Source organism: Salinicola acroporae (genome assembly GCF_003206615.1).
Lineage (GTDB): Bacteria > Pseudomonadota > Gammaproteobacteria > Pseudomonadales > Halomonadaceae > Salinicola > Salinicola acroporae.
In genome coordinates this window covers 230,687-278,683 of sequence record NZ_PZJW01000001.1, presented here as the reverse complement: position 1 = coordinate 278,683, position 47,997 = coordinate 230,687, and the positions used below count along the sequence as shown (strand labels likewise).

General features: G+C 63.3%; 47 protein-coding genes (1 of these 47 running past the window's edge). 24 read left to right on the top strand and 23 right to left on the bottom strand.

From position 1 onward, the window contains the following. The first annotated feature begins 184 nt into the window (after positions 1-184). A complete protein-coding gene (locus tag DOM54_RS01205) occupies positions 185-796 on the top strand; it encodes a hypothetical protein (protein ID WP_110714602.1) in 612 nt (203 codons plus the stop codon). A gap of 34 nt (positions 797-830) precedes the next feature. Here the strand turns inward: DOM54_RS01205 and DOM54_RS19935 are convergent, their stop codons facing one another. After that, a complete protein-coding gene (locus DOM54_RS19935) occupies positions 831-1,037 on the bottom strand; it encodes a hypothetical protein (RefSeq protein WP_162619737.1) in 207 nt (68 codons plus the stop codon). Between the two features lie 316 nt (positions 1,038-1,353). On the opposite strand from DOM54_RS19935, the gene DOM54_RS01195 reads away from it, so the two are divergent. Beyond that, the gene (locus DOM54_RS01195; protein WP_110714600.1) at positions 1,354-2,082 is read left to right on the top strand and encodes a Crp/Fnr family transcriptional regulator; all 729 of its coding nucleotides are present in this window, start codon (positions 1,354-1,356) and stop codon (positions 2,080-2,082) included. Positions 2,083-2,250: 168 nt separating this feature from the next. On the opposite strand, the gene DOM54_RS01190 is transcribed toward DOM54_RS01195, so the two are convergent. Beyond that, positions 2,251-2,661 (bottom strand): carboxymuconolactone decarboxylase family protein, encoded by a 411-nt coding sequence (locus tag DOM54_RS01190; RefSeq protein WP_110598453.1) that lies wholly within the window; start codon positions 2,659-2,661, stop codon positions 2,251-2,253. Between the two features lie 157 nt (positions 2,662-2,818). Continuing rightward, complete coding sequence (locus DOM54_RS01185; RefSeq protein ID WP_110714599.1) at positions 2,819-3,142, bottom strand: ElaB/YgaM/YqjD family protein; 324 nt, start codon at positions 3,140-3,142, stop codon at positions 2,819-2,821. Positions 3,143-3,315: 173 nt separating this feature from the next. Between DOM54_RS01185 and DOM54_RS01180 the strand changes: the two genes are divergently transcribed. After that, entirely contained in the window at positions 3,316-3,924 is a 609-nt protein-coding gene (locus DOM54_RS01180) for a LysE family translocator (RefSeq protein ID WP_110714598.1), read from the top strand. A gap of 21 nt (positions 3,925-3,945) precedes the next feature. On the opposite strand, the gene DOM54_RS01175 is transcribed toward DOM54_RS01180, so the two are convergent. After that, positions 3,946-5,604 carry an acyl-CoA dehydrogenase family protein gene (locus tag DOM54_RS01175; protein ID WP_110714597.1) on the bottom strand — a complete coding sequence of 553 codons (1,659 nt, stop codon included), beginning with the start codon at positions 5,602-5,604 and terminating at the stop codon, positions 3,946-3,948. 170 nt (positions 5,605-5,774) lie between these two features. Between DOM54_RS01175 and DOM54_RS01170 the strand changes: the two genes are divergently transcribed. Continuing rightward, positions 5,775-6,281 carry an NUDIX hydrolase gene (locus DOM54_RS01170; RefSeq protein WP_110714596.1) on the top strand — a complete coding sequence of 169 codons (507 nt, stop codon included), beginning with the start codon at positions 5,775-5,777 and terminating at the stop codon, positions 6,279-6,281. A gap of 102 nt (positions 6,282-6,383) precedes the next feature. Beyond that, the gene (locus tag DOM54_RS01165; RefSeq protein WP_110714595.1) at positions 6,384-6,878 is read left to right on the top strand and encodes a glutathione peroxidase; all 495 of its coding nucleotides are present in this window, start codon (positions 6,384-6,386) and stop codon (positions 6,876-6,878) included. Between the two features lie 9 nt (positions 6,879-6,887). Here DOM54_RS01165 and DOM54_RS01160 read toward each other — a convergent pair whose 3' ends face one another. After that, entirely contained in the window at positions 6,888-7,292 is a 405-nt protein-coding gene (locus DOM54_RS01160; RefSeq protein WP_110708365.1) for a DUF7079 family protein, read from the bottom strand. Positions 7,293-7,558: 266 nt separating this feature from the next. Here DOM54_RS01160 and fabV point away from each other — a divergent pair, with 266 nt between their 5' ends. From fabV to DOM54_RS01115, 9 genes are all read left to right on the top strand, one after another. Beyond that, positions 7,559-8,758 carry an enoyl-ACP reductase FabV gene (gene fabV, locus DOM54_RS01155; RefSeq protein ID WP_110714594.1) on the top strand — a complete coding sequence of 400 codons (1,200 nt, stop codon included), beginning with the start codon at positions 7,559-7,561 and terminating at the stop codon, positions 8,756-8,758. A gap of 31 nt (positions 8,759-8,789) precedes the next feature. Then, positions 8,790-9,776 carry a GlxA family transcriptional regulator gene (locus DOM54_RS01150; RefSeq protein ID WP_206018972.1) on the top strand — a complete coding sequence of 329 codons (987 nt, stop codon included), beginning with the start codon at positions 8,790-8,792 and terminating at the stop codon, positions 9,774-9,776. Between the two features lie 19 nt (positions 9,777-9,795). Further along, positions 9,796-10,356, top strand: a complete 561-nt coding sequence (gene ampD, locus DOM54_RS01145) for a 1,6-anhydro-N-acetylmuramyl-L-alanine amidase AmpD (RefSeq protein WP_110714593.1) — start codon at positions 9,796-9,798, stop codon at positions 10,354-10,356. A gap of 348 nt (positions 10,357-10,704) precedes the next feature. Next, positions 10,705-13,395, top strand: a complete 2,691-nt coding sequence (aceE, locus tag DOM54_RS01140) for a pyruvate dehydrogenase (acetyl-transferring), homodimeric type (protein ID WP_110714592.1) — start codon at positions 10,705-10,707, stop codon at positions 13,393-13,395. Between the two features lie 112 nt (positions 13,396-13,507). After that, entirely contained in the window at positions 13,508-15,604 is a 2,097-nt protein-coding gene (aceF, locus tag DOM54_RS01135) for a pyruvate dehydrogenase complex dihydrolipoyllysine-residue acetyltransferase (RefSeq protein ID WP_110714591.1), read from the top strand. Between the two features lie 233 nt (positions 15,605-15,837). Next, the gene (gene adk / locus DOM54_RS01130; protein ID WP_110714590.1) at positions 15,838-16,494 is read left to right on the top strand and encodes an adenylate kinase; all 657 of its coding nucleotides are present in this window, start codon (positions 15,838-15,840) and stop codon (positions 16,492-16,494) included. A 119-nt stretch (positions 16,495-16,613) separates the two neighbouring features. Continuing rightward, complete coding sequence (tsaB, locus tag DOM54_RS01125) at positions 16,614-17,303, top strand: tRNA (adenosine(37)-N6)-threonylcarbamoyltransferase complex dimerization subunit type 1 TsaB (RefSeq protein WP_110714589.1); 690 nt, start codon at positions 16,614-16,616, stop codon at positions 17,301-17,303. A gap of 51 nt (positions 17,304-17,354) precedes the next feature. Beyond that, positions 17,355-18,152 carry an undecaprenyl-diphosphate phosphatase gene (locus tag DOM54_RS01120; RefSeq protein ID WP_110714588.1) on the top strand — a complete coding sequence of 266 codons (798 nt, stop codon included), beginning with the start codon at positions 17,355-17,357 and terminating at the stop codon, positions 18,150-18,152. After that, positions 18,149-18,922 (top strand): class I SAM-dependent methyltransferase, encoded by a 774-nt coding sequence (locus tag DOM54_RS01115; RefSeq protein WP_110714616.1) that lies wholly within the window; start codon positions 18,149-18,151, stop codon positions 18,920-18,922. The genes DOM54_RS01120 and DOM54_RS01115 overlap by 4 nt, the downstream gene beginning before the upstream one ends. A gap of 56 nt (positions 18,923-18,978) precedes the next feature. Here DOM54_RS01115 and DOM54_RS01110 read toward each other — a convergent pair whose 3' ends face one another. Both DOM54_RS01110 and DOM54_RS01105 read right to left on the bottom strand, forming a co-directional pair. Beyond that, positions 18,979-19,404, bottom strand: coding sequence for a copper resistance protein NlpE (locus DOM54_RS01110; protein WP_110714587.1), 426 nt, complete (start codon positions 19,402-19,404; stop codon positions 18,979-18,981). A 70-nt stretch (positions 19,405-19,474) separates the two neighbouring features. After that, complete coding sequence (locus DOM54_RS01105) at positions 19,475-20,392, bottom strand: DMT family transporter (protein WP_110714586.1); 918 nt, start codon at positions 20,390-20,392, stop codon at positions 19,475-19,477. Positions 20,393-20,556: 164 nt separating this feature from the next. On the opposite strand from DOM54_RS01105, the gene DOM54_RS01100 reads away from it, so the two are divergent. The 4 genes from DOM54_RS01100 to nspC all read left to right on the top strand — a co-directional run bounded on the left by DOM54_RS01100 (position 20,557) and on the right by nspC (position 23,955). Further along, positions 20,557-20,808, top strand: coding sequence for a CsbD family protein (locus DOM54_RS01100; RefSeq protein WP_157958188.1), 252 nt, complete (start codon positions 20,557-20,559; stop codon positions 20,806-20,808). Positions 20,809-20,979: 171 nt separating this feature from the next. Further along, a complete protein-coding gene (locus DOM54_RS01095) occupies positions 20,980-21,303 on the top strand; it encodes a YnfA family protein (RefSeq protein WP_110714585.1) in 324 nt (107 codons plus the stop codon). Between the two features lie 274 nt (positions 21,304-21,577). After that, positions 21,578-22,777 (top strand): saccharopine dehydrogenase family protein, encoded by a 1,200-nt coding sequence (locus DOM54_RS01090; RefSeq protein ID WP_110714584.1) that lies wholly within the window; start codon positions 21,578-21,580, stop codon positions 22,775-22,777. Continuing rightward, entirely contained in the window at positions 22,777-23,955 is a 1,179-nt protein-coding gene (gene nspC / locus DOM54_RS01085) for a carboxynorspermidine decarboxylase (RefSeq protein ID WP_110714583.1), read from the top strand. Before DOM54_RS01090 ends, nspC begins: the two co-directional genes overlap by 1 nt. Positions 23,956-24,005: 50 nt before the next feature. On the opposite strand, the gene DOM54_RS01080 is transcribed toward nspC, so the two are convergent. Beyond that, positions 24,006-24,947, bottom strand: a complete 942-nt coding sequence (locus DOM54_RS01080) for a LysR family transcriptional regulator (RefSeq protein WP_110714582.1) — start codon at positions 24,945-24,947, stop codon at positions 24,006-24,008. Between the two features lie 679 nt (positions 24,948-25,626). Continuing rightward, complete coding sequence (locus DOM54_RS01075; RefSeq protein ID WP_206018971.1) at positions 25,627-26,148, bottom strand: hypothetical protein; 522 nt, start codon at positions 26,146-26,148, stop codon at positions 25,627-25,629. A 444-nt stretch (positions 26,149-26,592) separates the two neighbouring features. On the opposite strand from DOM54_RS01075, the gene DOM54_RS01070 reads away from it, so the two are divergent. Continuing rightward, complete coding sequence (locus DOM54_RS01070) at positions 26,593-27,630, top strand: hypothetical protein (protein ID WP_110714581.1); 1,038 nt, start codon at positions 26,593-26,595, stop codon at positions 27,628-27,630. Positions 27,631-27,644: 14 nt separating this feature from the next. Here DOM54_RS01070 and DOM54_RS01065 read toward each other — a convergent pair whose 3' ends face one another. The 4 genes from DOM54_RS01065 to DOM54_RS01050 all read right to left on the bottom strand — a co-directional run bounded on the left by DOM54_RS01065 (position 27,645) and on the right by DOM54_RS01050 (position 30,712). Continuing rightward, positions 27,645-27,914, bottom strand: coding sequence for a DksA/TraR family C4-type zinc finger protein (locus DOM54_RS01065; RefSeq protein ID WP_110714580.1), 270 nt, complete (start codon positions 27,912-27,914; stop codon positions 27,645-27,647). A 108-nt stretch (positions 27,915-28,022) separates the two neighbouring features. Beyond that, complete coding sequence (locus DOM54_RS01060) at positions 28,023-28,526, bottom strand: universal stress protein (RefSeq protein ID WP_110714579.1); 504 nt, start codon at positions 28,524-28,526, stop codon at positions 28,023-28,025. Between the two features lie 199 nt (positions 28,527-28,725). Next, positions 28,726-29,841 carry a L,D-transpeptidase gene (locus DOM54_RS01055; RefSeq protein WP_110714578.1) on the bottom strand — a complete coding sequence of 372 codons (1,116 nt, stop codon included), beginning with the start codon at positions 29,839-29,841 and terminating at the stop codon, positions 28,726-28,728. 118 nt (positions 29,842-29,959) lie between these two features. Beyond that, a complete protein-coding gene (locus DOM54_RS01050; RefSeq protein WP_240613720.1) occupies positions 29,960-30,712 on the bottom strand; it encodes a murein L,D-transpeptidase catalytic domain family protein in 753 nt (250 codons plus the stop codon). 229 nt (positions 30,713-30,941) lie between these two features. Here DOM54_RS01050 and DOM54_RS01045 point away from each other — a divergent pair, with 229 nt between their 5' ends. Then, positions 30,942-32,414, top strand: coding sequence for a carbon starvation CstA family protein (locus DOM54_RS01045; protein WP_110714576.1), 1,473 nt, complete (start codon positions 30,942-30,944; stop codon positions 32,412-32,414). 124 nt (positions 32,415-32,538) lie between these two features. Here the strand turns inward: DOM54_RS01045 and DOM54_RS01040 are convergent, their stop codons facing one another. The 3 genes from DOM54_RS01040 to DOM54_RS01030 all read right to left on the bottom strand — a co-directional run bounded on the left by DOM54_RS01040 (position 32,539) and on the right by DOM54_RS01030 (position 37,344). Next, entirely contained in the window at positions 32,539-34,776 is a 2,238-nt protein-coding gene (locus DOM54_RS01040; RefSeq protein ID WP_110714575.1) for an NADP-dependent isocitrate dehydrogenase, read from the bottom strand. Between the two features lie 321 nt (positions 34,777-35,097). Further along, a complete protein-coding gene (locus DOM54_RS01035; RefSeq protein ID WP_162619736.1) occupies positions 35,098-36,177 on the bottom strand; it encodes a lactonase family protein in 1,080 nt (359 codons plus the stop codon). Positions 36,178-36,333: 156 nt separating this feature from the next. Beyond that, on the bottom strand, positions 36,334-37,344 hold the full coding sequence (locus tag DOM54_RS01030; protein WP_110714614.1) for a DNA topoisomerase IB: 1,011 nt from the start codon (positions 37,342-37,344) through the stop codon (positions 36,334-36,336). Between the two features lie 156 nt (positions 37,345-37,500). Between DOM54_RS01030 and DOM54_RS01025 the strand changes: the two genes are divergently transcribed. Continuing rightward, positions 37,501-38,745, top strand: coding sequence for a DUF2254 domain-containing protein (locus tag DOM54_RS01025; RefSeq protein WP_110714573.1), 1,245 nt, complete (start codon positions 37,501-37,503; stop codon positions 38,743-38,745). A 13-nt stretch (positions 38,746-38,758) separates the two neighbouring features. Here the strand turns inward: DOM54_RS01025 and efeO (DOM54_RS01020) are convergent, their stop codons facing one another. The 4 genes from efeO (DOM54_RS01020) to efeU form a co-directional block, all read right to left on the bottom strand. Beyond that, the gene (gene efeO, locus DOM54_RS01020) at positions 38,759-39,622 is read right to left on the bottom strand and encodes an iron uptake system protein EfeO (protein WP_110714572.1); all 864 of its coding nucleotides are present in this window, start codon (positions 39,620-39,622) and stop codon (positions 38,759-38,761) included. Positions 39,623-39,749: 127 nt separating this feature from the next. Beyond that, entirely contained in the window at positions 39,750-41,141 is a 1,392-nt protein-coding gene (efeB, locus tag DOM54_RS01015; RefSeq protein ID WP_110714571.1) for an iron uptake transporter deferrochelatase/peroxidase subunit, read from the bottom strand. A gap of 19 nt (positions 41,142-41,160) precedes the next feature. Then, a complete protein-coding gene (efeO, locus tag DOM54_RS01010) occupies positions 41,161-42,312 on the bottom strand; it encodes an iron uptake system protein EfeO (protein WP_110714570.1) in 1,152 nt (383 codons plus the stop codon). Positions 42,313-42,315: 3 nt separating this feature from the next. Beyond that, entirely contained in the window at positions 42,316-43,164 is an 849-nt protein-coding gene (efeU, locus tag DOM54_RS01005; protein WP_110714569.1) for an iron uptake transporter permease EfeU, read from the bottom strand. Positions 43,165-43,559: 395 nt separating this feature from the next. On the opposite strand from efeU, the gene gbdR reads away from it, so the two are divergent. Then, positions 43,560-44,681, top strand: a complete 1,122-nt coding sequence (gene gbdR / locus DOM54_RS01000) for a choline metabolism transcriptional regulator GbdR (RefSeq protein WP_110714568.1) — start codon at positions 43,560-43,562, stop codon at positions 44,679-44,681. A gap of 103 nt (positions 44,682-44,784) precedes the next feature. On the opposite strand, the gene DOM54_RS00995 is transcribed toward gbdR, so the two are convergent. The 3 genes from DOM54_RS00995 to DOM54_RS00985 are packed head-to-tail and all read right to left on the bottom strand — an operon-like array spanning position 44,785 to position 46,404. Beyond that, positions 44,785-45,132, bottom strand: coding sequence for an AzlD domain-containing protein (locus DOM54_RS00995; protein WP_110714567.1), 348 nt, complete (start codon positions 45,130-45,132; stop codon positions 44,785-44,787). Next, a complete protein-coding gene (locus DOM54_RS00990; protein WP_110714566.1) occupies positions 45,129-45,866 on the bottom strand; it encodes an AzlC family ABC transporter permease in 738 nt (245 codons plus the stop codon). Before DOM54_RS00990 ends, DOM54_RS00995 begins: the two co-directional genes overlap by 4 nt. Further along, on the bottom strand, positions 45,859-46,404 hold the full coding sequence (locus tag DOM54_RS00985) for a helix-turn-helix domain-containing protein (RefSeq protein WP_110714565.1): 546 nt from the start codon (positions 46,402-46,404) through the stop codon (positions 45,859-45,861). Before DOM54_RS00985 ends, DOM54_RS00990 begins: the two co-directional genes overlap by 8 nt. 285 nt (positions 46,405-46,689) lie before the next feature. On the opposite strand from DOM54_RS00985, the gene DOM54_RS00980 reads away from it, so the two are divergent. Together DOM54_RS00980 and DOM54_RS00975 are read left to right on the top strand one after the other, a co-directional pair. Then, complete coding sequence (locus DOM54_RS00980) at positions 46,690-47,667, top strand: dipeptidase (protein ID WP_110714564.1); 978 nt, start codon at positions 46,690-46,692, stop codon at positions 47,665-47,667. Positions 47,668-47,895: 228 nt separating this feature from the next. Beyond that, a protein-coding gene (locus tag DOM54_RS00975) for a DUF5943 domain-containing protein (RefSeq protein WP_110714563.1) crosses the window boundary here: on the top strand, positions 47,896-47,997 show its 5' portion. It continues 429 nt past the right edge of the window; the window shows 102 of its 531 coding nt (coding positions 1-102); it begins with the start codon at positions 47,896-47,898; the stop codon falls past the right edge of the window.

The following is a 47,997-nucleotide window of genomic DNA, read 5'->3' as shown; positions in this document are numbered from 1 at the left end:
GCTGCTGGGCAAGATCATAGTGCGGGTATCGAGTCACGATTCCGTGACGCTCACCGGCGCTCTGGGATAGCCGCCGCTGCTCACTGAGACTTTAGCCGGTGGCTAAATGACGCACGCCATCTGCGTAGCCTGGCTAATTACGAGGTTGCTATGATGCGAGGTCACGAAACAGGGAGTGAAGAGCATGCTGAGCGTATTGACGTTCTTTCTGATTTTCTTGGGCGTTGCCGTTTCCGTCTATCAGGTCTACGACATCTATTACGCTCAGAACTTTGAAGACGATGAACGTCAGGCGAGCCGCGAAACGCCGCTTGGCCAGCTTTCGCGACACGCCGAGCGATATGCAGCCACTGGCGAATCCCAACGATTGCTGGACACTGCGAGCCGATTTTTCGGCGCGCACCTCAACCCGCATCTAGTCCTCTCCGCGGCGAAGCTGCCCAACGCGCCTCGATATCTGGGCGCGTTGCTTCGCCGTCGCCGGCGTATTCTCGCCAATGGCCAGCCCCGAGTACGCCATTTCCTTGCATGGAAGACCGATCTTCCGCGCAAGGATAGTCGTCCGTTATTGCTGAGTCTGGTGCTGGTCAACTGCCTTGTGGTCATGTTTCTAGGCGGGCTGAGTCTCTATACCGTCGTTTACCGCGTGTCCCTCGATTCGCTGGCCTGGGCGAACAGTGATTGGATACTGATGCTGCTCATCTACCTCGTGATCGTCATGACCCATGGTATCTCCCGGCTCGACGGCTACCTGCACGATCTCTACCTGATCGGTGCGCTGAATCGAACCGTGTGACGGCGGTTCCCGGCGGCAGATCCTGGGTCGGCCGCTAGCCCGACTCTGCTTCTTGCTCGAGAGGGTTCCAGATGCCGGGGCCGCTGGTTTCCTGGCTATTGAGGAACTCCATGTGCTGTCTTGCCTTGGCCTCATGGTGGTGCACGCTGACGGTCTGGCTGCTGTTGTGGGTATCGGTGACGGTGAAGTGCTGATGTAGCGTACCGGCCTGTTTGATTTTTACGATATAGCGCCTGAACATCTCGCCCCCCCCCGTGCATGCCTTAATTAATAAAATTCTAATATTACATCCCGGATGTTCAAGCTGGATTTCGGCATCTCGGGTTCGGCGACTCACGAGCCAGCCGATGTCGAGTCGCGGCTGGCTCGCGGCAGGCGCTTCGTTGCCAACGGAAGCGGTGTCGTTGCTATCTGTCGGTACGACCGGCACTGGGCTTGCAGAAGCGGTTCGTCGACTGGCTTCCTTGCTCGCGTTTTACCTCGGCTATCTAACCGGTGTTATGTAACTTGCCTGCCTAACATGCTGTCATGCTTGAAAAATTCATGAAGGCGAAGGCATGGGTCAGCAGGAAGGCTGTATTGCCCGACATTTTGGTCACTATGGAAAACTCTCGGAAAATGATCGGCGTCAGCTCGATGCCCTGGAAGGATCCGGTGCGAGCGTCGTCAAAGGACAAGTTCTCTGGCACGAAGGCGACAACGCGCGGGATTTCCATATCTTGCGAGATGGATGGGCGTACTCGTTTCGCCATCTAGAGGGCGGTACCCGCCATATCCTGGAGATATACCTGCCCGGCGACGTCATCGGGCTATACGAATTCCCATTCAAGCAGCGGCTCTCCAGCGTGGCCATGCTCGAAGACGGCGAGATTCTATCGGTAGCCAACCGGCAGCTTCTCAAGCTGTTTCGTGAATCCACTCGACTCACCTCGGCATGCTTCGCGGTCTGCTCATATCAGCAGGCGGTGCTGAGCCAAAGGTTGGTCCATCTTTCTCGCCGGAGTGCTCGCCAGCGGGTGGCGTATCTGTTGCTCGAGATAGGCTGTCGGCTGCGGCGCAACGATGAAAGCGCGCAGGAACACTTTCGCTTGCCGCTATCCCAGCAGCATCTCGCGGATGCGCTGGGGCTATCCCCGGTGCATGTCAGTCGCACGTTGACGGCGTTTCGTCAGGAAGGGCTGCTCAGGCTGGCTCGCGGCTGGGTACATATGCTCGATATGCCGGCGTTGGCCAGCGAAGGTGGTGTCGTCGGCTGTCTGCACGATCAGGTCGTGCCCACGATTTGAGCGCAGGGTGTCGATCCGCCGATGACTCGGTTCGCAGGCTGCCAAGCGAGTCCGGTGGTCCGAAAGACGAGCCGTGGACAAGCACGCCCGATGACTGCAGGACGTAAAAAAGCCGCTCTCATCGATGAAGAGAGCGAGCCGAGATGAAGCCAAGTATCTCGAGACGGACTAGACCGCGGCGCGGCGCGAGGCGCGGCTCAAAGCGCTGGTCATCTCGATCGCCATGGTCAGGTCCGCCAGTTCCCTGGGGGAAAAGGCATTCAATGCCAGCTTGCGAGTCGTCGGATTGGCGGGGCGGAAATGGGTGAAGGATTCACACCACGCCAGCGCTGCTTTCTCCCGCTCGTCGAACTCGTCGGATTCAGCCCAGGCAGTCAGCGCCTTGAGCTTGCTGGGGGAGATGCCCAGAGCTTCGGCTTGCTCGCGACGGAAATGGGTGCAACTGAGGCAGCCGTTGATCTGCGAAGCACGCAACTCTGCCAAGCAGCGGATGGAAGGATCCAGTGAGCAGGCGTGCAGTGACCTAGCGGATTTGTCGATGTTTTCGACATCGATCGTTTGCCACTTGTCAGCGTTCATCTCGGTCTCCTGAGTTCAGGTATCGTGCGATTAAACGACTATCGTTCTCAATTTTCCACAGCTTCGATTATAAAGTTCAATGGCGGTTAAAGAGTGAAACTATGGTTTGGTTGGAGACGCTCACGGAACGCCCCGCCTAGCGAGGCGTTTCCGAGATTTAACGCCGGCTGATCAGTAATCCGAGCATGGCGCCAGCCAACGTGGCAACGCCGATGCTCGACCATGGATGCTCGCGTACATAGCGGTCGCAGTCATCCAGAGACTGGTTGGCGGAGCGCTTGAAGCGGCGGTTGCGGCGGCGTGCGTCGGCCGCCATGCGAGCGTACTGCTCCTCGCTTTTCATTCGCGCTTCCTCGATCGCATCCCGTGCGTCATCTCGCAGGTCGTGCCCCAACGCCTGGCCCTGCTCGCCGATATCGTGCAGATCGTCGCGGATGCGGTCCGCCCGGGCCTGCCGGTCTTCGCGCTTGAATAGGCTCATGTTTCACCTCCCTGATGTATGGGCCTGAGTGCGTATGACAGCGTAGCCGTTATGAAGTGCCTGCGCCGGTCGAATTATCCGGGGCCCGAGATAGTCACATGACGGACGGTCCTTGTCTGGCACGTACGGTATAGTCGGCGAGCGGATATCAATGGTGGAAATGGGAAGACGACGTGTCATTGCAACTCTGGTTATCTCTGCTGGCGATCTGTGCCCTCGGTGCCATGTCCCCCGGTCCCAGCCTGGCCATGGTGATGCAGAATACGCTGGGCGGCGGGCGCAGCTGCGGCGTGATCGCTGGGATCACCCATGCGGCGGGAGTCGGTCTCTACGCGGGGTTGACGGTGCTGGGGTTGGCGGCGGTTATCGTTCATCAGCCTTGGCTCTACCGGCTGGTGACCTGGAGCGGGGCTTGCTATCTGGCGTGGATGGGCGTCCAGGCGCTGCGGGCCGGCGGCAGCGATGGCTTCGGCGTGACCTTTCACAGCAGCGATTGGCGACGCGCCATGCGCGACGGCATGTTGGTGGCGCTGGGCAATCCCAAGTTGATCGTGTTCTTCGTCGCGTTGTTGAGCCAGTTCGTCAGCGCCGACCTGAGCGTGGCGGGACGCTGGCTGATCGTCGCCACCGCGACCCTGGTGGATGGCGGTTGGTACGTGCTGGTGGCACTTCTGCTGTCGAATTCCCGCGTGCTGCCGTGGTTGCAGCGGCGCGCGGCTTGGATTCATCGGTTGACGGGACTCGTCCTGCTGGGACTGGCAGCTCGCGTGGCGCTGGGTTGAGCGCTATCGCCTTCAGCCCGGTCATGCCTCCAGGCGCTCGAGAATCGCCGCCACAGGGGCGCCAATGGGGAGAACGCCGAAGATCGGCGACGCACTGGCCAGTCTGGTGGCACAAAACGTGTCGGCGATGGCCTGGGGCGCGTATCGAATCAGCATCGCGGCCTGCAGCGCCTGGGCCATGGCCTGGGCTAGCCAGCGTGCCTCGGCCTGCAGCTGTTCGGGGCCTGCCGTCAGCCGCTCGTCGAGCGAATCGATGGCGGCGTCGAAAGCCGCATGGTGGCCTCGGGCCAGGCTCAGCTCTCGCCGCAACGCCTCGATGCTGGCCGGATGGCGATCCAGGATGCGCAGGACGTCCAGACAGATCACATTGCCGGAGCCTTCCCAGACCGAGTTGACCGGGGCCTCACGATAGAGCCTTGCCAGCGGGGTCTCCTCGACATAACCGATGCCGCCGAGACACTCCATCGCCTCGGCCATGAAGGCGGGGCCGCGCTTGTTGTGCCAGAACTTGGCCAGCGCCGGTAGCAGTCTCGCCAGCGCAGCTTCATGTTCGTCGCTCCGGGATCGGTCCATGGCGCACGCGCCCCGCATCGCCAGCATCAGGCTGGCCTCGGTTTCGATCTCGAGGTCGGCGACGACGCGCTGCATCAGCGGCTGATCAGCCAGGCGCCGGTCAAAGGCTCGGCGCGCCTTGACGTGGTGCCAGACTTCACTCACGGCCTGACGCATCATGCCTGCTGGGGCGGTAGCGGCATCGAGCCGTGTCTGCTGCACCATTTCCAATATCGCCGGTATGCCTCGGCCAGGCTCGCCGACGAGCTGCGCCCAGGCACCGGCGTATTCGATCTCCGCCGAGGCGTTGGCGCGATTGCCGCACTTGTCCTTGAGTCGTTGGATCTCGATGGCGTTTCTCCGGGCATCCGGGGTAAAGCGTGGCGCCAGAAAGCAGGACAGGCCGTCGTCTGTCTGGGCCAGGGTGAGGAAAGCGTCCGACATCGGCGCGCTGCAGAACCACTTGTGGCCGTCGAGCCGGTACCACTCGCCGGTACCGGGCGAGGTCACCGGCGACGCCCGAGTACTGTTGCGGCGCACGTCGCTGCCTCCCTGCTTTTCGGTCATCGCCATGCCGAAGGTGTTGGTCCGCTTCCGCTCGGCCGGGATGGCGGCGGCGTCATACGCTCGGCCCATGAGCCGTTCCCGCCATGCCTCGCCGTCTTGCAGCTGGCGAAGTACCGGCATGGCGGCGTGGGTCATGGTGATCGGACAGCAGAAGCCCGGTTCGGCCTGAGTCAGTAGATAGAGTGCGGCGACATGGGCTTGATGTCCGCCGTCATGCTCGCGCTCCCAAGCGACGGCGTGCCAGCCGTCATCGATAGCGAGTGCCATCAGGGCGTGGTAGGCGGGATGATATTCGACCTCGTCCAGGCGGCGGCCGTAACGGTCGAAGGCATGTAGGGTGGGCGGAAAGCGGTTAGCCTGTTCGCCCCAATGCTCGACCTCGGGAGTCCCGAGTTTCTGCCCCAGGGGCGCCAGGCGTTCGCTGACCCAGGCCGGTGCGAAGTGGGGTAGCGCCTCCCGCAGGGGGCGATCGTCTCTCCACGAGTCGCGCCGAGGGCCTGCGGCAGGCTGATTCTCGACGCAGTGCGTGGTCAGGTCTTGGCGTGGGGCGTAGTCGGCCATCAGCATCCTCCGATGTGGCTGATTCGAGCATAGACCGGGCGAACGGCGCTGTGTTTTGCATTCGACCAATGCGGCATGCAGCAGGGCAAGGCGCGCTATCGATGAGTCGTCCCCGATCACGATCAGTCACGTGATACGCTGCTTTTCCGTTTCTCGACTGGCAGGTCCCCATGAGCGACATCGTCATCGCCGATGAGCAGGTTCAACTCGTCGATCCGCGCAATCGGCCGTGCGGTAGTGCGTCACGAGCAATGATGCGGCGCCTGGGTTGCTGGCACAGGGCAACTTACATCGTCGTGCGCAACGCCCGCAGCGAGATCTGCGTGCAGGAACGCACGCCGATCAAGGAGACGCACCCGGGCTGGTTCGATCTGGCCGCCGGTGGTGTCGTGAGCGCGGGCGAGGCTCCCATGCCGGCTGCGCGGCGGGAGCTGTTCGAGGAGCTTGGCGTTCGCGGTGTCGAGTTGATAGCCGGCGGTGAATTCGTGTTCCAGGAGGCCAGCTTGAAGCTATACGGCAGTCTCTACTGGGTCGATTACGATGGACCGCTGCGCTTGCAGCCGGAGGAAGTGGCCGCCGTGCGTTGGCTGTCGATTTCAGAGGCGTTGTCGCTGGACAAAGCGACGCCTGACACGCGCCTGGCACTGGCGAGGGCCATTGCGCTCGATCACTGGTGAACGGGCCTGCGGCGTGGCACTCTGCGGAGCGGGAGCGATGCGTCCTCGGGGCGTGACGCGGTCCCGCCGACTTGAACTTGGTGTTCTCGGATCGATTCATCCATGTCGTTATATACGCAAGACTGTCGGACCCCGTCCGGCGAATCCTTCAATCTGCGTGCGCTGCGTGGCCAGGTATTGTTGATCGTCAATGTCGCCAGCCGCTGCGGTTTCACGCCGCAAATGGAGGGATTGGAGAAGCTCTATCAGGAGTACCGGGACCAGGGGTTCACGGTGCTCGCGTTCCCCTGTAACCAGTTCGGACGCCAGTCGCCGGAGTCGTCGGCCGGATTCGGCGCCTTCTGCGAACGGCGCTACGCGGTGACGTTCCCGCTGATGGAGAAGGTCAAGGTCAATGGGCGTGAAGCGCACCCGCTGTTCGTCCATCTGCGCCGTCAGGCGCCCGGGGTGCTCGGCAGCACGCCGGTCAAATGGAATTTTACCAAGTTCCTGGTGGGGCGGGACGGGCAGGTGATCAGACGCTTCGGGCCGCGTGCCGTGCCTCGCTCGCTGCGTAGCGCGATCGAGGATGCATTGGAGACGCCGTTTTCGGCGTGAGCCCGTCTTCTAGCCCGGCGGTCTCTCGCCACGCGCGACCATGACCCGCACGCCCAGTTCGTTGAAGCGCGGTCGGCTCATCATCGTCGTCAGGCCCGAGAACAGTGACCAGGTCGCCTTGCGCCATCCTCGCAGCTTGCGATTGTGGCGGACCAGTCGCGTCAGCAGTTCGGTCTCGTCGAAGGCCCGCCATTCGCCGGCCATCGAGAGCTGGTAGCGAGCCATGACCGGTGACATCTCCAGCCGATAGACCCACTCCAGCTGCTGCAGCGTCAGGTGGCTGGCATCGATCTCGCGAATCATGCGAGCGAAGTCCGACTCCCTGGGCTCCCGCTCGAGCCATAGTGGCGACAGCGCCAGCCAGAGTGCGCCACGCCGGATGACCAACTCCTCGATCTCTTGTTCGTGGGCCATGGGGCTTTCTCTACGCTCTGGGTGGGTTCGACTCGCGGGCGAGTCATCTTCGAATAGACTGGCGAGAGAGACAAGTCCGGCGCCGAAGAAGGCGGGGAGCGGCATGCGGTGCCCGGGCTCGGCAGGAACCGGAGGGGGAGGGCTCATGCGAGTTCGCCCCTGCTTTCGCCACCCTGCTAGAATGCGCCCGACAAGCATTCGCTCAATGCCACCTCCCGGCACGCTTTGCCGGGGCTTTCGTTCCGCTGTAGAAGACGAGGTTAGACGTGATCATCAAGCCCAAGGTTCGCGGTTTCATCTGTACCACGACGCATCCGCTCGGCTGCGAGCGCAACGTACTCGAACAGATCGAGACCACCCGCGCCAACCTGAGCGGCGACCAGGCGGGGCCGCGCAACGTGCTCGTCATCGGTGCCTCCAGCGGCTATGGGCTGGCGGCCCGCATCACCGCGGCTTTCGGCTACGGTGCCGACACGCTGGGTGTATTCTTCGAGAAGCCGGCGACCGAGAGCAAGCCCGGCACGGCGGGATGGTACAACTCGGCCGCCTTCGACAAGTTCGCCAAGGCCGAGGGGCTATACAGCAAGTCGATCAACGGCGATGCGTTTTCCCACGAGGTGCGCGACAAGGCGATCGAACTGATCCGCGAGGACATGGGCCAGATCGATTTGGTGGTCTATTCGCTGGCCTCGCCGGTGCGCAAGCTGCCGGATAGCGGAGAACTCAAGCGCTCCAGCCTCAAACCGATCGGCGAGACCTACACCGCGACGGCCATCGATACCAACAAGGACGCGATTATCCAGGCTTCCGTCGAGCCGGCCACCGAGCAGGAAGTGGCCGACACCATCGAGGTGATGGGCGGCCAGGATTGGGAGCTGTGGATGGATGCGCTGGACAAGGCGGGCGTGCTGGCGCCGGGTGCCAAGTCGGTGGCGTTCAGCTACATCGGCACCGACATCACCTGGCCGATCTACTGGCACGGTGCCCTCGGCAAGGCCAAAGAGGACCTGGATCGCGCCGCCGGCGAGATCGACGCGCGCCTCAAGGCCAGCGGTGGCGGGGCCAACGTGGCCGTGCTCAAGTCCGTGGTCACCCAGGCCAGCGCCGCGATTCCGGTGATGCCGCTCTATATCTCCATGGTCTACAAGGTCATGAAGGAGCAGGGCGTTCACGAGGGCACCATCGATCAGCTCAATCGCCTGTTCGGCGAGCGTCTTTACGCCGACGGCGAGCCCGAGGTGGATGAGGCCGGGCGCCTGCGCCTGGATGACTGGGAGCTGCGCGACGATATCCAGCAGGCTTGCAAGGACCTCTGGCCTCAGGTGACCAGCGATAACCTGTTTGCGCTGACCGACTACGCCGGCTACAAGCACGAGTTCCTCAAGCTGTTCGGCTTCGAGCGGGACGACGTGGATTACGAGGCCGACGTCGACCCGAAGGTCGAATTCGACGTCGTTCAAGTCTGATTCCGACGCACTACCGCATGAACCGTCGATCATGAACGTCAGCGATACCCCGCGCCGAGTGGGGTTCGTGATGTTACCCGGCTTCTCGCTGCTGGCGCAGGCCTGCGCGATCGAGCCGTTGATCGTCGCGAACACGCTCTCGGGGCGACGGCTCTATGCCGCCACGACCTTCGGCATCGATGGTCGAGCGGTGAAGAGCGTGGCCCAGCTCTCGTTCTCGCCGGAGAGCGTCGCCGGGAGTGATGCGCGCCACCTCGATATGCTGTTTGTCTGCGCCCCCGCGCCGGATGGCGCCGGGGCCGTGGACGAAACTGGCGAGACGCTGATCCACTGGCTGCATCGTCTGGCCAGCCGTGGCGTGATGCTGGGTGGTATTGCCGGCGGAACCCACTGGCTCGCCAGGGCGGGTGTGATGGACGGTTATCGGGCCTCGATTCCCTACGCCAGTGCCGACGCGTTCACGCGAACCTTCCCGAAAATTCACGTGTCTCACCAGTTGTTCGAGATCGACCGCGACCGTCTCTCCTGTGGCGGGGGAACGGCGGCCATGGACATGCTGATGACGCTGATCGGCCAGCAGCAGGGCGCGACGCTGGCGCAGCGAATTTCCGAGCACTTCGTCTGCGAGCGGATTCGCATGGCCGACGAGCCGCAGCAGACATCGCTGCGCTCACGGCTTGGCCATGCGCCGCAGAGCCTGGTGGACGCCGTGGCACTGATGGAGGCCAACATCGAAGAGCCGTTGACCACCCATGAGCTCTCGGCCCATCTGGGGATATCCCGGCGACAACTGGAGCGACTGTTCAAGAAGCATCTCCAGGCCGTGCCCAGCCGCTACTATCTCAACCTGCGCCTCCAGCGGGCGCGCAAGCTGCTGCGCGAGAGCGATCAGGCGGTGGGGGAGATCGCGTTGGCTCATGGCTTTTCGTCGGGGGCGCATTTCTCGACGGCCTATCGCCACCATTTCGGCATCAGCCCCAGAGACGAGCGGCTAGGCCTGGCTGGACAAGCGACATGATCTCGAAGGAGCTTGCAGGATGAGGATCGACGATCACTGGCTCGACACGGCCAGGCGAGTGGCGTCACCCAACGCCAACGCGCGGCCGCAGGGGGAGGTGTCCGCAGTGGTCCTGCACGGGATCAGCCTCCCCCCGGGGGTGTTCGGCGGCGATGCCATCGAGCGGCTGTTCACCAATACACTGGACCCCGACGCTCACCCCGCTTTCGGCGCGATTGCCGCGCTGCGGGTGTCGGCGCACCTGCTGGTCCGGCGCGACGGCGAGTGTGTGCAGTTCGTTCCCTTCGATCGCCGCGCCTGGCATGCCGGCAAGTCCCGATGGCACGACGGCGGGCGTCTACGCGAAGGGCTCAACGATTTCACCATCGGTATCGAGCTCGAAGGCGCCGATGAAGTGCCCTACCGGGAGGCCCAGTATCGCGTACTGGCCGAGGTGTTGCAGGCGCTGGCAAGAGACTATCCGCCAATCACCACCGAACGGATCACCGGACATGGGTACATCGCGCCGCTGCGCAAGATCGATCCGGGCCCGGCGTTCGATTGGGCTTATCTGCGTCGCTGCCTGACAGCGACGGTTTGAGTGCTACGCTCAAGGGTGGCGCGAGCCTGTAGCTCGACTACACCAACCGAGACTCCCGGTGGGGCGTCACGAATGGCGACTAAGCGACTGATGTCACGGCATTTGGGCATTGCCACCAGGAGGATCGAAGCGTCTGCGAATTGGCAGATGAGGGCGTTTGCGGTATCTTCTTCGCCTGATTTCCCGCGTCCCGCACGCCCGCTGTAATTCAGTTACAGCCAAAAAATCTCGGAAAGCGGCCCCAAAAGAGCCGCGCCCGCACCGAAGAGCGCATATTCCCAAGCCCCGCTGCGGCTACCCGCCATGGCCGGGCGAATGGCAAACCTTTTCCCATTCGGAGAGTTGTCTATGAGTCTGGAGACACGAGAAGATCTCGATCCGGTCGAGACCACGGAGTGGTTGGATTCCCTGGCCTCGGTTGTCGAGCATGAGGGCGAAGAGCGCGCTCGGTACATCCTGACCCGGTTGGCGGACCGTCTGCGTCGTGACGGCTCTTCACCGCCGTTTTCCGGGACCACGCCGCACCGCAACACCATTCCCGTCCATCGTGAAGCCAAGATGCCCGGCGACATGTTCATCGAGCGCAAGATCCGCTCGGCGATTCGCTGGAATGCCATGGTGCAGGTTCTGCGGGCGAACAAGAAGCACAAGGGCCTGGGCGGTCATATCGCCAGCTATCAGTCCAGTGCCACGCTCTACGAAGTGGGTTTCAACCATTTCTTCCGGGCCGACAACGGCGACCACAAGGGCGACCTGCTCTATATCCAGGGGCACGTGACGCCGGGTATCTACGCGCGTTCATTTCTCGAGGGCCGCCTGACCCAGGAACAGATGGACAACTTCCGTCAGGAAGTGGATGGCGACGCGCTGCCATCCTATCCGCACCCCTACCTGATGCCGGACTACTGGCAGTTCCCCACCGTCTCGATGGGGCTGGGGCCGATCCAGTCGATCTACCAGGCCCACGTGATGAAGTACCTGCACTCACGCGAGCTGGAGGACATGAAGGACCGCAAGGTCTGGGCGTTCCTCGGCGACGGCGAGTGCGACGAGCCGGAATCCCTCGGTGCGCTGCACCTGGCCAGCCGCGAGAAGCTCGACAACCTGATCTTCGTCATCAACTGCAACCTGCAGCGTCTCGATGGCCCGGTGCGTGGCAACTCGCGCGTGATCGACGAACTCGAAGGTGTCTTCCGGGGTGCCGGCTGGAACGTCATCAAGGTGGTCTGGGGCGGTCTATGGGACCCGCTGTTCGAGAAAGACACCAAGGGCATGCTGCAGAAGCGCATGGACGAGGCGGTCGACGGCGAGTATCAGAACTACAAGGCGCAGGGCGGTGCCTACACGCGCAAGGAGTTCTTCGGCAAGTACGAAGAGACTGCCGAGATGATCAAGGACTATTCCGACGAGGAAGTCTTCCGTCTCAACCGCGGTGGCCACGATCCGCAGAAGGTCTACGCGGCGTACCACGAGGCGGTCAACAATGCCAATGGGCGTCCGACCGTGATCCTGGCGCACACCGTCAAGGGCTATGGCATGGGTGGCGGCCACGGCGAAGCCGACATGGAAGCCCACCAGATCAAGTCGATGGACGTCGACGCGCTCAAGGCGTTCCGTGACCGCTTCGGCATCCCGGTCTCCGACAAGCAGATCGAGAGCGGCGATATTCCCTACTACAAGCCCGAGGACGACAGCCCGGAGATGAAGTACATGCATCTCCAGCGCGAGCGGCTGGGCGGCTTCCTGCCGGCACGCAAGGCCGACTTCGAGGCGATGGAGATCCCCGGTCTCGACGACAAGATGTTCGCGACCCAGATGAAGGGCTCCGGCGACCGTGAAGTCTCGACCACCATGTCGTTCGTGCGCGTCCTCAACGGCCTGGTCAAGCATAAGCAGCTGGGCTCCCGTATCGTGCCGATCATTCCGGATGAAGCCCGCACCTTCGGGATGGAGGGCATGTTCCGCCAGCTCGGTATCTACGCCGCGGAAGGCCAGAAGTACGAGCCGATGGATGCCGGCCAGATCATGTACTACCGCGAGGACAAGAAAGGCCAGATCCTCGAGGAGGGCATCACCGAGGCGGGTTCGATGTCGGCGTGGATCGCGGCCGCGACCTCCTACGCCAACCACCATCTGCCGCTGATCCCGTTCTACATCTACTATTCGATGTTCGGCTATCAGCGAATCGGCGACCTGGTCTGGGCGGCCGGCGATCTCCAGGCGCGCGGCTTCATGGTCGGCGGCACCGCCGGTCGTACCACCATCAACGGCGAAGGCCTGCAGCACCAGGATGGCCACAGCCATATCCTGATGTCGACCGTACCGACCTGCCGCGCCTACGACCCGACCTACGGGCACGAGCTGGCCGTCATCGTGCAGGATGGCTTGAAGCGGATGTTCCAGGACAAGGAAAACTGCTTCTACTATCTGACGGTGATGAACGAGAACTACTCGCATCCGGAAATGCCGGAAGGCAGCGAGGAGGGCATCGTTCGCGGCATGTACCGCCTGCACGAAGGCAAGGCTGCCGGCAAGAAGAAGCAACCGCGGGTCCAGCTCATGGGCAGCGGCACCATCCTCCGCGAGGTCGAGGCGGCTGCCGAGATGCTGGCGGAAGAGCATGGCGTGATCGCCGATGTCTGGAGCGTGACCAGCTTCAACGAGCTGCGTCGCGAAGCGCTCGAATACGATCGTCAGCAGTTCCTCGACTACGACGAGAAGCGCGAGAAGCCTTGGGTCGTCCAGCAGCTCGAAGGGGCCGAGGGTCCGGTCATCGCATCGACGGACTACATGAAGCTGTATGCCGATCAGATCCGCGCCTGGGTGCCCAACGACTTCCACGTGCTCGGTACCGATGGTTTCGGACGTTCCGACACCCGCGAAGCGCTGCGCCGCTTCTTCGAGGTAGACCGCTACTACGTGACGATTCAGGCCCTGCGTGCATTGGTCAAACGGGGCGAAATCGAGGCCAAGGTCGTCAACGATGCCATGAAGAAGTACGGCATCGACCCCGCCAAGCCCAGCCCGCTGGTGTCTTGAGTCGACGGACCACGTCAGGGTGCCGTCGCCGGCTGAAAGCGACGGCCAGAATGCCTGAATTAGCCGACCTTGCCCGCGGCGCGGGTCGGCAGATGATTAAAGGAGCGCGACCTTGAGTAGCGAAATCATCAAAGTTCCCGACATCGGCGGCAGCGACGATGTCGAAATCATCGAGATTGCGGTGAGCGTCGGCGATGTCATCTCCGCCGAGGACACCATGATCACGCTGGAGTCGGACAAGGCCAGCATGGATGTCCCCGCGCCGAAAGGCGGCAAGGTGGTCAAGATTCTGGTCAAGGAAGGCGACACCGTCTCCGAGGGCGACGACATCCTCGAGCTGGAAGCGGAAGGCGAAGGCGATGATGAGCCGGAAGCCACGTCCGATGACGACGCCTCCGATGAGTCGGCCTCGCAGGATGACGCCGAGTCGCAGAAGAAGGAAGAGCCCGAGAAGGCAGCGCCGAAGAAGAAATCCTCCGGCGGGGGCAAGCGCACCGTCGAAGTGAAGGTGCCGGACATTGGCGGTGGCGATGGCGTCGAGATCATCGAGGTGGCCGTCAGCGAGGGCGACGAGATCAGCGAGGAAGACACCCTGATCACGCTCGAGTCCGACAAGGCCTCGATGGACGTGCCCAGTCCCTATAGTGGCAAGATCGTGTCGCTCTCGATCAAGGAGGGCGACAGCGTCTCCGAAGGCGATCTGATCGGCACCATGGAGATCGCTGGCGAGGGCGACGACGAGGAAGATGGCGAGGAGGCCGCGTCCGAAGAAGAAGCGGCCAGCGCCGAAGCGGACGATGACGGCGAAGATCAGGACTCCGAAGAGCAGGGCGACGACGATCAGGGCGGCGATGAAGGTGGGCGCAAGGAGATTCGCGTTCCCGACATCGGTGGCAGCGATGGCGTCGAGATCATCGAAGTCGCCATCAGCGAAGGCGACGAGATCAACGAAGAAGACACCTTGATCACGCTGGAGTCGGACAAGGCCTCCATGGACGTGCCGAGTCCCTACAAGGGCAAGATCGTCGAAGTCGCTGTCAAGGAAGGTGATAGCGTTTCCGAGGGTGACCTGATCGGCTACGTCGAAATCGCCGGCCAGTCCGGTGGCAAGAAGAAGTCGGCCAAGTCCGATGGTGACGCGAGCAAATCCGGGGCGAAGACGTCCAAGAGCGATGCCAAGAAGGACGATGCCAAGGCGTCGGCCGACTCGCGGGCCCAGCGGCAGCCCAGCGGCGAGCCGAGCCCGGAAGCGCGCGAGAAGCATGGCGATGACAAGACCGCCGGTGCCCATGTGCATGCCGGTCCGGCGGTCCGCAAGCTGGCTCGCGAGTTGGGTGTCGACCTCGGTGAAGTCAAGGGCTCCGGTCCCAAGGGGCGGATCCTGAAGGACGACGTCGACGGTTTCGTCAAGCAAGTGATGAAAGCGCGCAAGAGCGGTGGTGCCTCGGCGCCCGCGGCCGCTTCCGGTGGCGCGGGCATTCCGCAGGTACCGGCGATCGACTTCAGTCAGTTCGGCGAGATCGAAGAGAAGCCGATGAGCCGTCTGATGAAGGCGGGTGCCAACAACCTGCACCGCAGCTGGCTCAACGTGCCTCACGTCACCCAGTTCGACGAAGCGGACATCACTGAGCTCGAGGCCTTCCGCAAGTCGATGAAGGCGGAGGCCGAGTCTCAGGGCGCCAAGCTGACGCCGTTGCCGTTCATGATCAAGGCGTGTGCCTATGCGCTGCGCAAGTTCCCGCAGTTCAACTCGAGCCTGCACCCGGATGGCGACAAGCTGATCGTCAAGCACTACGTGCACATCGGGGTGGCGGTCGATACCCCGGACGGGCTGATGGTGCCGGTGATCCGCGATGCCGACAAGAAGTCGCTGATCGATCTGGCCAAGGAGTCGGTCGAGCTGGCCAAGAAGGCGCAGAACAAGAAGCTGTCCCGAGAGGAGATGAGCGGTGCCAGCTTCACCATCTCGAGCCTCGGCTCGATCGGTGGTACGGCCTTCACGCCGATCGTCAACACGCCGGAGGTGGCCATTCTCGGCGTTTCCAAGTCGTCGATGAAGCCGGTCTGGAACGGCAGCGAGTTCGAACCGCGTCTGATGCTGCCGCTGTCGCTCTCCTACGACCACCGGGCAGTCAACGGTGCCGATGCGGCGCGTTTCACCGCTTTCCTGGCGCAGGTGCTGACCGATATTCGGCGCATGCTGGTCTGACGCGGGGTTCGCTCGATCCACGCCAACGGCTCCTTCGGGGGCCGTTGGCGTTTATTGCCCGGCGATCAGGCTTCATTGGCGCGCTCGGCAGCGGTGCGTCGATCCAGGCGAGTCTTGTGCGCTACCCGATCGGCAGGTATCGTCATGAGCCATTGACGGTGTCGTCTGCGTTGAGTCCTCAACGCCGCTGACCGGTCCGACAACCGATGCGATTCACGAAGGAGCAGTTATCAATGCGTTTGATCCTCTTGGGCGCCCCCGGCGCTGGCAAGGGTACCCAAGCCCAGTTCATCTGCGAGCATTTCCATATCCCGCAGATCTCCACCGGTGACATGCTGCGTGCCGCGGTCAAGGAGGGAAGTGAACTGGGGGTCAAGGTCAAGGAGACCATGAACAGCGGTGCTCTGGTATCGGATGATCTGATTATCGCCCTGGTCAAGGAACGCATCTCCCAGCCCGACTGCGCCAACGGTTTCCTGTTCGACGGCTTCCCGCGCACGCTCCCGCAGGCGGATGCGATGAAGGACGCCGGCATCAAGCTGGACCACGTGGTGGAGATCGCCGTCGACGACGAGGAGATCGTCAACCGGCTCTCCGGGCGTCGCGTCCACCCGGACTCCGGGCGTGTCTATCATGTCGACTACAAGCCACCCCGGGAAGAAGGCAAGGACGACGTTACCGGCGAGCCGTTGATCCAGCGTGACGACGACAGTGAAAAGACCGTGCGCCATCGTCTCTCGGTCTATCACGACCAGACCGAGCCGCTGGTTGGTTACTATCGCGAGTGGGCGACCGAGGATGCCGAAGCCGCACCGGGGTATCACCGTATCGCCGGCGTTGGCAGCGTCGACGAGATCCGAGAGCAGGTCCTCGCCGCGCTGAAGGGCTGACCCGCCAACGACCCACTGGTCATCCCGAACGGCTCCGCTTCCTGGCGGAGCCATCGTTTTGACATCGCGATGGCGCTATACTCGCCACCTCCTTGATGCTGCCATTCCCCGGGAAACCGATGCCGACGTTGCTGGCGCTGGACGCCTCCTCTACTGCCTGCTCCTGCGCGCTGATATGGAATCACCAGATCGTTCAGCGTTTCGAGATTGCCCCCCGTGAACACACCCGGCTGCTGCTGCCGATGATCGACGAGGTGCTGGCGGAAGCCGGCGTGACCCTGGCCCAGCTCGATGCGGTCGTCTATGGTCATGGCCCGGGTTCGTTTACCGGCCTGCGGATCGCCGCCGGCATTGCCCAGGGGCTCGCCTACGGCGCCGACCTGCCGCTGGTCGGGGTTTCGACGCTGGAAGCTCTGGCGCTCGCGGCTCACCGCAAATGGCACGCGCGGCACGTCATCGCCGCCCTCGATGCCCGCATGGATGAGATCTATGTCGCTGCCTATCACTGCCACGACGGCGCCTTGACCGTGGCGCTCGAGCCACGCGTCACACCCCCTTCGAGACTGCGTCTGCCCGGTGCGGATCGCGATATCGAGTGGCTGGGGATAGGCAGCGGTTGGCAACTTTTGTCTAATATACCTGTCGATGTACAGGTTGCATTGCCGCAAACCCTCCCCGACGAACTACCGGCGGCGGAGGATCTCGTGCGTCTGGCCGCCACATCATGGGAGCGTGGCGCGCGCGGCAGCGCGCCTCACGAGGTAATCCCCGTCTATCTGCGTAATGAGGTGGCATGGCGTAAGGCGTGAAAGATCGAGGTCCACGATGGCGACCTCCTCCAACAAGGATATCGAAAGAAAATGGATGTTTTGCAACTGGCCGCACTCGCCATCATCCAGGGCTTGACGGAATTCCTGCCCATCTCCTCCTCTGCACATCTGATTTTACCCTCCCAGCTCTTCGGCTGGTCCGATCAGGGGCTGGCCTTCGACGTGGCAGTCCATATCGGCTCTCTGGGCGCCGTGCTGTTCGCGTTTCGACATGAAGTCTGGCGTATTATTCACGCTTGGTTCACTCAGTTAGGCGGGCGGGGGCAGACGCCGGAGAGCCGCCTCGGTTGGGCGATCATCGTCGGTACCATTCCGGCGGTCATCTTCGGGCTGTTGATCGAGGATTGGGTCGAGAGCGCGGGACGCTCCGTGCTGGTGATCGCGACGACGACGATCGTCTTCGGCGTGTTGCTGGGTATCGCCGACAAGCGGGGCTCCCGGATACGCCCGATCGAAACGATGTCACTCAAGACGGCACTGTTGATCGGTCTTGCCCAGGCCATTGCCTTGATTCCCGGCACCTCTCGCTCGGGAATCACCATGACGGCGGCCCTGATGCTCGGCTTTACCCGCCAGGCGGCGGCGCGTTTCTCGTTCCTGTTGTCGATTCCGCTGATTCTGGCGGCGGGTTCGTTGAAAGGCGTGGAGCTGGTCCAGGCGGGCACCACGACGCAGTGGCACGAGATCTTTCTGGGTGTGGCATTCTCGTTCGTGGCGGCCTGGCTCTGCATCAGGCTGTTCCTGGTCGCGCTGGACAAGATCGGCATGATGCCTTTCGTGATCTACCGACTACTGCTGGGTATCGCCCTGTTCGTGTGGGCGACGTGAGCGAGGCGGTCCCGCCGCTGATCGTGGCAGGAGAGTCGCTGGTCGATCTGGCCACGCGCTACGGCCTGCCCTGGGCCGCGTCGGCGCCTGCGGACGGGCTGGTTCTGCAGCGCGCCGGGCACGGGCTCGAGATCGCCGGTGACGCCAAGCGCTACGGCCTCCCGGTCCGGGCCGACTTCGTCTCCGGCGCGGTGGCGCATCGCCGACGCTACGGCGGCGGGCGTGGACAGCTGGTGGCACGCGCCTGCGGATTCGGCCAGGGCGTGACGCCACGGGTCGTCGATGCCACGGCCGGCCTGGGCCGGGATGCCTTCGTGCTGGCGTCGCTGGGAGCCGACGTATTGATGATCGAGCGGGTGGCGGCGATCCATGCGCTGCTGGAGGCCGCGCTGTCGCAAGCGATGGCGGACGATGAGGTGGGGGAGATTGCCGGGCGGCTGTCGTTGCGCCACGCCGATAGCGCGACCGGCCTGGCGGCTGCGGTCGACGACTGGCCGCATGAGCCCCAGGTGCTGCATCTCGATCCGATGTTCCCGCACCGGGAGAAGTCGGCGTTGGTCAAAAAGGAGATGCGACTGTTCCGGGACCTGGCAGGTGGGGATGACGACGCCCCGCGCCTGCTGGAGGCGGCGCTGGATGTCGCCACGCATCGGGTAGTGGTCAAGCGTCCGCGGAAGGCTCCGCCGATCGATGGTCCCGCGCCGAAGCATGTGCTGGAGGGAAAGACGAGCCGCTACGACCTTTACGTGCACCGTTCACTGAAGCGCTGAGTCGAGTCAGGGGCGCGCCGGGCCTGGCCCGGCGCGCCAATATCGACCGTGCACCGTTACTGGCGTTTCAGTGTCATGTCGGCACCGGACTGGATCGACTGCATGTGCGTATCGAGGACTTCCAGATCGCCGTTGTCGAGCGGCCGCAGGTAATAGATCGTGTTGCCGCCGGCGCCCTTGAGCTCATAGATCGTCGGCATCTGTTGCGGTCCGGCGTCCTTCAGGACCAGGAAATTGCCCTGGGTCTTCATGGGCTCGTCACTGCGTCCCTGATAGAGGCTGTTCAGTACGTAGGCCCCGCCGGTGTCATCCATGTTCATCATCTCCAGATCGACCTGGATGCCAGAGCAGTCCGCGCAAGGTAGTACGCCTTCATACTCACCGGCTGCCTTCTCGTACGGCGAGGGCGGCGCGCTGGCGCACCCCGCCAGGGCCAGCGCCAATCCCAGCAATCCTGCACCCACCAATTCTGGCTTACGCATTGCTTATTCCTTTTTTAGCAAAATGCGATTCTCAGTATAGTGTGAAAATCCGGTGGCGAGAGTGTCGGGCTCAATCGCCGGTCTGGCGGGGCAACGTTGCACCGCGCCGACGTCTGAACAGGATCATCCAGAGCGCAACGCCGATCAGCGAGCCGCCGATCGCATGGGCCCAGGTCACCTGCTCGCCCAGAAAGAGCGCGCCCCAGAGCACGCCGAACGCGGGCACCAGCATGGTGACCGTGAGCGGCTTGACCGGTCCGAGATCTTCGACGAGCCGGAAATAGAGAAGGTAAGCCAATGAGGTGCAGGCGAGTCCCAGCGCCAGCATCGCCCACCAGACGCCGCTGTCGTCCCAGGCAGTGGCGCGGGGCGTCAGCGTCAGTTGGCCGAGCATGAAGGGCGCCAGCAGTAGCGTCGCGCCGACCTGCGAGCCCATGGCGATAAGGCGCGAGTCCAGGCCGCCGCGATCGGCCACCCAGCGCTTGACGATGAACCCGCCCAGCCCGTAGCAGACCGCGGCAATCAGACAGGCGGCGGCGCCAATGAGCAGGCCACCGTCGATCCGGACAGGCCCCGCGCCCACCAGAACGCCGACACCCAGCATGCCCGCCGCGACGCCGACCAGCCGATCTCTCGTCAACGGCTCGTGGAACAAGGTGGCGCCGATGACCACCCCCATCAGCGGCGTCGAGGCGTTGAGCATCGCGGAATAGCCGGCGGGCAGATACTGCGCGGCGATGCAGAACATGCCGAACGGGATACCGGAGTTGATCATGCCGATCGCCAGCACTGCTCCGAGCTTGCCCTCGAAGCGCCAACGCACGCGCAGTAGCGCCAGGATCACCACCAGTCCCGCTGCACCGAGCAGCACGCGGAAGAACGCCGTGGGGAAGGCTCCCAGGGCCGGGGTGGCGATGCGCATGAACAGAAAACTGGCGCCCCATAGCGCCGATAGCAGAAGCAGACGACCCAGCGAGAGTAGCGGCATGCTGAACAGGCTCCGAGAGTGATCGGAGCGTAGCGTAAACCGCTCCTGCGTCGAAGTCCGGCGATTTTCGGAACTCACGGTTTTTGTCGAGATCCTCGAAGCCAACTATGCTCAGGTGTCAGCGGAATGACTCCGCTGCGGCAACGGCAATCAAGGAGATCGAGATGTACGAAGATCAAGTGAAAGGACGCACCGAGGAACTCAAGGGGCATGCTCAGGAGACGATCGGGGGCCTGACCGAAGATGACAATCTCCGCCGTGAGGGCAAGGCCCGGCAGGCCGCCGGCAAATTGCAGGCCAACTACGGCGAGAAGCTCGACGACGTGCGTGAAGCGACGGTGAAGAACCCGATCAGCGCCTTGGCGATCGCCGGTGGTGTCGGCGTGTTCCTGGGGATTCTTCTCGGCCGGCGTTGATGAGTTCCTGAACGAGCCGAAGAACGTATCTCGACCCCGGCAACAGGCCGGGGTCGTCGTGTCTGCCGGTAACCACCGCTGGTATCGGTCACGATCATCAAGCCCGCCTGGCTTGCAGGACGTCCCGCGAGAAGCGACAGTCTGACCGGTATTCATTCATGGGCTATCGTTTTGTCGACTCCTCTTATCTATCTGGCTGCGGCGTTGGCGGAAATCGCGGGTTGTTTCGCGTTCTGGGCGTGGTGGCGATCGGGCAGTTCCGCGTTGTGGTTGGCCCCGGGGGTCACCAGCCTGGGACTGTTCGCATGGCTGCTGGCGCTGGTGGAGAGTGACTACGCCGGACGTGCCTACGCCGCCCATGGCGGTGTCTACATCGTCACCTCGGTGTTGTGGTTATGGCTCGTCGAGCACCGCCTGCCGGATCGCTGGGATGTGACGGGGGCGGCGATCTGTCTGGTCGGCGCCAGCGTCATACTCTTCGGGCCTCGCGGTTGAGGGGGGCCACGCGAGGGCGGGATAGCGGAGCGCGCTGTTTCGTCCGATGGTAACGAATCCCTCCTAAAATCGGCCGGGATTTGACGCGAAAAAGTCTTGAGGCCAGTCTCTGACGAGGTCATCATCTGCGACCTCTCGCCGGTTCCCAGGGGCGGACGAGAGACCAAGACCGGGGTGGCATCGGGTCGGGGTGCGCTGAATCTTTGAGACGTTAGTTGCCCACTACCGATAAGACCTTATCACTGTTGACTTTTCCCGATCTGGAAGCGAATTCATGAGCAAAGTCCTGATTGTTGGTGCCGGTGGCGTCGGTGGCGTCGTGACCCACAAGTGCGCACAGCATCCCGAAGTATTCAGCGAGATCTGCCTCGCCAGCCGCAACGAAGCCAAGTGCAAGGCCATCGCCGAGCAACTGCCGCGTTCGATCCAGACCGCCCAGATCGACGCCGACAGCGTCGAAGCGCTGGTCGGGCTGATCGAGTCGTTCAAGCCGGATATCCTGATTCACGTGGCGCTGCCTTATCAGGATCTCACCATCATGGAAGCCTGCCTTCAGACCGGCGTGCCCTATCTGGATACCGCCAACTACGAGCATCCGGACGAGGCCAAGTTCGAATACAAGGAGCAGTGGGCGTTTCAGGATCGCTATGCCAAGGCGGGTGCGATGGCCACGCTGGGTTGTGGCTTCGATCCGGGCATGACCAATATCTACTGTGCCTACGGCCAGAAGAACCTGTTCGACGAGATCCACCGTATCGATATCCTGGATGCCAATGGCGGCGACCACGGCTATCCGTTCGCGACCAACTTCAATCCGGAAATCAACATTCGCGAGATCACCGCGAACGGTCGTTACTGGGAGAAGGGCGAGTGGGTCGAGACGCCGCCGTTGGCCGAGAAGCGCAAGTTCGATTTCGACGGCATCGGCGAGAAGGACATGTATCTGCTCTATCACGAAGAGCTGGAATCGTTGTCCCAGAACATCAAGGGCCTGGAGCGCATTCGCTTCTGGATGACCTTCTCGGAGAAGTACATCACGCACCTCAAGGTGCTCGAGAACGTCGGCATGACCCGCATCGAGCCGATCCAGGTCGAGGGAGTCGAGATTTCCCCGCTGCAGTTCCTGAAGCAGGTACTGCCGGATCCGGCATCGCTCGGCCCGCGCACCAAGGGCAAGACCAACATCGGCGTCATTCTCGACGGCATCAAGGATGGCAAGCGTCGCAAGGTGTACATCTACAACATCTGCGACCACGAGAAGTGCTACGCCGAAGTCCAGTCCCAGGCGATCTCCTACACCACCGGCGTGCCGGCGGTGACCGGTGCGATGCTGATGCTGGAAGGCATCTGGAAGGGCGAGGGCGTGTTCAACGTCGAACAGCTCGATCCCGACCCGTTCATGGCGCGCATCGGCGAGATGGGGTTGCCGTGGCAGATGGTCGAGCTCGATCCTGACCAGGACCCTCTGGCCTGATGGCGACGCACGACACCGCTCACTCGCTCGACGCCGCTCCGTTCGATGTCGGTGCCTGCCCGTCGCCGGCGTACGTGGTGGATGACGCGCTTTTGCGGCGAAACCTGGAGCTGCTGGGGCGGGTGCAGGCCGAGAGCGGTGCCAAGATTCTGCTGGCGCTGAAAGGCTTCGCCATGTGGAACACCTTTCCGCTGGTGAGTCAGTACCTGGTGGGCACGACCGCCAGCGGGCAGGACGAGGCGCGCCTGGGCGCCGAGACGTTCGGCGGCGAAGTCCATGTCTATTCGCCAGCGTTCACGGCGCCGGAGATGGATGTGGTCCTGCGCTACGCCGATCACCTGAGCTTCAATTCGCCGAGCCAGTGGCGGCATTTCCGCGAGACGGTTCGAGCCGCGCCGCGCCGCGTGTCCTGCGGGCTGCGGGTCAATCCCGAGCACTCCACCGGTGAGGTGGCGCTCTACGATCCCTGCGCGCCGGGTTCGCGTCTTGGCACACGGGCGATCGATCTGTCGCCGGGAGACGTCGAGGGGCTGGAAGGCCTGCATTTCCATGCGCTGTGCGAGCAGAATAGCGATGCGCTGGAAGCCACGCTGGCGGCGTTCGAGACCAGGTTCGGGCAGTACCTGGCCGGCATGCGCTGGGTCAACTTCGGCGGCGGACACCACATCACTCGCGCCGATTACGATATCGAACGCCTGGTTCGGGTGATCCGTGACTTCAAGGCGCGCTATCCCCATCTCGAGGTCTATCTCGAGCCGGGCGAAGCGATCGCGTTGAACACCGGCTATCTGGTCTGCAGCGTGCTGGATATCGTCGACAACGATGGCCCCATCGCGATCCTGGACACCTCGGCGACAGCGCACATGCCGGACGTGCTGGAGATGCCGTATCGGCCCGAGATCATCGGCGGCGCCAAGCCCGGCGAGAAGACCCATACCTACCGCCTCGGCGGAACGACCTGCCTGGCCGGCGACGTGATCGGTGATTACGCCTTCGACCGGCCGCTCGAGATCGGCGACCGGCTGGTGTTCACCGACATGGCACACTACACCATGGTCAAGACCACCACCTTCAACGGCATTCGTCTGCCGGCGATCTGCCGGATCGACGAGACAAGCCGCGAGGTGCGCACCGTCAAGACCTTCGGCTACGTGGACTACATGCAGCGCTTGAGTTGATGGGCCAGACATCGGCCCTGATGACAATGCCCCGCACCGCGGGGCATTTTTCATGGTCGGCTGGGTGTGCGCTGCGCCGGAGAGAGAGGTGGCGCTGACTGGTATTGGGTGATGATATCCAGCAGCTCCTGTCCAAACCCGGGCAGGGCATGGTCGTCGCGAATCAGGATGCTGCGTTCGCGATATGCCCAGGCGTCGCTCAGGTGACGTACGCTCAAGCGCATGTGGCCTCGATAACGAAGCGCGCAGGACTCCGGAATGATACCCACACCGACGCCAGCCTCGATCATGCGGCACGCCGACTCGAAACCGAATACCTGAATTCTGACCGGCAGTGGCTTGCCCAGCTCCAGCGCCTTCATCTCCAGATAATGAAACAGGGTGCTGCCCTCGTGCAGCGTGACATGCGGATAATCCAGCGCATCCTCGTAGGTGACCTCCTCGCGCTCGGCCAGGGGGTGGTCGAGCGGCGTCGCCAGCACCAACCTGTCCTGGCTGAAAGGCAGTGTCTTCAGCCGTGAGGGCACCTCGACGCCCACCATGATGCCAAGGATGCCCATGTCAGCGGTGCCGTCGAGCACGCCGCGGACGATATCGCTGGTCATCCGCTCCTGAAGATCCACGGTGATACCGGGACGCGCGGCGAGAAAATCGGCCAGCACTTCGGGCATGAATTCGATCACGGCGGTCGTGTTGGCGAAGATCCGCAGATGTCCGGCAGCGTCGCTGGCGTAGCCGGAGAACTCGCTCTTCACACGCTCGACCTGGCGCAGGATGAGGTGGGCGTGCTGCAGCAGCCGCTCCCCAGCCGGTGTCAGTTCGACACCCTGGCTGCTCCGGTAGAACAGACGGCTTTCCAGTTGCGCCTCCAGCGACTTGACGCGGCCACTGACCGCCGCCGTCGACAGATGCGCGCGCTGTGCGCCGGCCGTCAGGCTCCTGGCTTCCGCCACGTGGACGAAGATACGCAGATCCGCCAGATCGAAATGCATTGGGGTTGGTTCCTTCGGTGTGACGCGTATCTGGGCGATGATCTCGTACTTCGCCGCCAAGCCCCACCCATTGTCAAGGCGACTCGCGTTCGTTGGATAGGCGCAGCCGCTCGGCTCTACGGCAAACTATACGCCAGTGATCCTACCAGCTGGAGCAAAAGGAAGGGGAGTCTGGATGCCTGTTGCGAGAACAGGCGATTCGTCCGGTTGCGTGAGCGTCAGGCACCAGGAATTCATATCGTGCCGGCGATCAACGGCGTCATGTTTCCATCCGAGTTGGTGACCGGCTCGGCGGGGTCTGGCGCCGGCGATACGCGTGGTTTCCAGCAGGGCTTGATGACAGAAGGACTTTATTGGCACGACACTATCGAACGCTTTCTACGGTGCGCAGCTGGGTCAGGCACCAAGTGATTGAACTCGTCCCGTGACTGGCATCACTAGGCATTGTCTGAAAAGTACTGTGCTCGCCCATGCGGCGTTAAGAATCGGCTGGAGTGCCAGCCCGGTCCGCTTTCGCCGATTTTCGACTTGCCTGGCCTTCGCTCGTCGACTTTTCAGACAGCACCTAGAACGATAGCTGGAGAATAGGAACCCGCAGCGAGTGGCGATATCTGTCAGCACGCTGTCGGGCAACCGGGATATGGAGAGGGCCGGTGGAGCCGGCCCTGCTCAGTCGCTGTCAGATCTGACCAAGGTACTGCATCTGGCTGCGCAAGTCTGTCGGGACGTCTTCCAGCAGAACGACATTCAGTTGCGAGCCGCTGCCGTCATTAAGTTCGGATACACTCTCTCCCAGCGTTGCGTCGATCTGGTCCGGGCTTAGTGTGTACATGGCGCCAGAGAAGGGGTCGACGATGAACCAGCCGATCAATCCGCCGAAGACCAGGTTGCCTGCGATGTACCAGCCATTCGGGGAGCTATGCAGACTGAAGGATTTCGGAGCATAGCCGGCTTTCTCGATAGAAAGCGTGTAATCCTTTCCACCCCAGTAAGAGCCATCGCTCTTGTCCAGTGTGACCGTCGTCGGTGTCTTGCCTTCGAAGACGTTCTTTCCCTTCTCGTCGATGATCGAGATATCGGCTTGTGAGGGTGTGCTGGCAATGGACAACGTCTGGTTGCTGTCGCCGACGATGGATGCACAGCCCGTCAGTCCCAACATGGCCAGTGTCACGATGGTTGCTGCTGATGTCCGGATGTTCAATGGGATCCCTACTATTTGCGTTTTTAGTCATTGCGAATTGAAGCGCGAGGGATTGTGTTGTTTTGTAATATCAATGTAAACCGGTCTGCCCAGTTTTTAACTCCCTATTTTTAGACGATTTTTGTAGGATAATTGCCATGTATCCTTTGCCCTGGGCGGACGTCAGCGGTAGGCGCTTTTGATAAGTGAAAAACGGAAACAGGTCGTGGTTCGCAATTTCCGAGAGCCCTGCCAGTTCTCGGCAGTATCTTGAATGGGGGCGGGTCGAAAAGCGAAGAAGGTGGGAATAGCCATTCCGGCTGCTGAAAGAAGGCCCAACCGAAGCGATGAATCGACTCAGTCCATTTTAGGATTTTATCGCACAGGACCACGAGGCAGGTTGCCCTGACGTTTGTAATGGCCTAAATCTGGGCCGTTACGGCTTGCTACATGTGAGGGGACGCCATGAGATTGCTACTTCACCCCGGTCATGCGAAGTGCGGTTCGACCAGCATTCAGCGGGCGATCATCCGCAATCGCCCGGGGCTGGCCGACCATCATGTCGTCGTGCCCGATCCGCACCTGCGCTTGCCCGGCGATGCCGGGTTCGATCCCCATGGCGAAACCCCACGCGAGTTCTTTCGACAGGTCATGGAGAATGGTGGAGACACGACGTCTCTGCGCTCGCGCCTGGCGTCCTGGCAGGAGTCGCCACTGTGGCGAGACGCGACCTTCGTGATTTCCGCGGAGAATCTCATCAACCATCTGATGGGGCCGATCGGAGAGGGCATTCATCGGGTGCTCGCCGACTACTTCGACCACGTCCAGGTGATCTATTACATTCGCCGGCAGGACGACTATCTGCTCTCCGCCTGGCAGCAGTGGGGGTTCAAGGAGGGCAAGTCATTCGCGGAATACAGCCAGGAAGCGTTGCGCCGGGCCAACCCCCACTATCTGGCGGTCGGGCAGGCTTTCGGCAGGCTCTATGGGGCGGCTAACGTGACGGTGAGGCCACTGCAGGCGGAGGCACTCCAAGGAGGAGAGCTGCTGATGGACTTCTTCGCTCATTTGGTGGAGGACCCATCATCGCTCTCTTTCAACCAGGACCGAAGCAATCTCAGTCTGAATCCCTTTTTCTGCGAAATTCTCGCTGGCTACCAAGGGTTCTTCCGCGACATCCACGACGACAGGCTGAAGCAACGGCTGATCAGGACGCTGGGCGCCGGCAATGCGCTGTTCCAGCGTGAGAGGGATTTCATGGACCCGGAGATGGCTCGACGCATCATGGCACATCATCGTGAGGAGAATGCCCGCCTTCAGCAGCAGTTCTTCCCGCACGTGCCGTTCGAGGCCGTCTTCGGTGATCGCGATGCAGGGGAACCGGATCCGGGCGCGCGGTTGCGTCAATCCCGCGACCGTGCCGAGCAACTGCAGAGGCACGTGATCCGAGACCTGCTCGAACTGCTGCAGTCGATGCCGGAGGGGGCGAGGTCGCCGGCCTGACGACTCGACAACGCTCAGCGCAGTTGGCTGTCCTTGCTGCCACGGCGATTATAGCCGGCGCGGTGCGTCTGGTGGCGATCCGCCTCTGCCTGGCAGGCGATACACAGCCGAACGCCGGGTACGGCCTGACGTCGCGCTTCCGGAATCGGCGCCTCGCACGCTTCGCAAATCGCCAGGCTCGGGCCGGCTCTCTGCAGCCGCAGTCGCGCCTCCTGGATACCGTCTTCCACGGTGCTGTCGATCTGCTCCTGAACCGCACCATCTTTTGCCCAGCCGCTGGCCATTGGCTCTCTCCTCCGGGACCTCTCCGCCGTGATCCCACCTTTGTCAGCATGGGGGTGACTGGGGTTTCTCGCAAGTCCTGCGCGAGAATTGCCGGCCCCGGCCGAAGGTCAGTCGAAATCGACGAATTCGTGGGGTGCCTGCGTCGCGTGTCGGTGCGGGGTCTCATGCACGCAGATCACCCGGCATTTGGCAACGTGGGTCACCTTGTGGGAGACGCTACCGATCATCAGGCCCTTGAACTGGCCGACGCCACGGCTGCCCATCACGATCGCATCCACGTCCAGGCGCTCGGCTTCGGCAACGATCGTGCGGGCCGGCGAACCCTGCTTGACCAGGGTGTCGAATTCGCCATTGTAGCCGGGGAAAGAGGGAAGCGTATCCAGCGCCGCGTCCAGGATGGCGTGGCCTTCGCGGAGCGCGGTGTCAACCGAAGCCGCCTTGATCGCCGCTTCGACGCTCAGCAACTCGCCGCGGTGCAGCTGCGGATAGGGATCGCGGACATTCAGGAGATACAGCTTGCCCTGAACCGGTGCCGCCAGTTGGCAGGCGACATTGAGCGCGATGTGGGAGTCTTCGGAACCATCGATGGGGACCAGCAGAGACTTGAACATGGCAACCTCCCATAGGTGAAGGGAACCAGCGGGAGCGCTCAACGGGCCGCACCGTCTCCGGTCGTCTGCGGCCGTCGACGTGTCACGACTCGTCGAATCACTCGTCGACCATCAACATAGGCCAGTTCCGGGGCGGGTCATAGTGGCTGAATGTCGCACGCCTCGTCGTATCCGCGCTCCGTGGCCGGCGGTGGCGACTTTAGTGGTCGGCGCCGACATCGGGTTCGGTCGCGACATCATCCAGCCATCCGCGGGGGCCGACGCTATCGATCACGCGCAGGCGTCCGCCGCTGGTCTCTGGAGCCAGGTGCGCGTCGGTAGCGACCAGCACGGTGCCGGGGGCGAGCAGGGGCAACACCTTCTGCTTGAAACCGTCCGGCACGACAACCTGATTGACGAGGTCGGCCGGTACCCGCTGGCCGGCCGCACTCTCGTAACCCGGCACGCCGATCGCAATCCAGGTGGGCATCGGCAGTGGCCGGGTGTTCCTCCCGGCATTCGCGTGAGCGCTCTGTTGCGAGGTCGGAGGATGGAAATGCCCTTCGACGATATAGGCGCGAGTCCCCGTCACGGTACCCGAACGCGCTAGCTCGACACGGGAACGGCCGATCTCGACGCCATTGCGATAGACCACGATCATGCGGTCGCTGCGACTCATTACCATCGAAATCGGCCCCTCGGCGGGCGGATCCATGGCCCAGCGCCAGCTACTGCCACTGGCCAGTTGGGGCATGCCGACATCGGCGCCGGTATGCGCGTCGATGGGGCTCAATGGGCCTGGGTGGACGAGGGACACCGGCGCCTGGCCTTCCTGGGTCACGACCACGGTCATCCCCAGGTTCGAGGCGTCGAACAGCAGGCGCGCGAATTCGGTGGGCAGGTGGACGCAACCATGGGACTCCGGGTAGCCCGGCAAGCCGCCGGCATGCAGCGCCACTCCGTCCCAGGTCAATCGCTGCTGGTAGGGCATCGGGGCATTGCCGTAGAGATTGGAGCGGTGATCCTTGTCCTTCTGCAGTACGGTGAAGACACCCGTGGGTGTCTCGTAGCCGGGGCGACCGCTGCTGATCGTGCTCACGCCGATCAGGATGCCGTTGCGATAGACGTAGGCCCGCTGCTCGGCCAGGCTGACGACGACGGCCATTGGGCCGGCCCGCTTGTCATCGCCGCCCCAGATCCAGGCGCCGGGAGGCAGTCGGTCGAGCGGAGAGTCGACGGGGCTCGACTGTTCGTCGCCCCAGAAAGGCACGGCAAAACCGGCCGGCGAGACCAGCAGGGCAAGGCCCAACAGTAACGTGAATCCCAGCCGCAGCATTGGGGAGCTCCCTGACGACTACCGGTTCTCTCTCGTCATCGACGCCCGGCACCCTATCAATGTCGCCTCTGCGGGGGAACCTGGCAAGGCCCGGAACCCGACGCCCGGCGGAGATCGTTCAGTGAAAGCCGAACCAGCGATGCCCGTGACCGCTCCGCTCGACCCGGGCCTGCGCGCATCGGGCCAGTGCGGAACGCATCAGCCATTCGCGCTCGGGGAAGTAGGAGAACACGAACTGGCCATCCTTCAGTACGTCGATCACGCCATCGGCGACGCTGGGGCGCAGCGCGGGGCAACCCCAACTGCGACCCAGCCGGCCCTGTGCCTCCCCGGCCTCCGGGTTCACATAGTCAGCGCCGTGGATGACGATCGCGCGGCTCATCGCCGCGTCGTTGAAGCCGGGCTCCAGGCCCTCCATGCGCAGGGAGTAGCCGTTCTTGCCCGCGTAGGTCTGGCCGGTCAGAAACAGACCCAGGCTGGAGGCGTGAGAGCCTTCCCGATTGGAGAAGTGGTCCGGGATGTCCCCGCCCGAGCCCTGGCCATGCGCCACCACCTCGCGGTAGAGGAGCGTGTTGCGGGCCAGGTCGAAGACCCATAGACGCGGCGTCAGTGAAGAGCGGCTGTAGTCGATGATTGCCAGGCGCCGGGCGTTCTCTCCCACGCCGTGCTGCTGCGCGCATTGCATGATCCCCAGGCCGAGGGCGACGACGTCGGGGTCGGCGTCCGGGGCCAGTCGATCGAGTGAGACCGCCGTCGGCTGGTATCTCACGTCGGCGCGTGCCAACAGGTCGGGAGCGGCCGGCGGCGTTGCCGCCATCGCGGGAGAGATCGATGCCAGCAGGCCCGGCGAGGCGATCAGGAGGAGAGCCACGAGAGTCTTGAACATTGACGGTGTGGGCGAGGTGGCTGGAAAGGCGCCAGCATGCTTGAGAAGTCCCACCGAGACAAGCGCCGTCAAGTGTCGCTGCTCCCACTAAAGTCTAGATGTAATGTGCGAGCCTTATTCGTAAATTGGCGCGCTACCAGATCGTGGACCCAGTGGGTCCGTGTCGTATCTGCCGGATGCCCACAAGGCGTCTTTCCAGCACCAGGGACCCTAGATGATTACATTCATTGGATCGATCCTGCTATTGATAGTGGGCTACTTCACGTATGGGAAATTCGTGGAGCGGGTGTTCGTCACCGATCGCAAGCGACGCACGCCGGCATTCACCATGCGTGACAACATCGACTACGTGCCGATGAACACCACTCGGAATTCGCTGATTCAACTGCTCAATATCGCGGGGGTAGGGCCCATCTTCGGGCCGATTCTCGGCGCGCTATACGGTCCGGTGGCGTTCGTGTGGATCGTTATCGGCTGTATCTTCGCGGGCGCGGTGCACGACTATCTCACCGGCATGATCTCGATCCGCAATCATGGCGCCCACCTGCCGCAGCTGGCGGGCAAGTTCCTGGGCAGGGTGATGAAGCACGTCGTCAACGGCTTCGCCATTCTGTTGCTGCTGTTGGTGGGCACCGTCTTCGTGACCTCGCCGGCGGCGCTGCTCGCCAACATGACGCCGTTGTCGATCACGCTGATCACGCTGGTGATCTTCGCCTATTACCTGCTGGCGACGCTGCTGCCGATCGATAAGGTGATCGGTCGCATCTACCCTTATTTCGGCGCGCTGCTGCTGTTCAGTGCGCTGGGTATCGGCCTGGGCATGGTCTTTACCGGCGCGCCGATTCCCGAGCTCTCGTTCCAGAACATGCACCCCCAGGGGGCACCGATCTTCCCGCTGCTGTTCCTGACCATATCCTGTGGTGCGCTGTCCGGCTTTCATGCGACCCAGACGCCGATCATCTCCCGCACCACGGAGAACGAGGGCAATGGTCGCAAGATCTTCTACGGCATGATGATCACCGAGGGTGTCATCGCGATGATCTGGGCAGCGGCGGCGATGAGCCTGTTCCACGGCGACCACACGCTGTCCGACGTCCTGGCAGCCGGCGGCCCGGCCGCCGTGGTCAGTGAAGTTTCCACCACCATGCTGGGCGCCATCGGTGGCACGCTGGCCATTCTCGGCGTGATCGTGCTGCCGATCACCTCGGGTGACACGGCTTTCCGCAGCGCGCGCATGATCATCGCCGACTACCTGAAGGTCGACCAGCGCCCCATCGTCAAACGCCTGCTGATTGCCGCACCGCTGTTCGTGGTCTCCTACGCGTTGACCCATATGGACTTCACGCTGCTGTGGCGCTACTTCTCCTGGGCCAACCAGACCACGGCCGTCATCGCGCTGTGGGTCGCGACCATGTATCTGGTGCTGGCGCGCAAGCCGCACCTGATCACCTCGATCCCGGCGACGTTCATGACCATGGCGACCTTCACCTATCTCGCCTACGCGCCAATCGGTTTCGGTCTCTCGTTGCAGATGAGCTACGTGGTGGCGGCGATCGGCACGCTGATCTGCATCGCGCTGTTCATGAAGCGGGTACGTCGTCTGAGCGGCGGCCTGTTTGCCGTCGACGAGCCGGAAGTGCCGGCCCACCTGAACGGCAAGGGGGGCGAAGCGCTGGCGACGAGCTGAGCGCCGGTGTCCCGCTCGCGGTAGACCTGCAAAGCAAACGGGCCCGTGCCAATGGCACGGGCCCGTTTCTTTTCGTGTTGCGGCAACGGTGAAACCGGCTCGATGGCCTCGAGCCGGTCGCCGATCAGGAAGCCTGGTAGAGCTTGCTCAATGCCGCATTCAGCGTCTTGCTGGGCCGCATCGCTTCGCTCACCAGCTTGCCATCCGGGTGGAAGTAGCCCTTGATGTCCACCGGCTTGCCCTGGACGGCGTTCAGCTCGTCGACGATCGTCTTCTCGTTGTCGCTGAGCGTCTTGGCGATCTCCTCGAACAGTGACTTCAGCTCGCCGTCTTCGGTCTGGGCGGCCAGCTCTTTGGCCCAGTAGAGCGCCAGATAGAAGTGACTGCCGCGGTTGTCGAGCTCGCCGACCTTGCGCTTGGGCGACTTGTCGCTATCGAGGAACTCGCCGTTGGCCTTGTCCAGCGTCGCTGACAGGATGCTGGCACGGGCGTTGTCGAAGGTGCTGCCGAGATGCTCGAGGGAGGCCGCGAGGGCCAGGAACTCACCCAGTGAATCCCAGCGCAGGTGGTTCTCCTCCAAGAACTGCTGGACGTGCTTCGGCGCGGAGCCGCCGGCACCGGTCTCGAACAGGCCGCCGCCGTTCATCAGCGGCACGATGGAGAGCATCTTGGCGCTGGTGCCGAGTTCCATGATCGGGAACAGGTCGGTCAGATAGTCGCGCAGCACGTTGCCGGTGACGGAGATGGTGTCTTCGCCTTTGCGGATGCGCTCCAGCGACACCTTCATCGCTTCCACCGGCGCGAGGATACGGATATCCAGACCGTCGGTATCGTGATCCTTGAGATAGGTCTCGACCTTCTCGATCAGTTTGGCATCGTGGGCGCGGTTGGCGTCGAGCCAGAAGATCGCCGGCGACCCGCTTTCACGAGCGCGATTGACGGCCAGCTTGACCCAATCCTTGATCGGCGCATCCTTGGTCTGGCACATGCGCCAGATGTCGCCGGCCTCGACGTCATGGCTGAACAGCGTCTGGCCGTTCTCGTCGGTGACGACGACGGTGCCATCGGCCGGGATGTGGAAGGTCTTGTCGTGTGAGCCGTACTCTTCGGCTTTCTGCGCCATCAGGCCGACATTGGGCACGCTTCCCATGGTGGTCGGGTCGAACGCGCCATGCTGCTTGCAGTCCTCGATCACGGTCTGGTAGATGGTCGCGTAGCAGCGGTCCGGAATCACTGCCTTGGCATCGTGCAGGGCGTCGTCGGTGCCCCACATCTTGCCGGAATCGCGGATCATCGCCGGCATGGAGGCGTCGATGATCACATCAGACGGCACATGCAGGTTGGTGATGCCCTTGTGGGAGTTGACCATCGCCAGTGAGGGGCGCTCCTGGTAGAGCGCGTCGATGTCGGCCTTGATCGCGTCCCGCTGTTCGCTCGGCAGTTTCTCGATCGCGCTGTAGAGATCACCGATACCGCTACTGGAATTGAAGCCGGCCAGTTTCAGCGCCTCGGCATGCTTCTCGAGCGCCTCCTTGTAGAACTCCTCGACCACGATGCCGAACATGATCGGATCTGAGACCTTCATCATGGTCGCCTTCAGGTGCAGCGAGAACAGCACGCCGCGCTTCTTGGCATCCTTGATCTCGCTGTCGATGAAATTGCGCAGGCGACGGCTGCTCATGCTCGCGGCGTCGACGACCTCGCTCTCCTTGACGGCGAGGCCTTCTTTCAGCGTGATGTGGGTACCGTCTTTCTGCTGCAGTTCGATCTTCAGCTTGCCGGCGTTGGCGATCACGGCGGACTGCTCGCTGCCGTAGAAGTCGCCTTCGCTCATGTGGGCGACGTGAGACTGGGACTCGCTGCTCCACTCACCCATGCGGTGCGGGTACTTGCGGGCATAGTTCTTGACCGACTTGGGCGCGCGGCGATCGGAGTTGCCCTCGCGCAGCACCGGGTTGACCGCGCTGCCCTTGGCCTTGTCGTAGGCTGCCTTGATCGCTTTTTCGTCATCGTTCTTGGGCTCTTCCGGATAATCCGGCAGCGGGTAGCCCTGGCCTTGCAGTTCCTTGATGGTTGCCTTGAGCTGCGGCCCCGAAGCGCTGATGTTGGGCAGCTTGATGATGTTGGCTTCCGGCGTGGTCGCAAGTTGTCCGAGTTCGGCCAGATCGTCGCTGACGCGCTGCTCGTCGCTCAGCAGGTCGGGGAACTGGGCCAGAACGCGAGCGGCGAGAGAGATGTCGCGGGTTTCGACCGTGATGCCGGCGGTGCCGGTGAAGGCCTCGATGATCGGCAGCAGAGAGTAGGTGGCCAGAGCCGGGGCTTCGTCGGTCAGGGTATAGATGATCTTCGGCGTATTGGACATGTCTGTTCGTTAACCTCTCTTTGGCAGTGACACGAAGTGTCGAGTGCGTGCGGAAACTCGAGCGCGCGTCGCGTCTATCCGTTTCGGTTCGAAACGTCAGCGTTCGGCGCCATCCTTTGTCGGTCATCCGACGCCCGCTCGCGTGCTGGACGTGATATATCCGCCCGAACGCCGGATTCTGGCGCCGTGGATGCCCGGCACTCGGGACTGAAATCGGTCGCGGCGACGATGCGTGAAAGTTGTCGACAACCCGCGGTCGCGACCGAGTATACCAGCGGTGGGTGACCAGCGCATTCACGTGGCCCGGTAGCGGATCGGCGATCACGGCTGTTCGAACGACACGATCTCCACCCAGTTGGTCTTGCGGCCGGTGGCGACATCGCTGACATGGTTTAGCTCGCCGCTGGCCGATTCGATGCGATAGAGCGACAGGTGATCGCTCAGTTCGCCGGCGGCTACCAGATAACGCCCGACGGGATCGATTCCGAATCCCCTGGGCTGCGTCACGGTGGGCCGATTGCCGACGAAGTGGAGCTCGCCGGAATCCGGATTGACGCGCAGCGTGCTCAGGGTGCTGCTGGTGCGCTCGGATAGGTAGAGATAGCGCCCGTCAGGCGTGACGTGCAGATCGGCGGCCCAGATTCGAGGCGTGTCGTCTCCGTCGGGAATCTCCTCCCTCGGCATGCCCGGCGCGAGGCCGTGGCCCTCGGGCAACCCCGGGCAGACGCCGACCCGGCTTAGCGTGCCGCTGGCGGCGTCCAGAGCGAAGGTCGTTACCGTGGCATCGAACTCCCCCAGTACGTAGACGAATCGTCCGTTGGGTGAAAAGACGAAATGGCGTGGGCCGGAACCGGCTGCCGTTTCGACGACGGCCGGTTCGTTGGGGGCGAGCGCGCCGTCGGCGAAGTAGAACTGGGCCAGTTGGTCATCGCCCAGGTTGGTGGCAAGGACGTGGTGATTGTCGGGCGTCGTCTGGATGGCATGCGCGCGGCTGCCAGTGCCGAGCGTCTGGGTGGCATCTCCGGCGACGCCGTTGGCATCGATGGGGCTGACGCTGACTAGATCGCCGCCGTAGGAGGCAGCCAGCAGGTAGCGGCCGGCGCGGTCGGTGGCGATATAGGCCATGCTGCCGTAGAGCGCGCCACTGCCCAGCGGCGTCAACTCCCCGGTGCTGGCTTCGATGCGATAGCTCAGGACCCGCAATGGATCACTGCGGACCGCCGCGTAGAGATGTTGCCGATCGGGACTGATGGCCAGCGGCATCACATTGTCGGCTGCCTCGGTGGTGGCGAGCGGGATCAGTTGTTCGGCGCGCCGGTCCAGCCGGTAGCTGCCTATGGTTCCATCGCCGGCATTGGCGACGTAGACGACGGTATCGAGCGCGGGGGCGGTGGAGGGCATGAGGTATTCCTGAACGGTTGAAAGGGGGGCGAAAGTCACGTCGTCCTGGCGCGTGTTGACCGGTAGCCCGGTGACGGCGAATGGCAGAAAGACAAAGTTCCGTTTTAGCATCGGCCGCCCCGTGGCGTCGATTGCCGATAGGTCGAGCCGCTGCCCTCAGCGCTTGGCGTCCAGCCGGCTCTGCAGCAGCTTGAGAATGGCACGCTCGTCGGGGCCGATCAGTTCGTCGTCCCTTGCCAGCTCGGTTTCCACCAGCTTGCGGAAATGTTCCAGCGTCCGGCCGTCGAGGTAGCTCTCGACGACACGCGGGTCGATATAGCTCGCCTTGGCGATGCTCGGCGTATTGCCCAACGTCTTGGCAACCCGTTCGACGGCCTGGCGCACGTTGCCCTGGCTTGCCTTGTCGTTGTCGCCGGGCCCCAGCTCCTCCAGTGCCAGTGCCGCGATCGAGGTCCCTGCCCAGGTCCGAAAATCCTTGGCGCTGAAGCGCTCGCCCATCACCTCGTGGATATAGTCGTTGAGGTCGTGGCTATCGACCTTGACCTTGTGGCCCTCGTCATCGAAGTATTTGAAAATTTCGTAGCCGGGAATGTCATCGAGCTCGCTGACGATCGTCGCCAAGCGCTCATCTTCGACGACGCGGTGCTGTTCCTGTCCGCTCTTGCCTCGGTAATCGAAGATCAGCTCGTCACCGTCGATGGTCAGATGCTTCGAGCGCATGGTTGTCAGGCCATAGGAGTCGTTCTCTTCGCGGTAGCGCTCGCTGCCGGGCCGGAAATAGGCGCTATCGATCAACCTGACCATGCAGGCGAGGACCTTTTCCCGTGGCATGCCGTCGAGTAGCAGGTGCTGGCCGGTCACGCGTCGCATCGGCGTCAGGCGCTGGGCGAACTCGACGATTCGGTCGAATTTCAATATCTCGCGCTTCTGTCGCCACTTGGCGTTGTAGATGTACTGCTTTCGGCCGGCGCTGTCGCGACCCGTGGCGTGGATGTGGTGACGCTTGTCGAGCACGACCTCGACCTCCTGCCACGCTGGTGGAATGGCCAGCGATGCGATCCAGTCGCGCCATGCCTTGTCCTTGAGTGTCCTGCCGTCATCCAGGCGGTAGGTAAAGCCCTTGCCGCAACGGTGGCGGGTGACTCGCTTCGAGGCTCTGGCAGTCATGGCAAACTCCTTTTGCCGAAACCGATCATCGGTGTTGCCCGCCGTCATTGGCGTGACAGATTCGAGATCAGGATAGACCAGCGCCGCTAAAACACTCGAGGCACGACGGTTTGACCTAGACTGAGCGAATTCTGGTTCAGGGACGGGAGTGGCGAGATGGTAGGACGTTTTCGATGGGTGTGGCGCCGGCTACACCGATCCTTGTGGTATCGCGCCACGCTGTTCTCGCTGGGCGGGGTGCTCACGGCACTCGTCGCCTGGTTGGCATCGCCGTGGCTGGATGTTCCCTCGGTCGTCAGCATCGGTTCACGATCGGTGGACAGCATCCTCAATATCATCGCCTCCAGCATGTTGGCGGTCACCACTTTCTCGCTGAGCGCGATGGTAACGGCGTATGGCTCGGCGACCAGCAATGTCAGCCCGCGGGCGACACTGCTGCTGATCGAGGACCGTATCACGCAGAATACCCTGGCCACGTTCATCGGCGCGTTTCTCTTCAGCCTGGTCGGCATCGTCGCCCTGGCTGCCGGCGTCTACGACGAAGACGGCCGCACGCTGCTGTTCGCCGCGACGATCCTGGTCATCGTGCTGGTGGTCTATCAACTGATCAAGTGGGCCGGTTATCTGACGCGATTGGGGCGCGTGCGAGACACCATCGCCAAGGTCGAGCGCGCGGCGAGCGACGCCCTCCAGTCTCGCATCGAGAACCCTTACCTCGGTGGTCAGGCAATGCCGGCGCACAGCCGGCCGGCGCTTAATCCCGTTCATGCCGACAAGGTCGGCTACATTCAGCACATCGACATGCCACTGCTCGATTCGTTGGCGACCAACGAGCGAGAGGCGATCTACGTGCAGGTGCTGCCGGGCAAGTTCGTCGATAGTGGTGTCGTACTGGCGACAAGCGGCGAGACCAGCGATGAGCGGGCCGGGAGAATCCGTGCCGCATTCACCATTGGCCCGTCGCGGCGCTTCGAGCAGGATCCGCGCTTCGGCATCATCGTACTGGCCGAAGTTGCCTCCAAGGCGCTCTCGCCGGGTATCAACGACCCGGGCACCGCCATCGACGTGATCGGCTGCGGCGTCCGCGTACTGACACCGTGGGTGAGGCATGCGGCCGACGGTATCGATGAAGCCGAACAGCCTGCCGCCCATGTCTTCGTCGAGCCACTCTCGACGGCCGATGTGTTCGACGATTTCTTCACACCGATCGCTCGGGACGGGGCTTCGACGGTGGAGGTCGGGATACGGTTGCAGAAGGCGTTGAGCGCGCTGGCGGCGATCGGTGACGAGCGCTTCAAGCGTCTCGTCAACGACCACCGCGAACTGTTGCTCAAGCGCTTCGACCAGGGGCTGACGCTGGACGACGACCGTCAGCGGGTCAGGCGCGCGGCGAGCGACTGACCCTTGGGCCCGCTCAGTTCAGGCCGAGCAGACCGCGAAGCGTCGACAGGTCCTCGGCGAGCACGGTCACCGGCCCGGTCAGGGCGCGGCGGTCGGCATCGCTGACCTCGTCGTAGGATTCGAAGCCTGCGCTGGGATCGTCGGCGTCCAGACGGTAGTCAGCCAGGGTCTCTTCCACGTCGTCGAAATTGGTCTGGACGCGTTCGACGAAGCCAGCGTCCTCCTGCGCGGCCAACGGCTTGAACAGCTCGAAGATCTCCCGCGCGCCGTCGACATTGCCCTGGAAGTCCCACAGGTCGGTGCGGCTGTAGCGATCCTCCTCGCCGGAAACCTTGGTCGCCGCGACCTCTTCCATCAATGCGGCAGCCCCGCCGACGACCGTCTCTGGCGGGAAAGTCAGGCCCTGGACGCGACTGTCCAGGTCGTTGACGTCATCCATCAGGCCCTGGGCGTACTTGTCCATGCCGTCGGTGCTGTGGTCGTGAAACAGGGCGTACTCGAGACGGTGGAAACCGGTGAAGTCGGGATCCGCGACACCTTTCTCGTAGTCGTCCTCCCGCGCGTCGATGCTGGCGTCGAGATCGGCGAAAAGCTCGGCGATCGGCTCGATGCGCTCGTAGTAGACCCGGGTCGGAGCGTATAGCGCCTGCGCCTTCTCGACGTCACCGGCCTGGATGGCGGCGGTGAAATCCCGGGTGTGGCTGACCAATTGCTCGAGATTGTCGAGCACATAGAGCTTGTAGTCGGCGACCGGGGCGACCAGCGCTTCCGGGGCGACCGCGGCTTGGGCGGCCGGAGCCGTGATAAGGGCTGTGAAAGGCGCGAGCGGGAGTAGCGCGAAAGCGCCGGTCGCGATCCACTGTCGAGTTGTCTTCATTGTCTGCCTCCGTTGAATGATTCGAGTGCCAGTCGGCGGTCGTGCCTCGTCGGCTCGTCGTCGCGAGCGCGATTGTTCTTGCTGTCGATTCGGGTTGCCCGACTTCTGCTGCCCGCGCCGAACCGGCTCAGGCCGAGGCGGCCAGCAGGCCACTGCCCAGAAAATCGTTGGCGTCCCGCGCCCCGGGCAGCACGAAGAAGTAGCCGCCGCCCACCGGCTTGATGTACTCCTCCAGCGGCTCGCCGTCGAGGCGATGCTGAACGGTGATGAATCCCGCCTCCAGATCGGCCTGGAAGCAGAGGAACAGCAACCCCATGTCGAGCTGTCCGTTGGCCTCGACGCCATTGGAGTAGTTGAACGGTCGTCGCAGGATGCGATTTTTCTCGGTGGCGAGCGTGCGCGGGTTGGCCAGCCGGATATGGGCGTCGAGCGGGGTGATCTCGCCCTCCGGATCCCGCGTATAGTCGGGGACATCCTGCTCCTTGCCCTCGGCGCCATCCTTGGAAAGCGGCGCACCGCTCATCTTGCGACGACCGAAGATCATTTCCTGCTCCTGCAATGGCGTGCGGTCCCAACGCTCGACGAAGTTGCGGATGATGCGCGCCGCGAGATAGCTGCCGCCGCGAGCCCAGGCCGGTTCGTCGTGATCCCCGCCGACCCACACCAGCTCGTCCATCAGCGCGTCGTCGCTGCCATCGGGATTGGCAGAACCGTCACGGAAACCGAGGAAATTGCGGGCACTGCCGTCGCTGTCGCCTGGAGCGGGCGGCAGCAGCGGCACGGTGCCTTCCTGCTTCCAGCGCACCATCAGCAGCCCCGGCGTATTCTTGATGATGTCGCGCAACGCGTGATAGCCGGTGTCCAGCGTATTGGCGCAGATCTGGAGTGCCAGGTCGCCGTGGCAGCGTGCGGCATCCAGGGCGTCGTTGGGGAAGCCCTCCATGCGCTGCAGGCGCTTCGGTCGGGCGCCTGCCAGGCCGAAGCGCTGGTCGAACAGGGAGTCGCCCACCGCGAGGGTCATGGTCAGGCCGTCGGGGGCGACCACCGGGCCCAGGATGCCGGAGTCCGGCGGCGGGAAGAGCGGGTTCCGCTCGGGAATGTTGCCGCCCTGGGTCAGAAAGGCCATCCGCTCGGTCAGTATCTTCAGTAACCTTTCCAGATCGTCTCGATCCCGCGCCAGTACGTCGAACGCGACCAGCATCCCGGTGGCCGGGCGCGGGGTGACGATGCCCTGCTGATGATGGCCGTAGAATGGGTAGCGCAGTTGCGAGTCCTGCTCCTGTGGTGCGCTCGTGACATCCTGGCCGTGCCCGGTGGCAGCCAAGGCCCGGGCCGGGCAGGTGCCACCGAGCCCGATCCCGCCCAGCCCCAGGCCAAGGCCGGTCAAGCCGGCGCCCTTGAGAAAGCGGCGGCGTTCACGGTGGGCAGGCGTGGACGTGTCGGACTGGGAGAGTGCTGACTGAGAACGGTCTGTCCGGCGATGAAAGGGACAGCCTGAATGACGATCGAACTGACTCATGGGCGATGACCGAGGTCGATTAACCTTTCAGGGTGAGGGTTTGGTTGATGCCGGCGAGCGAGTCGGCCAGGGCGCTGGTGGCCTGCAGCAGTCCCCCGGCGGCGACGCCGGCTGGCATCGACGAGTCGGCCGCCGGCAGATCCTGTTGTAGCGTGCTCAGGTTGGCTTCCAGCGTCTGCAGGGTGGCGGGAGACTGACCCTCCAGGAGCGGTGCCAGCAGCGAGACGATCTTGTCGGCCCCTTCCGTCAGGGCGACGAGATCGGCAAGGTCTGGGCCCGCGATGGCGCTCTCGCCACGATGGTGGTCGAGCCACGCCTCCAGCACGCGCGAAGTCCCGTCCGCCAGTTGGGCCGGCGGGATCGAGGCGTGCTTCAGCCGTTCGGTGAGTGTTTCCACATCGGTCAGCAGTTGCGCGGCAATCGGCGCCAGGCCGGCGGTATCCTGCTGCCCGAACAGGCCGTAAGCGAGCCGATGGAAGCCGACGAAGGCAGGGTCGGCTTCGCGCCGTTCGAAGTCGTCGGCGTGCGCATTGAGGCGCTGATCGATATCGCTGTAGAGGCCGATGGGCATGGCCAGGTGCAGGTCGGCGCGACGCGCTTCCCGATAGGCACGACGGGCGGCATCGAGATCGCCGGCATCGATCGCATCGCGCAGCTCGACGGCACTGGCGCGGAGCCTGCGTAGCTGCAGCGTGGTATAGACGCGATACTCGGCCAGCGCGCCCACGAAGGCGGTTGCCGGAAGGGCGGCGGGCTGGGCGCTCGCGTCCCCGGCGAGGACATGCAGGGTGCCTCGCGGATTGCTGAGCAGGCCGCAAGTCATCACGTAATCACCCGCCTGCAACGTCGCCGTCAACGGCTGGCGCAGGCCGGGCGCGATGTTCTCCCGCTCCGCAAGCACCATCACGCCGTCGATGATCTCCCACTCGATGGCCCGGTTCGACCGGTTGACCACGGTGAACGTGCGCCGTCCAGCGGCCACTTCCAGGCGGTTGGGCTCGCAACCGGTGGCGGTCACTTCGACGACCTGGCCGGCGTCGCCGACGGGATGCACGGCCCGCAGCGAGAGCGTGAAAACGCCCAGGGCAACCAGCGTCAGCAGAAACGACAACGCCATCCCCAGGCGCAGGGCGCGAGAGGAGGGCGGCGCGACGGATGCGGCGTGCGACATGGCTCAGGCCCTCCCGTGCCGGGACTGGATTGCCGCCGACGCCCGAGGCGAGGACGGACCAAGCCACAGCAGCCAAGACGCGACGGCCAGATAGCCGATATAAGCCACGACCTCACTCATCGTGGGGGCCGGCTGGTAGCCGAAGATGCCCGAGAATAACGACCCCAGCGGCGTATCCAGCGGTAGACGATCGCTCAGGTCGAAAACCACACCCTGGGCGTGATTCCAGAGACCCGCCTCATGCAGTGCGCGCACCGAGCCGGCGAACAGACCTGCCGCGACCAGCAGGATGAACAAGCCGGTGAGACGGAAGAAATGCGCCAGCGGCAGCCTCAAGCTGCCGCGGTAGAGGGCCAGGCCGACGACAGCTGCGACGACCAGGCCCAGTAGCGCGCCCATAGGCGCCTCCGAGCCGCTGCTCTGCTGGAACACCGCCAGCAGAAAGAAGATCGATTCCAGCCCCTCGCGCGCCACGGCGAGAAAGACCATGCCGATCAGCGCGTAGGTATGACGTCTACCGCTGCCGAACGCCCGGTCCAGCGACCGGGTGAGTTCCCGCCGCATGCCGCTGGCGGCGCGTCGCATCCACATCACCATCCAGGTCAGCACGCCGACAGCGAGGAAGCCGACCAGTGCCTCGAACAGCTCCTGTTGACGCTGCGGGAACTCGGCACTGGCGAACTGCAGTCCCGCACCGACGAATAGGGCCAGCGCGGCGGCTAGAAAAATGCCGATCCACACCGCGGGCATCCAGGCGCCACGGCCGGTCTGATGGAGATAGCTGGCGATGATGCCGACGACCAGGGCCGCTTCCAGCCCTTCTCTCAACATGATCAGAAAGGGTACCAACATGACGGAAATCCAGTGGCAAGTCGCGATGAACGGTGATCAGGCGGTAACGGGACGATAATGGTGTGAATGATACTTGTTATCACCTTCATTCGGTAACACTTTTTCACGTCCTGTTTGAATTGCGACATCGACGTACCCGACGGAGGACGATCTGTTCTAAAAACGACATCGAGGTGCCTAATGGCGATGGCGGTGTCGCGCAGAGATAAAAACGCATGCGTCGCCTAGTCACAGGGATTACAGTCGAAACAGGCCGGTCGAAACGCCGACGAGCCAGGTCACGGCCGCGCTCGAGCGCCGTTCGACACCGACGAAGTCGCCATGGACCGAGAGCGACGGATGCCAGGGAACCGCAATAACAATAACCGCCGAACCATCCTTGGAGGAGACATGACATGGCAATCACCCCCGCTCGTGGTGGCGCCCCCGCAGGCGCAGCGCCCGAACCGCAGACTCTTGGCTTCCTGCTGCTGGAAGACTTCACCCTGATTTCCTTGGCATCGGCCATCGAGCCGTTGCGCATGGCCAATCAACTTGCCGGACGCGAGCTCTATCGCTGGTATGTGATGACCATGGATGGCGCACCTGTTCGCGCGAGCGACGGCATGCAGGTGACGCCGGACGCCAGCGCCCATTCGCCGCTGCGGCTGGACTGGCTGGTGGTGTGCGGCGGGGTTGCGCCACAACGCTCGGTGACGCCGGCGCTGCTGACCTGGCTGCAGGGCCGCCAACGGCAGTTGCGGCGGGTCGGTTCGGTCTGCACCGGCAGTTGGGCGCTGGCCCAGGCCGGTCTGCTCAACGGTTACGACGCCAGCATCCACTGGGAGTGCCTGGCCGCGATCCAGGAAGCGTATCCGCGCACCGCCTGGAGCACGCGGCTATTCTCGATCGACCGCGACCGCTTCACGGCCTCGGGCGGCACCGCACCGCTGGACATGATGCTCAATCTGATCGGGCGTGACCATGGTCGCGAGCTGTCGGCGGCCATCTCCGAGATGTTCATCTACGAGCGGGTTCGCGGCGAGGAGGACCAGCAGCGGGTGCCGCTCAAGCATGTGCTGGGGACCACCCAGCCGAAGCTGCTCGAGATCGTGGCGTTGATGGAAGCCAATATCGAGGAGCCGATCGAACTCGACGAGCTGGCCAGCTACGTGGATGTCTCCCGGCGCCAGCTCGAGCGGCTGTTCCAGCGCCATCTGCACTGTTCGCCGTCGCGCTACTATCTCAAGTTGCGGCTGACGCGGGCGAGGCAACTGCTCAAGCAGACACCGTTGCCGATCATCGAGATCGCCTCGGCCTGTGGTTTCGTCTCCACGCCGCACTTCTCCAAGTGCTATCGCGAGTATTTTGGCACGCCGCCGCGCGAGGACCGAGGCGAGACGCTGAAGATTCGTCGGCTGGAGCCTGCGTCGATCCCGCTGGCGGGCAACGACCCGCTGATGCAATCCAGCAGTGCAGCGGTGGCGCTGAGCCACGCCAGGGGAGAGCCCACCTACGCCAGTATCGCGCTGGGCTGAGCGTCGCGGTTCTCACTTCCGGATCGGGCGGCCCTTGTGCCGCCCGTCGTCATCGTGCGGTCAACTGCCATTGCGGCGCCTGGCCCCGGCTTACGGGCAGAGACTAGATGATGACCCTGGCCACGATCACCACGGCCCCGAACGTCAGCACCCCGCCTACCACCGGCCAACCCAGCGAGCGAGTTTTGCGCCAGACGACGAGGGTGACGCCCAGCCCGACGACCGTCGCCAGCCAGCCCTCAGGATCCGACGTGCGCGGTACCAGCGAAACCCCCAGTACGGCAGCGATCATCATCGGACCCAGCACCACCAGCCACTTTGGCAAGGCATCGACTTCGGCCTCCCCATCGCGACGTTTCAGGTGCCGTTGCATCCAGAGCAGTGGCAGCAGTCGGAGCAGATAGGTGCCCAGCGCGGCGACGATCACGCCAAGCCAGAGTTCGAGACTCATCGGCGTTTCCCTCCCCCCGTTCCGGCTGCCGCCGGCAGCCGAACCAGGTAGAAGCAGAACGCCCCGCAGGCGGCAGCCAGCGGGATCCCGATATTGGTCAGCCCGGTCAGAGTGCAGAGCAGGGCCGCGACGATACTGACACCGAGCGCGAGTGCCCAGCGCCTGGAGGTGATGCGCGGCACGAGCAACACCAGAAATAGTGCCGGCAGTGCAAATGGCATCACCTCACCCAGCAGGGGCCAGCGGCGGGTCAGCCACTCACCGGCGGCCGCGCCCAGCAACGAGCCGGCGATCCAACTGAGCCAGGCCAGCAGGGCGGCGCCGAAGAACCAGCCCACGCGCCGTGCTGCCGGCAACTGCGGCAGGCGGCTATGGGCGAGTGCGAAGATCTGATCGGTCATACCGTGCATCAGCCATGGCCACCAGCGACTCTTCGGCAGCCAGGGCGCGATGTTGGGCGCGTAGACGACGTGGCGCACGTTGATCAGCAACGTCAGCGCCACGGTCAGCCACAAGGGTGAGCCGCTGGCGATCATGCCGACGAACAGGAACTGCGAGGCGCCGGCGTAGATCAGTGCCGAGATCGCCAGGGTTTCGACCGTGCTGAACCCCGCCTGGGTGGAGATCAATCCGAACGAGACGGCCACCGGGAGATATCCGCCCAGCAGGGGTACCGCTTCACGGACGCCGGTCAACCACCCGCTCGAGGGTGGCGGCATATCGGTATCAGCCATTCGATGGTCCTTCCCTGGCGTAGACGATGGTGACCAGCAGCGTCGCGCCCATGTCGCTGACGCGATAGTCGTGAGGTCGATCGGCAGCGAACGTGAAAATCTCTCCGGCGGCAAGCTGGCGTGACTCACCCGCGGGGCCTACCGACACCCGGCCCTCGATGACCTGCAGGGTTTCCCGGGTGCCTGGCGGGTGAGGTTCTGCTTGGCGAATCGTCCCGGGCGCGCAGCGCATCAGGTAGACATCGACGGCCGGCTCGTCGTGACGCTGATGATGGCTCTGCTCGACCAGGTGCACGCTGACGCCGTTCTCCTCCACCGGTGTCGCGACCGGGGCTACCAGGGTGCCGAACGGTACCCCCAACTGCTTCGCTAGGCGCCACAGCGTATCGATGGTCGGGTTGCCGATCCCCTGCTCGAGGCGGGACAGGTTCGACTTGGCGATCTCCGCCTGAGCCGCCAATTGCGTCAGCGACAGGCCCTGTGCCTGACGCAGCGCCTGCAGGTGCCGTCCCAGGGTTTCCAGCGCGATCTCGTCCATGGGCGATTGGGTCCAGTCGTTCTTTATATGGAACGTTCTATATAAAGAACACTTTGGCGTCAATCATGCCATTACTCCAAGGCTCCCGCACCCTGGAGGCTCCCGCACCCTGGAGGCTGTCGCAGGCAGACAAGCGGGCGTGACGCAATCGGAACACTGGAATTCGCTTTCGGTCGGCGGGGGGAGGAAGCCCGGGGATATGCTGCGCGGAACAATCGCCTTCGGGCTTCCGGTCAACTGCCGCGACGGCTGCCGAAGGCGCACAAAACCCAGGAGGATTTCCGCATGTCGACCTCATCCGTGCACGACGATGCCATCATCATCGACGGCCTGATCATTGCCAAATGGGACCGCGCCCTGTTCGAGGACATGCGCAAGGGCGGCCTGACCGCGGCCAACTGCACGGTGTCGGTGTGGGAGGATTTCGAAGCCACCGTCGACAACATCGTTGCCGTCAACCAGCTGATGCGCGACAACGCCGAGCTGGTGCGCCCGGTGCATACCACCCGCGACATCACCCGGGCCAAGGAAGAGGGCAAGACCGGCATCATCCTCGGCTTCCAGAACGCCTACGCCTTCGAGGACAAGCTGGGCTACATCGAGATCTTCAAGAAGCTCGGCGTGGGCATCACCCAGCTCTGCTACAACACCCAGAACCTGGTCGGTACCGGCTGCTACGAGCGCGACGGCGGGCTCTCCGGCTACGGTCGAGAAGTGATCGCCGAGATGAACCGGGTCGGCATGATGTGCGATCTCTCCCACGTCGGCTCGAAGACCTCCGAGGAGATCATCCTCGAATCGAGCAAGCCGGTCTGTTATTCGCACTGCCTGCCCAGCGGGCTCAAGGAGCACCCGCGCAACAAGTCCGACGAGGAGCTCAAGTTCATCGCCGACCACGGCGGTTTCGTCGGCGTGACCATGTTCACGCCGTTCCTCAAGGCCGGCGTCAACGCCACCATCGAGGACTACGTCGAGGCGATCGTCTACATCATGAACATCGTCGGCGAGGATGCCATCGGCATCGGCACCGACTTCACCCAGGGCCAGGACGAGGCCTTCTTCGAGTGGCTGACCCACGACAAGGGCTATGCCCGCCGCCTGACCCGCTTCGGCGAGATCATCAATCCCAAGGGCATCCGCACCATCGGCGAGTTCCCCAACCTGACCCAGGCGTTGCTGGACCACGGCCTCTCCGAGCCGGTGGTGCGCAAGATCATGGGGGAGAACTGGGTGCGGACGTTGAAAGATGTCTGGGGCGAGTAAACCGTGCCGAGCCGGCTGCGCGTCGCGAATACGGCGTTGAAGTCTGCCGCTCTCTGCTCATGGACAACCTCGTCCACTGCGCGAGCCCGGCAGACTTCGCCTTGTCTTCGCTAGCTCGCTCGGCTCCTGGAACGTGATAGCGGAGTCGGCTGGAGTCCTCAAGACATCATTCTGCTCTTAGCCCGCGGCTGGAAGCGCCGCCCAAGAACAACTTCAGAGGTAACCGATATGACCCAGATGGCTCCCGAACTGCCGATCAATGTCGATAGCGACACCGGTATCTGGACCACCGATGCGCTGCCGATGCTCTACGTGCCGCGCCACTTCTTC

What these genes read in the sequence shown, in the direction of transcription:
- DOM54_RS01205 (WP_110714602.1), top strand. Translation starts at nt 185, where the DNA reads ATGCTGAGCGTATTGACGTTCTTTCTGATTTTCTTGGGCGTTGCCGTT.
- DOM54_RS19935 (WP_162619737.1), bottom strand. Translation starts at nt 1,037, where the DNA reads ATGTTCAGGCGCTATATCGTAAAAATCAAACAGGCCGGTACGCTACAT.
- DOM54_RS01195 (WP_110714600.1), top strand. Translation starts at nt 1,354, where the DNA reads ATGGGTCAGCAGGAAGGCTGTATTGCCCGACATTTTGGTCACTATGGA.
- DOM54_RS01190 (WP_110598453.1), bottom strand. Translation starts at nt 2,661, where the DNA reads ATGAACGCTGACAAGTGGCAAACGATCGATGTCGAAAACATCGACAAA.
- DOM54_RS01185 (WP_110714599.1), bottom strand. Translation starts at nt 3,142, where the DNA reads ATGAGCCTATTCAAGCGCGAAGACCGGCAGGCCCGGGCGGACCGCATC.
- DOM54_RS01175 (WP_110714597.1), bottom strand. Translation starts at nt 5,604, where the DNA reads ATGGCCGACTACGCCCCACGCCAAGACCTGACCACGCACTGCGTCGAG.
- DOM54_RS01170 (WP_110714596.1), top strand. Translation starts at nt 5,775, where the DNA reads ATGAGCGACATCGTCATCGCCGATGAGCAGGTTCAACTCGTCGATCCG.
- DOM54_RS01165 (WP_110714595.1), top strand. Translation starts at nt 6,384, where the DNA reads ATGTCGTTATATACGCAAGACTGTCGGACCCCGTCCGGCGAATCCTTC.
- DOM54_RS01160 (WP_110708365.1), bottom strand. Translation starts at nt 7,292, where the DNA reads ATGGCCCACGAACAAGAGATCGAGGAGTTGGTCATCCGGCGTGGCGCA.
- DOM54_RS01150 (WP_206018972.1), top strand. Translation starts at nt 8,790, where the DNA reads ATGAACGTCAGCGATACCCCGCGCCGAGTGGGGTTCGTGATGTTACCC.
- ampD (WP_110714593.1), top strand. Translation starts at nt 9,796, where the DNA reads ATGAGGATCGACGATCACTGGCTCGACACGGCCAGGCGAGTGGCGTCA.
- aceE (WP_110714592.1), top strand. Translation starts at nt 10,705, where the DNA reads ATGAGTCTGGAGACACGAGAAGATCTCGATCCGGTCGAGACCACGGAG.
- adk (WP_110714590.1), top strand. Translation starts at nt 15,838, where the DNA reads ATGCGTTTGATCCTCTTGGGCGCCCCCGGCGCTGGCAAGGGTACCCAA.
- tsaB (WP_110714589.1), top strand. Translation starts at nt 16,614, where the DNA reads ATGCCGACGTTGCTGGCGCTGGACGCCTCCTCTACTGCCTGCTCCTGC.
- DOM54_RS01120 (WP_110714588.1), top strand. Translation starts at nt 17,355, where the DNA reads ATGGATGTTTTGCAACTGGCCGCACTCGCCATCATCCAGGGCTTGACG.
- DOM54_RS01110 (WP_110714587.1), bottom strand. Translation starts at nt 19,404, where the DNA reads ATGCGTAAGCCAGAATTGGTGGGTGCAGGATTGCTGGGATTGGCGCTG.
- DOM54_RS01105 (WP_110714586.1), bottom strand. Translation starts at nt 20,392, where the DNA reads ATGCCGCTACTCTCGCTGGGTCGTCTGCTTCTGCTATCGGCGCTATGG.
- DOM54_RS01100 (WP_157958188.1), top strand. Translation starts at nt 20,557, where the DNA reads ATGTACGAAGATCAAGTGAAAGGACGCACCGAGGAACTCAAGGGGCAT.
- DOM54_RS01090 (WP_110714584.1), top strand. Translation starts at nt 21,578, where the DNA reads ATGAGCAAAGTCCTGATTGTTGGTGCCGGTGGCGTCGGTGGCGTCGTG.
- nspC (WP_110714583.1), top strand. Translation starts at nt 22,777, where the DNA reads ATGGCGACGCACGACACCGCTCACTCGCTCGACGCCGCTCCGTTCGAT.
- DOM54_RS01080 (WP_110714582.1), bottom strand. Translation starts at nt 24,947, where the DNA reads ATGCATTTCGATCTGGCGGATCTGCGTATCTTCGTCCACGTGGCGGAA.
- DOM54_RS01070 (WP_110714581.1), top strand. Translation starts at nt 26,593, where the DNA reads ATGAGATTGCTACTTCACCCCGGTCATGCGAAGTGCGGTTCGACCAGC.
- DOM54_RS01065 (WP_110714580.1), bottom strand. Translation starts at nt 27,914, where the DNA reads ATGGCCAGCGGCTGGGCAAAAGATGGTGCGGTTCAGGAGCAGATCGAC.
- DOM54_RS01060 (WP_110714579.1), bottom strand. Translation starts at nt 28,526, where the DNA reads ATGTTCAAGTCTCTGCTGGTCCCCATCGATGGTTCCGAAGACTCCCAC.
- DOM54_RS01055 (WP_110714578.1), bottom strand. Translation starts at nt 29,841, where the DNA reads ATGCTGCGGCTGGGATTCACGTTACTGTTGGGCCTTGCCCTGCTGGTC.
- DOM54_RS01045 (WP_110714576.1), top strand. Translation starts at nt 30,942, where the DNA reads ATGATTACATTCATTGGATCGATCCTGCTATTGATAGTGGGCTACTTC.
- DOM54_RS01040 (WP_110714575.1), bottom strand. Translation starts at nt 34,776, where the DNA reads ATGTCCAATACGCCGAAGATCATCTATACCCTGACCGACGAAGCCCCG.
- DOM54_RS01035 (WP_162619736.1), bottom strand. Translation starts at nt 36,177, where the DNA reads ATGCCCTCCACCGCCCCCGCGCTCGATACCGTCGTCTACGTCGCCAAT.
- DOM54_RS01030 (WP_110714614.1), bottom strand. Translation starts at nt 37,344, where the DNA reads ATGACTGCCAGAGCCTCGAAGCGAGTCACCCGCCACCGTTGCGGCAAG.
- DOM54_RS01025 (WP_110714573.1), top strand. Translation starts at nt 37,501, where the DNA reads ATGGTAGGACGTTTTCGATGGGTGTGGCGCCGGCTACACCGATCCTTG.
- efeO (WP_110714572.1), bottom strand. Translation starts at nt 39,622, where the DNA reads ATGAAGACAACTCGACAGTGGATCGCGACCGGCGCTTTCGCGCTACTC.
- efeB (WP_110714571.1), bottom strand. Translation starts at nt 41,141, where the DNA reads ATGAGTCAGTTCGATCGTCATTCAGGCTGTCCCTTTCATCGCCGGACA.
- efeO (WP_110714570.1), bottom strand. Translation starts at nt 42,312, where the DNA reads ATGTCGCACGCCGCATCCGTCGCGCCGCCCTCCTCTCGCGCCCTGCGC.
- efeU (WP_110714569.1), bottom strand. Translation starts at nt 43,164, where the DNA reads ATGTTGGTACCCTTTCTGATCATGTTGAGAGAAGGGCTGGAAGCGGCC.
- gbdR (WP_110714568.1), top strand. Translation starts at nt 43,560, where the DNA reads ATGGCAATCACCCCCGCTCGTGGTGGCGCCCCCGCAGGCGCAGCGCCC.
- DOM54_RS00995 (WP_110714567.1), bottom strand. Translation starts at nt 45,132, where the DNA reads ATGAGTCTCGAACTCTGGCTTGGCGTGATCGTCGCCGCGCTGGGCACC.
- DOM54_RS00990 (WP_110714566.1), bottom strand. Translation starts at nt 45,866, where the DNA reads ATGGCTGATACCGATATGCCGCCACCCTCGAGCGGGTGGTTGACCGGC.
- DOM54_RS00985 (WP_110714565.1), bottom strand. Translation starts at nt 46,404, where the DNA reads ATGGACGAGATCGCGCTGGAAACCCTGGGACGGCACCTGCAGGCGCTG.
- DOM54_RS00980 (WP_110714564.1), top strand. Translation starts at nt 46,690, where the DNA reads ATGTCGACCTCATCCGTGCACGACGATGCCATCATCATCGACGGCCTG.